At 53.0% G+C, this 51,306-nt stretch carries 43 protein-coding genes and 14 tRNA genes; 34 read left to right on the plus strand and 23 right to left on the minus strand.

Annotated elements, in window-relative coordinates:
- Positions 1-144 precede the first annotated feature (144 nt).
- Both pgm (ACOTXC_RS20700) and seqA (ACOTXC_RS20705) read right to left on the minus strand, forming a co-directional pair.
- Positions 145-1,785 carry a phosphoglucomutase (alpha-D-glucose-1,6-bisphosphate-dependent) gene (pgm, locus tag ACOTXC_RS20700; protein ID WP_023305695.1) on the minus strand — a complete coding sequence of 547 codons (1,641 nt, stop codon included), beginning with the start codon at positions 1,783-1,785 and terminating at the stop codon, positions 145-147.
- A gap of 24 nt (positions 1,786-1,809) precedes the next feature.
- Positions 1,810-2,355: a replication initiation negative regulator SeqA gene (gene seqA / locus ACOTXC_RS20705; protein WP_003858650.1), complete on the minus strand. Its 546-nt coding sequence runs from the start codon at positions 2,353-2,355 to the stop codon at positions 1,810-1,812.
- Between the two features lie 183 nt (positions 2,356-2,538).
- Between seqA (ACOTXC_RS20705) and ybfF (ACOTXC_RS20710) the strand changes: the two genes are divergently transcribed.
- From ybfF (ACOTXC_RS20710) to fur (ACOTXC_RS20725), 4 genes are all read left to right on the plus strand, one after another.
- A complete protein-coding gene (ybfF, locus tag ACOTXC_RS20710) occupies positions 2,539-3,312 on the plus strand; it encodes an esterase (protein ID WP_022647446.1) in 774 nt (257 codons plus the stop codon).
- A gap of 128 nt (positions 3,313-3,440) precedes the next feature.
- Positions 3,441-3,728, plus strand: a complete 288-nt coding sequence (ybfE, locus tag ACOTXC_RS20715; protein ID WP_003858652.1) for a LexA regulated protein — start codon at positions 3,441-3,443, stop codon at positions 3,726-3,728.
- A gap of 155 nt (positions 3,729-3,883) precedes the next feature.
- Positions 3,884-4,414 carry a flavodoxin FldA gene (fldA, locus tag ACOTXC_RS20720; protein ID WP_003858653.1) on the plus strand — a complete coding sequence of 177 codons (531 nt, stop codon included), beginning with the start codon at positions 3,884-3,886 and terminating at the stop codon, positions 4,412-4,414.
- A gap of 291 nt (positions 4,415-4,705) precedes the next feature.
- Positions 4,706-5,152, plus strand: coding sequence for a ferric iron uptake transcriptional regulator (fur, locus tag ACOTXC_RS20725; protein ID WP_003858655.1), 447 nt, complete (start codon positions 4,706-4,708; stop codon positions 5,150-5,152).
- 92 nt (positions 5,153-5,244) lie between these two features.
- On the opposite strand, the gene chiQ (ACOTXC_RS20730) is transcribed toward fur (ACOTXC_RS20725), so the two are convergent.
- The 4 genes from chiQ (ACOTXC_RS20730) to nagE (ACOTXC_RS20745) all read right to left on the minus strand — a co-directional run bounded on the left by chiQ (ACOTXC_RS20730) (position 5,245) and on the right by nagE (ACOTXC_RS20745) (position 11,250).
- Positions 5,245-5,571: a ChiQ/YbfN family lipoprotein gene (gene chiQ / locus ACOTXC_RS20730; RefSeq protein ID WP_023299602.1), complete on the minus strand. Its 327-nt coding sequence runs from the start codon at positions 5,569-5,571 to the stop codon at positions 5,245-5,247.
- 47 nt (positions 5,572-5,618) lie between these two features.
- Positions 5,619-7,016, minus strand: a complete 1,398-nt coding sequence (chiP, locus tag ACOTXC_RS20735; RefSeq protein WP_017694280.1) for a chitoporin ChiP — start codon at positions 7,014-7,016, stop codon at positions 5,619-5,621.
- A gap of 447 nt (positions 7,017-7,463) precedes the next feature.
- Positions 7,464-9,131: a glutamine--tRNA ligase gene (gene glnS, locus ACOTXC_RS20740; RefSeq protein ID WP_015571127.1), complete on the minus strand. Its 1,668-nt coding sequence runs from the start codon at positions 9,129-9,131 to the stop codon at positions 7,464-7,466.
- Positions 9,132-9,300: 169 nt separating this feature from the next.
- The gene (gene nagE, locus ACOTXC_RS20745) at positions 9,301-11,250 is read right to left on the minus strand and encodes a PTS N-acetyl glucosamine transporter subunit IIABC (RefSeq protein ID WP_022647444.1); all 1,950 of its coding nucleotides are present in this window, start codon (positions 11,248-11,250) and stop codon (positions 9,301-9,303) included.
- A gap of 325 nt (positions 11,251-11,575) precedes the next feature.
- Between nagE (ACOTXC_RS20745) and nagB (ACOTXC_RS20750) the strand changes: the two genes are divergently transcribed.
- The 12 genes from nagB (ACOTXC_RS20750) (at position 11,576) to ACOTXC_RS20805 (ending at position 18,440) form a co-directional block, all read left to right on the plus strand.
- A complete protein-coding gene (gene nagB / locus ACOTXC_RS20750; protein ID WP_003858663.1) occupies positions 11,576-12,376 on the plus strand; it encodes a glucosamine-6-phosphate deaminase in 801 nt (266 codons plus the stop codon).
- Between the two features lie 54 nt (positions 12,377-12,430).
- On the plus strand, positions 12,431-13,579 hold the full coding sequence (gene nagA / locus ACOTXC_RS20755; RefSeq protein ID WP_003858664.1) for an N-acetylglucosamine-6-phosphate deacetylase: 1,149 nt from the start codon (positions 12,431-12,433) through the stop codon (positions 13,577-13,579).
- Positions 13,580-13,587: 8 nt separating this feature from the next.
- Positions 13,588-14,808, plus strand: coding sequence for a DNA-binding transcriptional regulator NagC (nagC, locus tag ACOTXC_RS20760; protein WP_022647442.1), 1,221 nt, complete (start codon positions 13,588-13,590; stop codon positions 14,806-14,808).
- Between the two features lie 45 nt (positions 14,809-14,853).
- A complete protein-coding gene (gene nagD / locus ACOTXC_RS20765) occupies positions 14,854-15,606 on the plus strand; it encodes a ribonucleotide monophosphatase NagD (protein WP_126490799.1) in 753 nt (250 codons plus the stop codon).
- A 250-nt stretch (positions 15,607-15,856) separates the two neighbouring features.
- Positions 15,857-17,521, plus strand: a complete 1,665-nt coding sequence (gene asnB / locus ACOTXC_RS20770) for an asparagine synthase B (protein ID WP_015571128.1) — start codon at positions 15,857-15,859, stop codon at positions 17,519-17,521.
- A 225-nt stretch (positions 17,522-17,746) separates the two neighbouring features.
- Positions 17,747-17,823: transfer RNA gene (locus ACOTXC_RS20775), tRNA-Met, on the plus strand.
- 8 nt (positions 17,824-17,831) lie between these two features.
- Positions 17,832-17,916, plus strand: a tRNA-Leu gene (locus tag ACOTXC_RS20780).
- A gap of 23 nt (positions 17,917-17,939) precedes the next feature.
- Positions 17,940-18,014 (plus strand) — tRNA-Gln (locus ACOTXC_RS20785).
- Positions 18,015-18,046: 32 nt separating this feature from the next.
- Positions 18,047-18,121, plus strand: a tRNA-Gln gene (locus tag ACOTXC_RS20790).
- 17 nt (positions 18,122-18,138) lie between these two features.
- A tRNA-Met gene (locus ACOTXC_RS20795) sits at positions 18,139-18,215 on the plus strand.
- Between the two features lie 41 nt (positions 18,216-18,256).
- A tRNA-Gln gene (locus tag ACOTXC_RS20800) sits at positions 18,257-18,331 on the plus strand.
- A gap of 34 nt (positions 18,332-18,365) precedes the next feature.
- Positions 18,366-18,440, plus strand: a tRNA-Gln gene (locus tag ACOTXC_RS20805).
- Positions 18,441-18,985: 545 nt separating this feature from the next.
- Here the strand turns inward: ACOTXC_RS20805 and ubiF are convergent.
- Positions 18,986-20,161 (minus strand): 3-demethoxyubiquinol 3-hydroxylase, encoded by a 1,176-nt coding sequence (ubiF, locus tag ACOTXC_RS20810; RefSeq protein ID WP_421767943.1) that lies wholly within the window; start codon positions 20,159-20,161, stop codon positions 18,986-18,988.
- Between the two features lie 135 nt (positions 20,162-20,296).
- Here ubiF and miaB point away from each other — a divergent pair, with 135 nt between their 5' ends.
- The 12 genes from miaB to ACOTXC_RS20870 all read left to right on the plus strand — a co-directional run bounded on the left by miaB (position 20,297) and on the right by ACOTXC_RS20870 (position 32,262).
- A complete protein-coding gene (miaB, locus tag ACOTXC_RS20815; RefSeq protein ID WP_003858672.1) occupies positions 20,297-21,721 on the plus strand; it encodes a tRNA (N6-isopentenyl adenosine(37)-C2)-methylthiotransferase MiaB in 1,425 nt (474 codons plus the stop codon).
- 163 nt (positions 21,722-21,884) lie between these two features.
- The gene (locus ACOTXC_RS20820) at positions 21,885-22,931 is read left to right on the plus strand and encodes a PhoH family protein (RefSeq protein ID WP_022647440.1); all 1,047 of its coding nucleotides are present in this window, start codon (positions 21,885-21,887) and stop codon (positions 22,929-22,931) included.
- Positions 22,928-23,395 (plus strand): rRNA maturation RNase YbeY, encoded by a 468-nt coding sequence (gene ybeY / locus ACOTXC_RS20825; protein WP_069596357.1) that lies wholly within the window; start codon positions 22,928-22,930, stop codon positions 23,393-23,395. The genes ACOTXC_RS20820 and ybeY overlap by 4 nt, the downstream gene beginning before the upstream one ends.
- Before the next feature lie 84 nt (positions 23,396-23,479).
- On the plus strand, positions 23,480-24,358 hold the full coding sequence (gene corC, locus ACOTXC_RS20830; protein WP_003858679.1) for a CNNM family magnesium/cobalt transport protein CorC: 879 nt from the start codon (positions 23,480-23,482) through the stop codon (positions 24,356-24,358).
- Between the two features lie 5 nt (positions 24,359-24,363).
- On the plus strand, positions 24,364-25,902 hold the full coding sequence (gene lnt, locus ACOTXC_RS20835; RefSeq protein WP_022647439.1) for an apolipoprotein N-acyltransferase: 1,539 nt from the start codon (positions 24,364-24,366) through the stop codon (positions 25,900-25,902).
- Between the two features lie 383 nt (positions 25,903-26,285).
- On the plus strand, positions 26,286-27,191 hold the full coding sequence (locus tag ACOTXC_RS20840) for an amino acid ABC transporter substrate-binding protein (RefSeq protein ID WP_022647438.1): 906 nt from the start codon (positions 26,286-26,288) through the stop codon (positions 27,189-27,191).
- Positions 27,192-27,346: 155 nt separating this feature from the next.
- Positions 27,347-28,087 (plus strand): glutamate/aspartate ABC transporter permease GltJ, encoded by a 741-nt coding sequence (gene gltJ, locus ACOTXC_RS20845; RefSeq protein WP_015571133.1) that lies wholly within the window; start codon positions 27,347-27,349, stop codon positions 28,085-28,087.
- Positions 28,087-28,761, plus strand: coding sequence for a glutamate/aspartate ABC transporter permease GltK (gene gltK / locus ACOTXC_RS20850; protein WP_022647437.1), 675 nt, complete (start codon positions 28,087-28,089; stop codon positions 28,759-28,761). Before gltJ ends, gltK begins: the two co-directional genes overlap by 1 nt.
- Positions 28,761-29,486, plus strand: a complete 726-nt coding sequence (locus ACOTXC_RS20855) for an amino acid ABC transporter ATP-binding protein (protein ID WP_006809622.1) — start codon at positions 28,761-28,763, stop codon at positions 29,484-29,486. Before gltK ends, ACOTXC_RS20855 begins: the two co-directional genes overlap by 1 nt.
- 119 nt (positions 29,487-29,605) lie before the next feature.
- Positions 29,606-30,541 (plus strand): pyrimidine-specific ribonucleoside hydrolase RihA, encoded by a 936-nt coding sequence (gene rihA / locus ACOTXC_RS20860; protein WP_046618893.1) that lies wholly within the window; start codon positions 29,606-29,608, stop codon positions 30,539-30,541.
- Positions 30,542-30,846: 305 nt separating this feature from the next.
- Entirely contained in the window at positions 30,847-31,548 is a 702-nt protein-coding gene (locus ACOTXC_RS20865; protein WP_421767944.1) for a hypothetical protein, read from the plus strand.
- 234 nt (positions 31,549-31,782) lie between these two features.
- Complete coding sequence (locus tag ACOTXC_RS20870) at positions 31,783-32,262, plus strand: Hcp family type VI secretion system effector (protein ID WP_023299591.1); 480 nt, start codon at positions 31,783-31,785, stop codon at positions 32,260-32,262.
- Between the two features lie 604 nt (positions 32,263-32,866).
- Here the strand turns inward: ACOTXC_RS20870 and ACOTXC_RS20875 are convergent.
- The 12 genes from ACOTXC_RS20875 to nagB (ACOTXC_RS20930) all read right to left on the minus strand — a co-directional run bounded on the left by ACOTXC_RS20875 (position 32,867) and on the right by nagB (ACOTXC_RS20930) (position 39,731).
- Positions 32,867-32,941, minus strand: a tRNA-Gln gene (locus tag ACOTXC_RS20875).
- 34 nt (positions 32,942-32,975) lie between these two features.
- A tRNA-Gln gene (locus ACOTXC_RS20880) sits at positions 32,976-33,050 on the minus strand.
- 41 nt (positions 33,051-33,091) lie between these two features.
- Positions 33,092-33,168, minus strand: a tRNA-Met gene (locus ACOTXC_RS20885).
- A 17-nt stretch (positions 33,169-33,185) separates the two neighbouring features.
- Positions 33,186-33,260: transfer RNA gene (locus ACOTXC_RS20890), tRNA-Gln, on the minus strand.
- Positions 33,261-33,292: 32 nt separating this feature from the next.
- A tRNA-Gln gene (locus ACOTXC_RS20895) sits at positions 33,293-33,367 on the minus strand.
- A gap of 23 nt (positions 33,368-33,390) precedes the next feature.
- Positions 33,391-33,475 (minus strand) — tRNA-Leu (locus ACOTXC_RS20900).
- Between the two features lie 8 nt (positions 33,476-33,483).
- A tRNA-Met gene (locus ACOTXC_RS20905) sits at positions 33,484-33,560 on the minus strand.
- Between the two features lie 225 nt (positions 33,561-33,785).
- Complete coding sequence (gene asnB / locus ACOTXC_RS20910) at positions 33,786-35,450, minus strand: asparagine synthase B (RefSeq protein ID WP_015571128.1); 1,665 nt, start codon at positions 35,448-35,450, stop codon at positions 33,786-33,788.
- Between the two features lie 250 nt (positions 35,451-35,700).
- Positions 35,701-36,453: a ribonucleotide monophosphatase NagD gene (gene nagD / locus ACOTXC_RS20915; RefSeq protein ID WP_126490799.1), complete on the minus strand. Its 753-nt coding sequence runs from the start codon at positions 36,451-36,453 to the stop codon at positions 35,701-35,703.
- Positions 36,454-36,498: 45 nt separating this feature from the next.
- A complete protein-coding gene (gene nagC, locus ACOTXC_RS20920) occupies positions 36,499-37,719 on the minus strand; it encodes a DNA-binding transcriptional regulator NagC (protein WP_022647442.1) in 1,221 nt (406 codons plus the stop codon).
- 8 nt (positions 37,720-37,727) lie between these two features.
- Entirely contained in the window at positions 37,728-38,876 is a 1,149-nt protein-coding gene (gene nagA, locus ACOTXC_RS20925; protein ID WP_003858664.1) for an N-acetylglucosamine-6-phosphate deacetylase, read from the minus strand.
- 54 nt (positions 38,877-38,930) lie between these two features.
- A complete protein-coding gene (nagB, locus tag ACOTXC_RS20930) occupies positions 38,931-39,731 on the minus strand; it encodes a glucosamine-6-phosphate deaminase (RefSeq protein WP_003858663.1) in 801 nt (266 codons plus the stop codon).
- Positions 39,732-40,056: 325 nt separating this feature from the next.
- Here nagB (ACOTXC_RS20930) and nagE (ACOTXC_RS20935) point away from each other — a divergent pair, with 325 nt between their 5' ends.
- The 4 genes from nagE (ACOTXC_RS20935) (at position 40,057) to chiQ (ACOTXC_RS20950) (ending at position 46,062) form a co-directional block, all read left to right on the plus strand.
- The gene (gene nagE, locus ACOTXC_RS20935) at positions 40,057-42,006 is read left to right on the plus strand and encodes a PTS N-acetyl glucosamine transporter subunit IIABC (protein WP_022647444.1); all 1,950 of its coding nucleotides are present in this window, start codon (positions 40,057-40,059) and stop codon (positions 42,004-42,006) included.
- 169 nt (positions 42,007-42,175) lie between these two features.
- Positions 42,176-43,843: a glutamine--tRNA ligase gene (gene glnS / locus ACOTXC_RS20940; RefSeq protein WP_015571127.1), complete on the plus strand. Its 1,668-nt coding sequence runs from the start codon at positions 42,176-42,178 to the stop codon at positions 43,841-43,843.
- A 447-nt stretch (positions 43,844-44,290) separates the two neighbouring features.
- Positions 44,291-45,688, plus strand: a complete 1,398-nt coding sequence (gene chiP / locus ACOTXC_RS20945; RefSeq protein WP_017694280.1) for a chitoporin ChiP — start codon at positions 44,291-44,293, stop codon at positions 45,686-45,688.
- A 47-nt stretch (positions 45,689-45,735) separates the two neighbouring features.
- Complete coding sequence (chiQ, locus tag ACOTXC_RS20950) at positions 45,736-46,062, plus strand: ChiQ/YbfN family lipoprotein (RefSeq protein WP_023299602.1); 327 nt, start codon at positions 45,736-45,738, stop codon at positions 46,060-46,062.
- A 92-nt stretch (positions 46,063-46,154) separates the two neighbouring features.
- On the opposite strand, the gene fur (ACOTXC_RS20955) is transcribed toward chiQ (ACOTXC_RS20950), so the two are convergent.
- From fur (ACOTXC_RS20955) to ybfF (ACOTXC_RS20970), 4 genes are all read right to left on the minus strand, one after another.
- Positions 46,155-46,601, minus strand: a complete 447-nt coding sequence (gene fur, locus ACOTXC_RS20955) for a ferric iron uptake transcriptional regulator (RefSeq protein ID WP_003858655.1) — start codon at positions 46,599-46,601, stop codon at positions 46,155-46,157.
- A gap of 291 nt (positions 46,602-46,892) precedes the next feature.
- Positions 46,893-47,423 carry a flavodoxin FldA gene (gene fldA / locus ACOTXC_RS20960; RefSeq protein WP_003858653.1) on the minus strand — a complete coding sequence of 177 codons (531 nt, stop codon included), beginning with the start codon at positions 47,421-47,423 and terminating at the stop codon, positions 46,893-46,895.
- A gap of 155 nt (positions 47,424-47,578) precedes the next feature.
- Positions 47,579-47,866 carry a LexA regulated protein gene (ybfE, locus tag ACOTXC_RS20965; RefSeq protein ID WP_003858652.1) on the minus strand — a complete coding sequence of 96 codons (288 nt, stop codon included), beginning with the start codon at positions 47,864-47,866 and terminating at the stop codon, positions 47,579-47,581.
- 128 nt (positions 47,867-47,994) lie between these two features.
- Positions 47,995-48,768, minus strand: coding sequence for an esterase (gene ybfF / locus ACOTXC_RS20970; RefSeq protein ID WP_022647446.1), 774 nt, complete (start codon positions 48,766-48,768; stop codon positions 47,995-47,997).
- A gap of 183 nt (positions 48,769-48,951) precedes the next feature.
- Between ybfF (ACOTXC_RS20970) and seqA (ACOTXC_RS20975) the strand changes: the two genes are divergently transcribed.
- Both seqA (ACOTXC_RS20975) and pgm (ACOTXC_RS20980) read left to right on the plus strand, forming a co-directional pair.
- Positions 48,952-49,497 (plus strand): replication initiation negative regulator SeqA, encoded by a 546-nt coding sequence (gene seqA / locus ACOTXC_RS20975; RefSeq protein WP_003858650.1) that lies wholly within the window; start codon positions 48,952-48,954, stop codon positions 49,495-49,497.
- A 24-nt stretch (positions 49,498-49,521) separates the two neighbouring features.
- Complete coding sequence (pgm, locus tag ACOTXC_RS20980) at positions 49,522-51,162, plus strand: phosphoglucomutase (alpha-D-glucose-1,6-bisphosphate-dependent) (RefSeq protein WP_023305695.1); 1,641 nt, start codon at positions 49,522-49,524, stop codon at positions 51,160-51,162.
- The last annotated feature ends 144 nt before the right edge of the window (positions 51,163-51,306 follow it).

Consider the following 51,306-nt stretch of genomic DNA (forward strand, 5'->3'; position numbering starts at 1 on the left):
CCACCACCGCCGTATGTTCCCCTCACCCTAACCCTCTCCCCGGAGGGGCGAGGGGATTGCTCAGTGCTCGCATTAATTTGTGGGGAACCCTCAGCCCTGTGGGAGAGGGCCGGGGTGAGGGCATCAGCCCGCACCAGACACCATTTACGCGTTTTTCAGCACTTCGCTGACAATCTCTACCGCTTCTTTCTCAATCTGCTGGCGGTGCTCAGCGCCGAGGAAGCTTTCGCAATAGATTTTATACGCATCTTCCGTACCGGATGGACGCGCGGCGAACCAGCCGTTTTCGGTCATCACCTTCAGGCCGCCGATGGATGCGCCGTTACCCGGTGCCGCCGTCAGACGCGCGGTGATCGGGTCACCTGCCAGGGTGCTTGCGCTGACCATCTCCGGAGAGAGTTTGGACAGAGCGGCTTTCTGAGCAGAGGTCGCGCCAGCCTGAATACGGTTATAGCTTGGCGCACCAAAGCGTGCTGCCAGGTCATTGTAATGTTCCTGCGGGTTCTTACCGGTAACCGCGGTGATTTCCGCCGCCAGCAGGCACATGATGATGCCGTCTTTATCGGTTGACCATGGGGTGCCGTCGAAGCGCAGGAAGGATGCCCCCGCGCTCTCTTCACCACCAAAGCCGAAGCTGCCGTCGTGCAGACCATCAACAAACCACTTGAAGCCCACCGGCACTTCCACCAGCTTGCGGCCCAGCGCATCGACCACACGGTCAATCATGGCAGAAGAGACCAGCGTTTTACCCACCGCAACCTCTTTGCCCCACTGCGGACGGTGCTGGAAGAGATAGTTAATCGCAACAGCCAGGTAGTGGTTCGGGTTCATCAGCCCAGCCGGGGTGACGATACCGTGACGGTCGTAGTCCGGGTCGTTGGCAAACGCCAGATCGAACTTGTCGCGCAGCGCCAGCAGGCCCGCCATCGCGCATTCGGAGGAGCAGTCCATACGGATCGCGCCGTCTTTGTCCAGGTGCATAAAGCGGAAGGTCTGATCGACGTGATCGTTCACGATGGTCAGATCCAGCTTGTAGTGCTCGGCAATGCGTTTCCAGTATTCAATACCGGAGCCGCCCAGCGGATCCACGCCCAGCTTCAGACCGGCTTTCTGGATAGCGGCCATATCGACGATATCCGCCAGCCCTTCCACGAACGGCTGCACCAGATCCTGCTCTTTCACGTGGCCGGACGCCATGGCTTCATCCAGCGAGATGCGCTTCACGCCGTTCAGACCGTTAGCCAATAACGCGTTGGCGCGATCTTCCACCACTTTCGTGACGTTGGTATCCGCCGGGCCACCGTTAGGTGGGTTGTACTTGATGCCGCCATCTTCCGGTGGGTTGTGGGACGGGGTGATCACAATACCGTCCGCCTGCGCGCCACCTTTTTTGTTGTGTACCAGAATAGCGTTAGAAACCGCAGGCGTTGGCGTGAAACCGTTGTTCTCCTGAACAATCACGTCTACGCCGTTTGCCGCCAGTACTTCCAGCACGGAGATAAAGGCAGGTTCAGACAGGGCGTGGGTATCTTTCCCAACATAGCACGGACCGGTGACGCCATTTTTGGCGCGCTCTTCCGCGATGGCCTGAGCAATGGCCAGAATGTGCGGTTCGTTAAAGCTATGGCGCGCCGCGCTGCCGCGGTGGCCAGATGTACCAAACTTCACTGCGTGTTCTGCGTTGCCCACCACCGGCTTCAGCACGTAGTACTGCGCGGTCAGTTGAGCGACGTTAATCAAATCGCGTTGTTGTGCAGGTTGTCCTGCACGGCTGTGATTTGCCATTGCCTGGTCCTTCTGATGCAAGGGTTAAATTGTACCGCAAACCTTTTCGATCAATTCCGCCGGGAACTGCATGGACTGCATGATATGTTCGATCATGCTGCACTTGCGGCCCGTATTGGTATTGGTGATCACCCAGTATGGCGTACCGGGAACATGTTTGGGTTTGGTTTGGTTGCCATTTTGCAGCAGGGTCTGCTCGTCACCTGCGAAGTAAACGCGCGTGCGACCGTGCAGCGACTCTGTCGCTTCTGCAAATGCGTTGTTATCCAGTGAGTAAAGTGTAGACAGCACCAGCATAAAGCGGTTAACCGCCTTTTTCTGCTCTGCATATTCATCGGACAGCAGCAGCTCGCGCATCGCGCGCACTTTGTCTTTTGCCGGCATGACGGCAGGTTTTACTTGTGCAACAACGCTCGGCTGAGACACAACATCTTTAGTGACAGGAGTGGGCTGTGAGGCGGCGGAAATTTTAAGCATGCGCCGTAAAATGTCGGACGCGCTCTCCCCAATATGCCGCGTCTGGCTGGCAATATACTGATAGAGTTCGTCATCAACTTCGATTGTTTTCATCTTAATCCAGTGCGATATCTTATCTGAATACAAGTCGTTGAGATTATAAGGTCTAATCCCAACAGCGGATAGCGTCAAACCAGGTTGGCGGCAAAAGTCAGATTAAACTGGATCCTTGCCCCCGGGCGGCAGAATGGTCAACATGATACCCTAACCTGACAAACCTAAAAAAAGAACTTTGCCATGAAATTGAATACCCGAGCGCAAACTGCACAATCGCCGAACAATAATTCTCCCATCGTACTGGTTCACGGCCTGTTTGGTAGTCTGGATAACCTGGGCGTGCTGGCGCGCGATTTAGTGACCGATCACGAGATCCTCCAGGTTGATATGCGCAATCACGGTCTTTCAGGACGCTCGGAGGAGATGACCTACGCAGCCATGGCGCAGGATCTGCGGGACACCCTCGATGCGAATAATATCCAGAAAGCGACGCTCATCGGGCATTCAATGGGCGGTAAAGCGGTGATGGCGCTTACAGCGCTGGCCCCTGAGCGAATTTCCGGTCTGGTGGTCATTGACGTTGCGCCCGTCAATTACGACGTTCGCCGTCACGATGAGATTTTCGCTGCGATCAATGCCGTGACAGAGTCAGGCGTCTCCACACGCCAGCAGGCGGCAGCCGTTATGCGCGAGCATCTCGATGAAGAAGGCGTGGTCCAGTTCCTGCTGAAATCCTTTGTTGACGGACAATGGCGCTTTAACGTCCCGGTACTGTGGGATCAGTATTCGCATATTGTGGGGTGGGAAAATGTCCCCGCCTGGCCGCACCCTACCCTCTTTATTCGCGGCGGCAACTCCCCTTACGTCACTGACGCGTACCGTGACACGCTGCTGGCGCAATTTCCGCAGGCTCGCGCTCACGTCATCGCCGGTGCCGGGCACTGGGTCCACGCGGAAAAACCGGATGCGGTCCTGCGCGCCATTCGCCGCTATCTTACTGATACAGCGAATTGATTAAAAAGCCAGCGACCGGAAGACGACGGGCTTCCAGTCGTTGGCGTGTGGATATGGGTGATGTATGATGGCGCGCTTATCGCCCGGGCATTAGCAGGGCGGCGTGTTTCCCCCGAAGTCTCAGAATCATGGCCAAAGAACAAACGGACCGTACGACACTAGATCTGTTCGCGAATGAGCGTCGACCGGGACGACCGAAAACGAATCCGCTTTCGCGCGATGAACAGCTGCGTATCAATAAACGCAACCAGCTTAAACGCGATAAAAATCGTGGGCTTAAGCGTGTCGAACTCAAGCTGAATGCCGATGCCGTCGATGCGCTTAACGAGTTAGCTGACGCGCGCAACATCAGCCGCAGCGAACTGATCGAAGAGATGCTGATCGCCCAGCTTGAGACGTTACGCGGCAAGGCGTGAGTCAGAAAATCCCCAATATTACCTTTTTCATGTAGCACAGAGTGCAGTCCTGCGTGATAGCTGTTTCCGCAGGGTTGCCTGTTCTGCTATTATTGCCCTTATCCGTGGACAATTTGCGCCACCATACCATTAAGTTTCAAGAGGTTATTTTACTCATGGCAATCATCGGCATTTTCTTTGGCAGTGATACCGGCAATACTGAAAATATCGCAAAAAACATTCAAAAACAGCTCGGTAAAGACGTTGCTGATGTGCATGACATCGCCAAGAGCAGCAAAGAAGATCTCGAGGGCTATGACATCCTGCTGCTGGGCATCCCGACCTGGTACTACGGTGAAGCACAGTGTGACTGGGACGATTTCTTCCCGACGCTGGAAGAAGTCGACTTCAACGGCAAGCTGGTTGCCCTGTTTGGCTGTGGCGATCAGGAAGACTACGCTGAGTATTTCTGTGATGCGCTGGGCACTATTCGCGACATCATTGAGCCGCGCGGTGCGGCGATCGTTGGTCACTGGCCAACAGCGGGTTACCACTTCGAAGCTTCCAAAGGTCTGGCAGATGACGATCACTTCGTTGGCCTTGCCATTGATGAAGACCGTCAGCCAGAGCTGACCGCAGAGCGTGTAGAAAAATGGGTTAAGCAGGTTCGTGAAGAGCTGAACCTGGACGATATCCTTAACGCCTGATATCCCTGCGGCGCAACTCCGGTTGCGCCCGTTGTCCAGGTAAAACCGATTAAATTAATTGCTACAAACTTTTAACTTTTTCGTCCAGACCTGTACAATATCCCCCTGGTAAAAAGTGGGTGCCATCGAACAAGTTTGTTGGTGATACCACGTTTTTATAAGCATACTTTGCTTGAGACTTGCAGTTTTCATTTAGCCATGGCAGTTCTATAATGAGACGCATTATCCCAAGTGCATTTTCTGTCACTTCTTCTTTTGAAGTGAATCGTTTAGCAACAGGACAGATTCCGCATGACTGACAACAATACCGCATTAAAGAAAGCTGGCCTGAAAGTAACGCTTCCTCGGTTAAAAATACTTGAAGTGCTTCAGGGGCCAGACAATCACCATGTCAGTGCGGAAGACCTTTATAAGCGTCTTATCGATATGGGTGAAGAGATTGGGCTGGCAACCGTCTATCGTGTGCTGAACCAGTTTGATGACGCGGGTATTGTTACTCGTCATAATTTCGAAGGCGGTAAATCCGTGTTCGAGCTGACTCAGCAACACCACCACGATCACCTGATCTGCCTCGACTGTGGCAAGGTCATTGAATTTAGCGATGATTCCATTGAATCACGCCAGCGTGAAATCGCCGCCCGTCATGGCATCCGCCTGACCAACCACAGCCTGTACCTGTACGGTCACTGTGCTGAAGGGGATTGCCGCGAAAATGAACATGCGCACGACGCAAAATAAGTCAGTGTTCATACTCTGAGCCAGCCGTGAGGTTGGCTTTTTTTTGCCTGGAAAAAGCCCGGTAAGCGCAGCGCCACCGGGCGTACAGCAACTTATTTATTGTTATTGCGAATCTCGTCCCAAATCTTATCGCAACGCTTCGCCACTTCCTGATCGTTACCGGTTTTACGCGCCTGAATACAGGCCTGGTAATCCATCACGCGAACGTTTTCCTGCGTGGCGAATTGCTCATGGGCTTTGTCTTTTTTTAGCTCGTTCAGCACGCTTTGACAGGCTTCAATCTTCTCAGGTGAACCTTGTGCGGTATTGATGCAAGCGCTATACGCCTCTTTCAGACGGGAGTCTTCTTTCGGCGCCTGATCCTGCGCGCACGCCACCAGCCCGAATGCCAGCAGCGCAACGATTACCCTTTTTTTCATCATGTTCAGTCTCCATAACGGCGGGACACAGCCCGCCGCAGCATTCATCAGAAGATGGTAAATGGCGCAATGACCATGAATTTCACGTCGCGCTCATCCTGGAAGATGTTGCCGTAACCGCCCGCGTAGCTCGGGATATCGGAGTGGTTGTCATACTGGGTGAAGTGCAGTTTGAACATCGTGCCTTTCGCACGGCCCTCCTGCAGGGTATAAATCGCATCCAGACTGTATGAAGACTCTTTCAGACGGTAGTTCGGATCGTAGTAGGCGTCTGGCGTAGCCATATCCGCTGGCTTCGCGTCCCAGGCGTACGCGTAGGACGCACCCACTGCCCAGCCAGGCAGGTTCCAGTTCTTCAGGTCATACATTGCGCCGAAGAAGACTGCCTTTTCACCGTCGGCGTTGAAGTCAGAGCGATTATCCCACCAGATATCCAGACGACCATTGGAAGAGGCGTAGGTTGGCGTCATACGTTGCAGGAAGTAGCCCTGCTGCCCTTCTGCCTTGACCCATGTACCCTCCAGACGCAAATCAACCTGACCCACCTTGTAGCCGAAGGTCAGCGCCTGTAACCACGCGGTGCCGTCATAAATATCATTTACGCTGCCATCGCTGACCTTGTCGCGCGTACCGTAGAACTGATAGCTGGTGCTCAGCGGGCTACCTGCGATATCAAATTTGTAGCTGGCTTTAGCAAAGTACTGATCGATATAGCCTTCAGCCTGACCAAAAGCCGCTTCCAGCACCAGATCGTTTTTGAAGTCGTACTTCGCCCCCAGCGAGTGGAGATAATCAACTTTGGTTTTTTTATCGTTTTGATAGAACTTGTCCATCTCAATGTGCCACGGCGCTTTGTACTCGTTGGTCCACATATAGGAGAAGCTCAACGCCCCCGCATCGCCGTAGTCAAAATTAGCACCGGCTTCCGCGCCCTGATAGGTACCTGGCATAAAGCTCCAGTGCGGCGCTAACAGCGTCTGACCGGTTGGCTGGATATAACCACCACGCGCCCAGACCGGGCCATATTTGAATTTTGCAGCCGCTTTATACAGGCTGATTCCGCTTTTATCGCCGGACCAGTCTTCGTCGTAAGCTTTATTGCTGGAGGAGAACGCAATTTCGTTCGGATGGCCGCTGTCGCCATTTTCGGCCATTTCAATTGCGGTGAACGCTGCAATATCGATCCCGAACATATCGGCGGCATATCCCGACTGGAAATCCAGGTTGGCGTTCCAGGTCGAGTGAGAAAGGTTAGTTTTGTATTTATCTTCAGTGACGTCTTTACGGTCACGCTCACGTTGCCAGTAATAAATACCGCCCGTAAGGGTGGAATCTTCAATGAAACCTGCTGCTTTTGCCTCTGGCGCAACCACCAGGCCCGACATTGCTGTCACACCGGCGATAGCCAGCGCCAGCGCACTACGTTTGCCACTGAACGTACGCATAGATTATTCCTCTTTGACGAATTAAAACGCCTTAAACGGCGAAAAACAGAAAAGACCAAATGGTCAGGGGTAGTCAGAAATACCCTCGAATTAACTACCGTCTTTAGGTTATTTTTCGCGACGCGAATTATCAATGCTTTTAATCAGGCAAAAGTCAGGATTATGACGAAGAGCACATATTTCGTAGTGCTTTGTAACATTTACCGTGAAGCGAGTACTGGCGGGGGAATATGCTAATTTTCAGTAAGTAACATTGAGATTGAGAATATATTTTTCAGCGTTTTTGTTTTTGAAAAACAACGAACTTTTTTTAAATAAAATAAGTAGCACCACATTGACCTGGAATGTTGGCTTTAAAAGATTATCCCGATGCTTAACGACATGATCGTTAAATAAAAAAACGCCGCATTACGCGGCGTTTGTTTCTCATTGACCAGAGCAGCGTTATTATTCGCCGATCTTAGTCCAGGTATCACGCAGACCCACGGTACGGTTAAATACCGGTTTTTCTGCCGTGCTGTAACGGCTGTCCAGGCAGAAATAACCCTCACGTTCGAACTGGAACGCTTTACCGGCTTCAGCGGCTTTCAGAGACGGCTCGGCATACCCCTGCTTGATAATCAGAGACTCAGGGTTAATAACCGCCAGGAAGTCTTCCGCTGCGCCTGGGTTAGGCACGCTGAACAGACGGTCGTAGAGACGGATCTCAACCGGCAGCGCATGCTGCGCGCTCACCCAGTGGATTACGCCTTTCACTTTACGGCCATCCGCCGGATCTTTGCTCAGCGTCTCTGCGTCGTACGTACAGAAGATGGTCGTGATGTTACCTTCCGCATCTTTCTCTACGCGCTCGGCTTTGATTACATAGGCGTTACGCAGACGTACTTCTTTGCCCAGCACCAGACGCTTGTACTGCTTGTTCGCTTCTTCGCGGAAGTCGGCACGATCGATCCAGATTTCACCGCTGAACGGCACGTCGCGGGTGCCCATTTCCGGTTTGTTCGGATGATTAGGCATAGAGACCAGTTCGCTCCCGCCCTGCGGATAGTTTTCGATAACCAGTTTCACTGGATCGATCACCGCCATCGCGCGCGGCGCGTTTTCGTTCAGGTCTTCACGAATGCAGGATTCCAGAGACGCCATTTCGATGGTGTTGTCCTGCTTGGTGACGCCGATACGTTTGCAGAACTCACGAATGGAGGCGGAGGTGTAGCCACGACGACGCAGGCCAGAGATGGTCGGCATACGTGGGTCGTCCCAGCCTTCAACGTGCTTGTCAGTGACCAGCAGGTTCAGCTTACGCTTGGACATCACGGTGTATTCCAGGTTCAGACGAGAGAACTCGTACTGACGCGGATGCACAGGAATGGTGATGTTATCCAGCACCCAGTCGTACAGACGACGGTTGTCCTGGAATTCCAGCGTGCACAGAGAGTGCGTAATGCCTTCCAGCGCATCGCTGATGCAGTGGGTGAAGTCGTACATCGGGTAGATGCACCACTTGTTACCGGTCTGGTGGTGTTCTGCGAACTTAATGCGGTACAGCACCGGATCGCGCATCACGATGAACGGAGACGCCATATCGATTTTGGCACGCAGACACGCTTTACCTTCTTCAAAGCCACCGGCACGCATTTTTTCAAACAGCGCCAGGTTCTCTTCCACGCTACGATCGCGGAACGGACTGTTCTTACCGGGCTGAGTCAGCGTACCGCGGTATTCACGGATTTCGTCAGCAGAGAGCTCGTCGACGTATGCCAGACCCTTGTTAATCAGTTCAACCGCATAGGCATACAGCTGATCGAAATAGTCTGAGGAGTAGCAGATATCGCCAGACCAGTTGAAGCCCAGCCATTGCACGTCGTTTTTAATCGACTCAACGTATTCGATGTCTTCTTTTACTGGGTTGGTGTCATCGAAACGCAGGTTGCACTGCCCCTGGTAGTCTTGCGCAATACCAAAGTTCAGGCAGATCGATTTGGCGTGACCAATGTGCAGGTAGCCATTTGGCTCCGGCGGGAAACGCGTGTGGACTGTGGTGTGCTTACCACTGGCCAGATCTTCATCGATGATCTGACGAATAAAGTTACTCGGGCGGGCTTCTGCCTCACTCATCGTGGATTCCTCAAAGCGTAAACAACGTATAACGGCATATGATCTTATAAGCCGGACGTAGTGACAACCCTTAAAACGTCCCGGAAGAAAATAATGGGGGCAATTGCTGCAAAAAAAAGCGGCGGAGGATATCCCCCGCCGCTAAAGGCATAACTCTACTCAGGAGCGATTACTTGCCTTTAATCTCATACAGTGGCGTTTGGCCTGCAACTACCTGCCCCTGCGCCTGGATCACCAGACCGCTGAAGTCGTCGATGTTACTGCACACTACCGGGCTTATCATGGAGCGCGCGTTGGCGTTCAGGAACTCCAGATCCATTTCCAGAATCGGCTGGCCTGCCGCCACTTCAGCGCCCTCTTCCACCAGGCGAGTAAAGCCCTGACCGTTCAGCGCAACGGTATCGATACCCATATGGACAACGATCTCCGCGCCTTTTTCCGTTTCCAGGCAGAACGCGTGGTTGGTGTTGAAGATTTTCACGATAGTACCGGCTGCCGGAGAGACCACGGTTTTGTCCGTTGGTTTCACCGCCACGCCATCACCGACCGCTTTGCTGGCGAACGCTTCGTCAGGCACCTGCTCAAGCGCAACAACGTCACCTGTCACCGGAGAAACCAGCGCAGCGATGGTCACCGCATTTGGCACAGCCTGCGGTTTTGCAACCGGCGCGTCAGCTACTGGCGCGTTATCCGTTGAGGCGGCAGCGACCGGCCCACGGGCAACCACTTTTTTCATTTCATCGCCGATAGATTCGGCTTTCGCACCCACGATAACCTGGATGGTTTGTTTGTTCAGCTTCACCACACCAGACGCACCAAGGCGTTTGCACATTGCATCGCTCACGCGCGCGGAGTCGCCCACGGTCAGACGCAGACGGGTAATACAGGCATCGATCGCTTTCAGGTTGTCGGTGCCACCCACAGCGGCAATATAGCTGGTTGCCAGCTGGGTTAAACCCTCTTCGGTATTGCTGTTGGCTTCACTGGTCACAACATCATCTTTCGTATCTTCGCGGCCCGGCGTCTTCAGGTTAAACATACGAATAACTGCGCTGAACAGAACGAAGTAGATAACGAAGAAGATCAGGCCCATCACCACCAGCATCCAGACGTTGCTGCTTGCCGCTGGCAGGTTGTACATCAACACATAGTCGATAGCGCCTGCGGAGAAGGAGAAGCCTGCATGGATACCCAGAAGGGTGGCAACGAACAGGCTGATACCGGTCAGGATCGCGTGCATCAGATACAGCAGCGGAGCCAGGAACATGAACAGGAATTCCAGTGGCTCGGTCACGCCGGTCAGGAAGGCGGTGATCGCAACGGACAGCAGCATCCCGCCAACCATTGGGCGACGCGCTTTCGGCGCAGCCAGGTACATTGCCAGCGCGGCGCCAGGCAGACCAAACATCATGATTGGGAAGAAGCCGGACATGAACATGCCCGCGGTGCCGTCGCCTGCGTAGAAGCGGTTGATATCACCGTGGAATACCGCGCCAGCCGCGTTGGTGAACTCACCAATCTGGAACCAGGCGATGGTGTTCAGTACCTGATGCAGACCGGTTGGGATCAGCAGACGGTTAATGAAACCGAAGATGCCCGCGCCCATTGCGCCCGCAGACACGATCCACTCGCCACCCGCATGGATAGCATGCTGAACCGGTGGCCAAACGTAGCCAAAGATGGCGGCGAGGATCAGACAGAAAAAGCCCGTCGCAATCGGCACAAAACGTTTACCGCCGAAGAAGCTCAGGAAGTCAGGCAGTTTGATACCCGCCCAGCGGTTGTACACGGCGCCACCGACCAGACCGGTAATGATACCCGCCAGTACACCCATGTTGATTTCCGGGTTGATGGTTACCATCGCTTTCGTGAGGATGAAGTAACCTACCGCCCCTGCCAGTGCCGCTGCACCGGCGCTGTCTTTTGACCAGCTTGACGCCACGCCGATGGCGAAAATCAGCGCAAGGTTGTCAAAAATGGCGCCGCCTGCCTGGGCAATAAACGGCACATTAAGAAGATCGGGTTGCCCGAATCGCAGCAGCAATGCTGCAACCGGTAGCACGGCGATAGGGAGCTGCAAAGCCCTACCGAGGCGCTGGAAAAAACCTAAAATATTCATCCTATTCCCCCTACGAGACCCTTTGTTAAGACTCGCGCATAAACTATGTTTTTATTGTGTCACGAACGATAGATACTGTTGATGATTCACTGGCAGTGTGAGTGTGTGAAAAATTAATTCGTATCGCAAATTAAACACCTATTTTTTGTGATTATTGTCACCAAATATCGTATTAAACCCTCCCTTTCACTGGCTAACCACGAAAACTTATTTTATCATTCAAAAAATCAAGACGGATTGATCCGGCCTGAAAGGTTCCAGGTTACGCTTAGTTCAGGTTGCACTAATCATCCGCCCACTTTTACTTAAACTTTAGAGGTGAATAATGAGACTGATTCCCCTGGCAACAGCTGAACAAGTCGGAAAATGGGCTGCTCGTCATATCGTTAACCGCATCAACGCGTTCAAACCAACAGCCGATCGTCCTTTCGTACTCGGTCTTCCAACCGGTGGTACTCCCCTGACCGCGTATAAGGCTTTGGTTGAAATGCACAAAGCGGGCCAGGTTAGCTTTAAACATGTTGTGACCTTCAACATGGACGAATATGTCGGCCTGCCAAAGGAACATCCGGAAAGTTACCACAGCTTTATGCACCGTAATTTCTTCGATCACGTTGATATTCCGGCTGAAAACATTAACCTGCTGAATGGAAACGCGCCTGATATTGACGCAGAATGCCGTCAGTATGAAGAAAAAATCCGTTCTTACGGTAAAATCCACCTGTTTATGGGCGGCGTAGGCAACGATGGTCATATCGCGTTCAACGAACCGGCATCTTCACTGGCTTCCCGTACCCGTATTAAAACGTTGACCCATGACACGCGTGTGGCTAACTCCCGCTTCTTTGACGGCGACGTCAATCAGGTGCCTAAATACGCGCTGACCGTGGGTGTGGGTACACTGCTGGATGCCGAAGAAGTGATGATTCTGGTGCTGGGCGCAGTGAAAGCGCAAGCGCTTCAGGCTGCCGTTGAAGGCAACGTGAACCATATGTGGACGATCAGCTGCTTACAGTTGCATCCAAAAGCGGTTGTCGTGTGTGACGAACCGTCCACCATGGAGCTGAAAGTGAAAACGCTGAAATACTTCAACGAGCTGGAAGCTGAGAACATTAAAGGTCTGTAATTGAATAACCGCCTCTTTTATCAGGGGCGGTCGCTTTTTTAACCGGGGGTCGATATGTACGCTTTAACCCACGGTCGGATTTATACCGGCCATGAAATTCTGGATGACCATGCGATTGTAATCGCCAATGGCCTGATTGAACGTGTTTGCCCGCTGGCGGAACTGCCGCCGGAGATCGAACAACGTTCCCTCAATGGAGCAGTAATCTCCCCCGGTTTCATCGACGTACAGCTTAACGGCTGCGGCGGTGTCCAGTTTAACGATACCGCAGAGGCGGTAACGGTTGAAACGCTGGAAATCATGCAAAAAGCCAACGAGAAATCGGGCTGCACCAGCTATCTGCCAACACTGATTACCAGCAGCGATGACCTGATGAAACAGGGTATCCGCGTCATGCGCGAATACCTGGCAAAACATCCGAATCAGGCGCTGGGTCTGCACCTGGAAGGACCATGGCTGAATATGGTCAAGAAAGGCACCCATAACCCGAACTACGTGCGCAAACCGGATGCCGAGCTGGTGGATTACATGTGCGCCAATGCCGATGTGATCACTAAAGTGACGCTGGCACCGGAAATGACCGGCACGGACGTTATCAGCAAACTGGCCGCCGCCGGGATTGTGGTATCTGCGGGCCATTCGAACGCGACGCTGAAAGAGGCGAAGGCCGGTTTCCGCGCAGGTATTACATTTGCCACACACCTTTATAACGCGATGCCGTATATTACCGGTCGCGAACCGGGACTGGTTGGCGCAATTCTGGATGAACCAGACGTCTACTGCGGCATTATCGCCGACGGCTTGCATGTCGATTACACCAACATCCGCAACGCCAAGCGCCTTAAAGGCGACAAGCTCTGCCTGGTCACGGATGCTACCGCTCCGGCAGGAGCGAATATTGACCAGTTCATTTTTGCTGGTAAAACAATATACTACCGGAATGGACTGTGTGTGGATGAGAACGGCACGCTGAGCGGTTCTTCTCTGACGATGATCGAAGGGGTACGTAACCTCGTTGAACATTGCGGCATTGCGCTTGAGGAAGTGCTGCGCATGGCCACGCTTTATCCGGCGCGCGCTATTGGCGTCGATAAACAGCTCGGCGGTATTGCGCCAGGTATGGTTGCAAACCTGACGGCGTTCACACACGATTATAAAATTATTAAGACCATCGTTAATGGTAACGAGGTCGTCACTGAGTAAGTAAAAGTATGACACCAGGCGGACAAGCTCAAATCGGTAATGTCGATCTCGTTAAACAACTTAACAGCGCGGCAGTTTATCGCCTGATTGACCAGCACGGGCCAATCTCACGCATTCAGATAGCCGAACAAAGCCAGCTTGCTCCCGCCAGCGTGACAAAAATTACACGTCAGCTTATTGAGCGCGGCCTGATCAAAGAAGTGGATCAGCAGGCCTCCACCGGCGGCCGCCGCGCGATTTCCATCGTCACTGAAACCCGCAATTTTCAGGCCATTGGCGTTCGCTTAGGCCGTCATGACACCACGCTTACGCTCTACGATCTGAGCAGCAAGGCCATTGCCGAAGAGCATTACCCCCTTCCTGAGCGCACGCAGGAGACGCTCGAACACGCGTTACTGAATACCATCGCGCAGTTTATCGAAAGCTGTCAGCGCAAGATCCGTGAACTCATCGCCATCTCGGTGATTTTACCCGGTCTGGTTGACCCGGAAAGCGGCGTTATTCGCTACATGCCGCATATTAAAGTAGAGAACTGGGGGCTGGTTGAGGCGCTGGAAAAACGCTTCAAGCTGACCTGCTTTGTTGGTCACGATATCCGCTCGCTGGCGCTGGCGGAGCACTACTTTGGTGCGAGCCAGGACTGCGAAGACTCTATTCTGGTGCGCGTTCACCGTGGTACAGGTGCGGGTATCATCTCGAATGGCCGCATTTTTATTGGTCGTAACGGTAACGTAGGCGAGATCGGTCATATCCAGGTGGAACCGCTTGGCGAGCGCTGCCACTGCGGTAACTTTGGCTGTCTTGAAACCGTTGCCGCCAATGCCGCCATTGAACATCGCGTCCGCCACCTGCTGGAGCAGGGTTATCAGAGCCGCGTCACGCTGGGCGACTGTAAGATCGGTGCCATCTGCAAAGCGGCAAACAAAGGCGATGCGCTGGCCTGCGAAGTGATCGAACAGGTAGGACGCCACCTGGGTAAGACTATCGCCATTGCCATCAACCTGTTTAATCCGCAAAAAGTGGTGATTGCCGGCGAGATCGTTGAAGCCGAAAAAGTATTACTGCCTGCCATTGAAGGCTGCATCAATACCCAGGCGCTGAAGGCATTTCGCCAGAATTTGCCGGTGGTGCGATCTACGCTCGATCACCGCTCGGCAATTGGCGCATTCGCCCTGGTAAAACGTGCCATGCTCAACGGGATCCTGCTGCAACATTTGCTGGAATCCTGATCGGACCTTATAGTAACGCCTTCTTTTTTTGATGTCGGATTGTCCATGACCATTAAGAATGTAATTTGTGATATCGACGGCGTGCTGATGCACGACAACGTTGCCGTGCCAGGTGCTGCGGAGTTTCTTCACCACATCATCGACAAAGGAATGCCACTGGTTCTTCTCACGAACTACCCTTCACAGACTGGTCAGGATCTGGCAAATCGCTTTGCTACCGCGGGCGTCAATGTCCCGGACAGCGTGTTTTATACCTCTGCGATGGCGACCGCGGATTTCCTGAAGCGTCAGGAAGGCAAAAAAGCCTACGTGGTTGGCGAAGGCGCGCTGATCCACGAGCTGTATAAAGCGGGCTTCACCATCACCGACGTGAATCCGGACTTTGTCATCGTGGGCGAAACGCGCTCCTTTAACTGGGAGATGATGCATAAAGCAGCCTACTTTGTCGCCAATGGTGCACGTTTTATCGCCACTAACCCGGATACGCATGGTCGTGGTTTTTATCCCGCCTGCGGTGCGCTGTGCGCCGGTATCGAAAAAATCTCAGGCCGTAAGCCGTTTGTAGTCGGCAAACCGAGCCCGTGGATCATCCGCGCTGCACTGAATACGATGCAGGCACACTCAGAAGAAACCGTCATTGTTGGCGACAACCTGCGCACCGATATTTTGGCCGGCTTCCAGGCCGGGCTTGAAACCATCCTGGTGCTTTCTGGCGTTTCACAGCTTGATGACATTGATACGATGCCGTTCCGGCCAAGCTGGATTTACCCCTCTGTCGACGAAATCGACGTTATTTGATTCAGAACCACGCCTCAGGGCGTGGTTTTTCATTTCTGCTGCCTGAAAATATCACTTCATCTAACGAAATCAGCTCTTCATTGAGAAATCATCAATAGAATGGCTTAATGCATACTCTTTTTTTAAGATTCGGCAATTGCCATTGCACTTTTTACGTTTTCATCGGTAAAACGCTTGCGCCCCCTCCCCTTTTTGCGGCATTTTCATAAGCAAGCAACATCACAACGCAACAGGGTTAACGGAGAAGGTTATGTGTTCTATTTTTGGCGTACTGGATATTAAAACTGACGCGGGCGAACTGCGTAAAAAAGCACTCGAATTGTCCCGCCTGATGCGCCATCGCGGTCCGGACTGGTCAGGCGTTTACGCCAGCGATAAAGCGATTCTGGCTCACGAACGTCTTTCCATTGTTGATGTCAACGCTGGCGCACAGCCGCTGTATAACGAGAAAAAAACGCACGCGCTTGCTGTTAACGGTGAAATTTACAACCATCAGGCGCTGCGCGCTGAGTACGGCGATCGCTACGCGTTTCAGACCGGCTCAGACTGCGAAGTGATCCTGGCGCTGTATCAGGAGAAAGGCCCGGAGTTCCTCGACGACCTGCAAGGTATGTTCGCCTTCGCGCTGTACGACAGCGAAAAAGACGCTTACCTGATTGGCCGCGACCATATTGGTATTATCCCGCTGTACATGGGACACGATGAACACGGTAACTTCTACGTTGCCTCAGAGATGAAAGCCCTGGTACCGGTGTGCCGCACCATCAAAGAGTTCCCGGCAGGTAGCTACCTGTGGAGTAAAGACGGCGAGATCCGCCCGTACTACCAGCGCGACTGGTTTGATTATGAGGCGGTGAAAGACAACGTGACGGACAAAGCCGAACTGCGTCAGGCACTAGAGGAGTCAGTGAAAAGCCACCTGATGTCAGACGTACCCTACGGCGTACTGCTCTCCGGCGGTCTGGACTCCTCCGTGATCTCCGCGATCACCAAGAAATTCGCCGCACGTCGCGTGGAAGATCAGGAGCGCTCTGAAGCCTGGTGGCCGCAGCTGCACTCCTTTGCCGTGGGTCTGGAAGGGGCACCTGACCTGAAAGCCGCCCAGGAAGTGGCGAACCATCTCGGCACGGTGCACCATGAAATTCACTTCACCGTACAGGAAGGTCTGGATGCGATCCGCGATGTGATCTATCACATTGAAACCTATGATGTGACCACCATTCGCGCCTCCACGCCGATGTATTTGATGTCGCGGAAGATCAAAGCGATGGGCATCAAGATGGTGCTCTCCGGCGAAGGTTCTGACGAAGTGTTTGGCGGTTATCTCTATTTCCACAAAGCACCGAACGCCAAAGAGCTGCATGAAGAAACGGTGCGTAAGCTACAGGCGCTGCACATGTTTGACTGCGCGCGCGCCAACAAAGCGATGTCCGCCTGGGGTGTGGAAGCCCGCGTGCCGTTCCTCGATAAGAAATTCCTCGATGTGGCGATGCGCATCAACCCGCAGGACAAAATGTGCGGCAACGGCAAAATGGAGAAACATATCCTGCGTGAATGTTTTGAATCCTACCTGCCGGCGAGCGTGGCGTGGCGTCAGAAAGAGCAGTTCTCCGATGGCGTGGGTTACAGCTGGATCGACACCCTGAAAGAGGTGGCGGCAAAACAGGTTTCTGATCAACAACTGGAAACTGCGAGCTTCCGCTTCCCGTACAACACGCCAGCCTCGAAAGAAGCGTATTTGTACCGTGAGATCTTTGAGGAGCTGTTCCCGGTTCCAAGTGCAGCCGAGTGCGTACCGGGTGGTCCATCGGTCGCCTGCTCTTCTGCTAAAGCCATTGAATGGGATGAATCCTTCAAAGCCATGAACGATCCGTCAGGACGCGCAGTGGGCGTTCACCAGTCTGCCTATAAATAATGTTCAGAGTATCATCAGGCCCTCCGGGGCCTGATTTTTTTGCCTCTCTTTTCCCCGCATAAAATCGATTAATAACCAATAATTGTCGAATATTCGGCCTCGCTGTTCGCAACCTAACCAAACAGTCACATTCCGGCTATTTTCATTGAAAAAGGTGTTGACGCTGCAAGGGTCTATACGCATAATGCGCCCCGCAACGCCGATAAGGTAACGCGAAAAAAAGATGGCTACGTAGCTCAGTTGGTTAGAGCACATCACTCATAATGATGGGGTCACAGGTTCGAATCCCGTCGTAGCCACCATCTTTTTTGCGGGAGTGGCGAAATTGGTAGACGCACCAGATTTAGGTTCTGGCGCCGCAAGGTGTGCGAGTTCAAGTCTCGCCTCCCGCACCATTCCCAGGTAAGCGTTGCACGGATGGGGTATCGCCAAGCGGTAAGGCACCGGTTTTTGATACCGGCATTCCCTGGTTCGAATCCAGGTACCCCAGCCATATTTCTTCGATCATGCGGTTCTCCGCGGTATTGGGGTATCGCCAAGCGGTAAGGCACCGGTTTTTGATACCGGCATTCCCTGGTTCGAATCCAGGTACCCCAGCCATCGAAGATTGCAGTACTGGCTACGTAGCTCAGTTGGTTAGAGCACATCACTCATAATGATGGGGTCACAGGTTCGAATCCCGTCGTAGCCACCATATTTATGTTATCGAATACGATTCGGTAAACTGAACATTGTTGGGGTATCGCCAAGCGGTAAGGCACCGGATTCTGATTCCGGCATTCCGAGGTTCGAATCCTCGTACCCCAGCCACTTTAAAGTCGTTAAGCAGTTTGTTTAACGCAATTGGGGTGTCGCCAAGCGGTAAGGCTCTGGTTTCTGATACCAGCATTCCGGGGTTCGAATCCCTGCACCCCAGCCACTTAAAACAAACAAGCCCGCTCTGCGGGCTTTTTTGTTTTTGTTGCTCAGAATAGTGCGGCCTGATGCCCTCACCCTGCCCCTCTCCCACAGGGCTGAGGGATCCCCAGTAATTTTTTTATGCAGAAGCAATAAAGTTGCTTTCTAAATGACTGAGGGCTGTCAGCGATGCCCTGGTCCGGCTGTAAATCGCTGAGGCGTTTCCTGCAGGCCAGGGCGAGGCGCAGGGATGCGCCGAGAGGGCGGCTTTACAGGGACGTTGCCTCCGCCCGTACCCGATAAGCCGGAAGGAATAAGCCGAGGGCACCGCGAAGCGGCGATTTACCGCCGGGAGCCCGGGTCGCCAGGGTGGTGGCGACTGAGCCACCCTGGCACGTTCACCGGTCATGTCGTTACAGAGTAGCAAGGAACATAAAGTGAACGGAATGACCACCACCGCCGTATGTTCCCCTCACCCTAACCCTCTCCCCGGAGGGGCGAGGGGATTGCTCAGTGCTCGCATTAATTTGTGGGGAACCCTCAGCCCACGGGGAGAGGGAATAAAGATTAGAGTCCGAGGGCGTATTTCAGTGCCTGACGCTTCAGACCACCGGCGCGCTCCGCCGCCATCAGTCCGATATTGCGCAATATCCGCACCGGACCCACGTCATTGCTGAACCCGGCATAGAACAGATCCATCCCCGACTGCATAATGAAGTTATCCGCCATACGGCGCGTCTGGTAGCGCTTCAGTACCTGATGGCTGGCCCAGGCTTCCGCGTGGGCGCGAGCGTTACCCAGCACATCCAGTAACGCATCGACGTCACGGTATCCCAGGTTAACCCCCTGCCCCGCCAGCGGATGAATGGTGTGCGCCGCGTCTCCCACCAGGACCAGCCCTTCACGGGCATACTGCAACGCATGGCGTCGCATCAGCGGGAATGCGCCAGCGGCAACCGGGGTCACGTTACCCAGACGGCGCGGGAAGTGCTGCCGGATTTCGCGCTGCAACTGATCCATGGACAGCCCCTGCAACTGTCGAATGCGCGCCGGCTTGTCGTACCACACCAGCGAAGCCCAGTTATCAAACAACGGTAAGAATGCATGCGGGCCGTTCGGCGTAAAATGCTGCCAGGTGCTTTCGCCCGGCGCGTTTTCTGACTGCACGGTGATCAGCATGCAGGACTGGTGATACTGCCAGGCATGGATCCCAATGCCTGCCATCTGCCTGACCTGCGAGTTCGCGCCATCCGCCCCCACTAACAGCTTCACGGCCAGCTCATCGTCGTTATCCAGCGTCAGGAGATATCCACCTTCATGACGATGCAGGGCTTTCAGCGAGTCCGGAACGCGCAGCGTCACCTTCGGGTGCGCCTCCAGCGCCTGCCAGAGTGCCTGCTGGAGCACGTTGTTTTCCACCATATAGCCCAGGCGCGGCAGTTTCAGCTCGGCGGCGTCAAACGAGACGTGAGCATTTTCCCACTCCCAGGTTTCAAGACGGCTGTAAGGGTGCGCGCGCATCGCCAGCACCGCCTCCCAGACGCCCAGCCCGCGAAGCAGATCAACAGAGGACGCGCTGATGGCGGAAATACGCACGTCCGGTTGGCTGGAAGGATCGAATACCGGCGGAGCCGCCTGTTCAATAACGGTTACGTCAAATCCCTGCTGCGCCAGCCCCAGCGCCAGTGCGCCGCCGACCATACCGCCGCCAACAACGGCAACTTCGGTGTTCAGGAGTGTCATGGTCACTATTCCTTATTGGAGAATACCTTAAGTTTACCGGATTTTTGCGGCCCTGAGGTTGACAACCTTCATACTGGTCACAACCGCACCAAAGCATTACAATACGCGGCTTGCAATCCTGAGCTGAGCAAGTCGATGACTAAAAAACTCCATATAAAAACCTGGGGCTGTCAGATGAACGAATACGATTCATCGAAGATGGCCGATCTGCTGGATACCACCCACGGATACCAGCTGACTGAAAATGCGAAAGAAGCCGATGTGCTGCTGCTGAACACCTGTTCAATTCGTGAAAAAGCACAGGAAAAAGTCTTTCATGTGTTAGGCCGCTGGAAGCTTCTCAAACGGAAAAATCCGGACCTGATCATTGGCGTGGGTGGCTGCGTCGCATCGCAGGAAGGTAAGCTGATCCGCCAGAGAGCCCCCTATGTGGATATCGTTTTTGGCCCTCAGACCCTGCACCGCCTGCCAGAGATGATTAATCAGGTTCGCGGCAGCCGTAGCCCGGTGGTTGACGTGAGTTTCCCGGAGATCGAGAAATTTGACCGTCTGCCAGAGCCGCGCGCTGATGGCCCGACCGCCTTCGTCTCCATCATGGAAGGCTGCAACAAATACTGTACTTACTGCGTGGTACCTTACACCCGCGGTGAAGAAGTGAGCCGCCCGGCAGACGATATCCTGTTTGAAATCGCGCAGCTTGCCGCGCAGGGCGTTCGCGAAGTGAACCTGCTGGGCCAGAATGTGAACGCCTGGCGCGGGGAAAACTACGACGGCACCACTGGCAGCTTTGCTGAACTGCTGCGTCTGGTGGCGGCGATTGACGGCATTGACCGCATTCGCTTTACCACCAGCCATCCGATGGAATTTACCGACGACATTATTGACGTCTATCGCGATACGCCAGAGCTGGTGAGCTTCCTGCACCTGCCGATCCAGTGCGGCTCTGACCGAGTGCTGAACCTGATGGGTCGTCCACATACGGTGCTGGAGTATAAGTCCACCATCCGCAAGCTGCGTGAAGCGCGCCCGGATATCCAGATTAGCTCCGACTTTATCGTCGGCTTCCCTGGCGAAACCGCTGATGACTTCGAGCGCACCATGAAGCTCATCGGCGAGGTGAATTTCGACGTCAGCTACAGCTTCATCTTCTCTGCGCGCCCGGGCACCCCTGCGGCCGATATGGTTGACGATGTGCCGGAAGAAGAGAAAAAGCAGCGTCTGTATATTCTACAGGAGCGTATCAACCAGCAGGCCAACGCCTGGAGTCGTCGTATGCTCGGCACTGTCCAGCGTATTCTGGTGGAAGGCACTTCCCGTAAGAGCATCATGGAACTGTCTGGTCGAACCGAAAATAACCGCGTGGTGAATTTTGAAGGCACCCCGGACATGATTGGTAAGTTTGTGGACGTCGAGATTGTCGAAGTGCTCACGAACTCGCTGCGCGGGAAGGTGGTACGCACTGAGGACGAAATGGGTCTGCGTATTGCACAGACTCCGGAATCCGTTATCTCTCGCACCCGTAAAGTCAACGATTCTGGCGTAGGTATTTACCAGCCCTGATCCCTCTGGCCTGCCTGTCCGGCAGGCCTTGTATTTCCTCTCATCACCCCCAATATCTACCGCAACGCTTGCGCCTTTATTCTATGGCGTGAATAATTTCGGTAATGACCGTTTTATTACGCCGTGTGGCCACAGGTCAGTTAACCAAATAAAGAGGAACAGTTTGAACATAGATACGCGTGAAATTAGCCTTGAGCCCGCAGACAACGCTCGCCTGCTGAGCCTGTGCGGGCCGTTTGATGACAACATCAAACAACTGGAGCGACGTCTGGGTATCGAAATCAATCGTCGCGATAACCATTTCAAACTCACCGGACGCCCAATCTGCGTCAACGCCGCGGCAGATATTCTCCGCAGCCTGTATGTTGATACCGCCCCGATGCGCGGTGAGATCCAGGATATTGAACCTGAACAGATCCACCTGGCCATCAAAGAGGCGCGCGTGCTTGAGCAGAGCGCGGAAAGCGTGCCGGACTATGGCAAAGCCATCAACATCAAAACCAAACGCGGCGTGATTAAGCCTCGTACCCCGAACCAGGCACAGTACATCGCCAATATTCTCGACCATGACATCACCTTTGGCGTGGGTCCGGCGGGTACGGGTAAAACCTATCTGGCCGTTGCTGCTGCTGTCGATGCGCTTGAGCGTCAGGAGATCCGCCGTATCCTGCTGACCCGCCCTGCTGTAGAAGCCGGTGAGAAACTCGGCTTCCTGCCGGGCGATTTAAGTCAGAAAGTGGACCCCTACCTGCGCCCGCTGTACGACGCGCTGTTCGAAATGCTCGGCTTCGAGAAAGTTGAAAAGCTCATTGAACGTAACGTGATTGAAGTCGCCCCGCTGGCCTACATGCGTGGCCGTACGCTTAACGACGCGTTCATCATTCTGGATGAGAGCCAGAACACCACCATCGAACAGATGAAGATGTTTCTGACGCGTATTGGCTTTAACTCGAAAGCGGTTATTACCGGTGACGTCACTCAGATAGACCTGCCGCGTAACACCAAATCGGGTCTGCGTCACGCCATCGAAGTGCTGGCCGAGGTAGACGAAATCAGCTTTAACTTCTTCCACAGTGAAGATGTGGTACGCCACCCGGTGGTCGCGCGTATCGTTAACGCTTATGAGGCCTGGGAAGAGGCAGATCAGAAGCGCAGGGCCGAGCTGGCCGCAGAACGTAAGCGCGAAGCGCAGGAGCATGAACAGAAATGAGTCAGGTGATCCTCGATTTACAGCTGGCCTGTGAAGATAATTCCAGCATGCCAGAAGAGGCACAGTTTCAGAAATGGCTGGATGCCGTTATCCCCCAGTTTCAGGAAGAATCAGAGGTCACGATTCGCCTGGTGGATGAAGCAGAAAGCCATGAGCTCAACCTGACCTATCGCGGGAAAGATAAGCCGACCAATGTGCTCTCTTTCCCGTTCGAAGCCCCTCCGGGCATTGAGATGCCGCTGCTGGGCGATCTGATCATCTGCCGTCAGGTGGTTGAGCAGGAAGCCAAAGAGCAGCAAAAGCCGCTGGAAGCGCACTGGGCACACATGGTGGTGCACGGTAGCCTGCATCTTCTGGGTTACGACCATATTGAAGATGACGAAGCGGAAGAGATGGAATCCCTCGAGACAGAGATAATGCTTGCTCTGGGCTATGAGGATCCGTACATTGCCGAGAAAGAATAGTCAGTCACTGACTACCATGCCGCCGCGCAGGGACATAGCGCGGCGGTTAACGTTGAACTAACAAGAGAACCCTTAACAAACGCCATGAGCGACGACAATTCACACAGTAGCGACACGACAACCACTAAAAAGGGATTTTTCTCCCTCATCCTGAACCAGCTTTTCCACGGCGAACCGAAAAACCGTGATGAACTGCTGGAGCTGATTCGTGATTCCGGGCAGAACGACCTTATCGACGAAGATACGCGCGAAATGCTCGAAGGGGTGATGGACATCGCCGACCAGCGCGTCCGCGACATCATGATCCCCCGCTCGCAGATGATTACCCTGAAACGCAACCAGACGCTGGACGAGTGCCTCGATGTGATTATCGAATCGGCTCACTCACGTTTCCCGGTCATCAGCGAAGACAAAGATCACATCGAAGGGATTTTGATGGCGAAAGATCTGCTGCCGTTTATGCGCAGCGATGCCGAAGCCTTCAGTATGGAAAAAGTGTTACGCCCGGCCGTGGTTGTGCCGGAAAGTAAGCGTGTGGATCGGATGCTGAAGGAGTTTCGCTCCCAGCGCTATCACATGGCGATTGTTATTGATGAATTTGGTGGCGTTTCCGGTCTGGTCACAATCGAAGACATCCTTGAGCTGATCGTGGGCGAAATCGAAGATGAGTATGACGAAGAAGAGGATATCGACTTCCGTCAGCTGAGCCGCCACACGTGGACCGTGCGCGCGCTGGCCTCCATTGAAGACTTCAATGACACCTTTGGCACCAGCTTCAGCGATGAAGAAGTGGACACCATTGGTGGTCTGGTGATGCAGGCCTTCGGCCATCTTCCGGCCCGCGGTGAAACCGTTGACATCGATGGTTACCAGTTCAAGGTCGCAATGGCTGACAGCCGACGTATTATTCAGGTTCATGTCAGAATGCCGGACGACTCACCGGTGCCAAAACTGGAAGATTAATGTAAATGGCATTTGCCCCACTCTTTGAACGCCAGCGCGTCCGTTTGCTGCTGGCGCTGTTACTCGGAGCCAGCGGTACGCTGGCTTTTTCTCCTTACGATATCTGGCCAGCCGCTATTCTCTCCCTGATGGGGCTACAGGGTCTTACCCTGAACCGTCGTCCGGTACAGGCCGCGGCCATAGGCTACTTCTGGGGGCTGGGGCTGTTTGGCTCTGGTATCAACTGGGTCTACGTCAGTATCGCGCAATTTGGCGGAATGCCGGGGCCGGTTAACGTCTTCCTGGTTGTGCTGCTCGCCGCCTATCTTTCGCTCTACACTGGCCTGTTCGCCGGTATTCTATCTCGTCTGTGGCCTAAAACGACCTGGCTGCGCGTCGCGATAGCGGCTCCCGTTGTCTGGCAAATCACCGAATTTCTGCGCGGCTGGGTACTGACCGGCTTCCCGTGGTTGCAGTTCGGCTATAGCCAGGTGGACGGCCCGCTGAAAGGTCTGGCTCCCGTCATGGGCGTGGAGGCGATTAACTTCCTGCTCATGGCGGTCAGCGGCCTGCTGGTGCTGGCTCTGGTGACACGTAACTGGAAGCCGCTGGTTGCCGCGTTAATCCTGTTTGCCCTGCCTTTCCCACTGCGTTATATCCAGTGGTTCACGCTGGAGCCCGCGCGCGCCACGCAGGTATCGTTGATACAGGGCGATATCCCGCAGTCATTGAAATGGGATGAGAATCAGCTGCTGAACACGCTGAAAATCTACGCCAATGCTACTGAAAAGGTGATGGGTAAATCGCAGCTCATCATCTGGCCTGAGTCTGCGATCCCGGATCTGGAGATCAATCAGCAGCCCTTCCTGAAGATGATGGACGATCTGCTGCGCGCGCGCGGCAGTACGCTGATTACCGGAATTGTGGATGCGCGTCTCAATCAGCAGAACCGCTATGACACGTACAACACGATCATTACGCTCGGTAAGGACAGCGAATACAGCTATACCTCCACCAATCGTTACAACAAAAATCACCTTGTACCGTTTGGCGAGTTTGTTCCGCTGGAGTCTATTCTGCGCCCACTGGCACCGTTCTTTGACCTGCCGATGTCCTCATTCAGCCGGGGCCCTTACGTTCAGCCGCAGCTGCATGCGCACGGGTTTGCCCTGACGGCCGCTATTTGCTACGAGATTATCCTCGGCGAGCAGGTGCGCGATAACTTCCGCCCGGACACCGACTATCTGCTGACCATCTCAAACGATGCGTGGTTCGGTAAATCGATCGGCCCGTGGCAGCACTTCCAGATGGCACGAATGCGTTCTCTGGAGCTGGCACGTCCGCTGTTGCGCAGCACCAATAACGGCATCACCGCCGTGATTGGTCCGCAGGGTGAAATCCAGGCCATGATCCCGCAGTTCACCCGTGAGGTGCTGACCACGAAAGTGACGCCAGCTACGGGCCTTACGCCTTATGCGCGCACCGGGAACTGGCCGCTGTGGATCCTGACCACGCTGTTCGGTTTTGCCGCCGTAGTGATGAGCCTGCGTCAGCGTCGTAGATAACCTGGCCCTCTGTTGCCGGGTGGCGGCTACGCCTTACCCGGCCTACTCTCCGGCGCAGCCGCCACCCGACAATTTCCTCCTAAACTTCAATTCTGGCACGCCTGTTGCTTTGTTTAATTACGCAAACGCTGTCTGGCTTAACGTGCAACCTTGTCGCACCAGCATGGATCTCCGGTAGCACCGAAACGGTGCAACGAGAGATTATTGCCTCTGAATGGTGCGGCGCGCTTCGCAAAAATAAACAATAACGCAGCAAAATCTTTACATTAAGCCAGACTAAATGTTAACAAGCTTGCATAACACTGCACTCGCATTGCGCGAGATATAACAACATCACAATGGGTATCAAAGCGTCACTGGCGCTGATAAGAAAGGAGTTGGGTATGCAATTACGTAAACTGGCCACAGCAATGCTGGTTATGGGAATGTCTGCGGGCATCGTTCACGCTGAAGACGCTCCGGCAGCAGGAAGCACTCTCGACAAGATTGCCAAAAACGGCGTGATCGTGGTCGGCCACCGTGAATCTTCTGTCCCGTTCTCTTACTACGACAACACGCAAAAAGTCGTGGGCTATTCACAGGATTACTCCAACGCCATCGTTGAAGCCGTGAAGAAAAAGCTGAACAAACCTGACCTGCAAGTGAAGCTGATCCCCATCACTTCACAGAACCGTATTCCTCTGCTGCAAAACGGCACATTTGATTTTGAATGTGGCTCAACCACCAACAACCTTGAGCGTCAGAAACAGGCCGCTTTCTCGGACACTATCTTCGTTGTAGGCACCCGCCTGCTGACGAAGAAAGGCGGCGATATCAAAGATTTTGCTGACCTGAAAGGCAAAGCGGTTGTCGTGACCTCCGGTACCACGTCCGAAGTGCTGCTGCACAAGCTGAACGACGAGAAGAAAATGGACATGCGCATCATCAGCGCGAAAGATCACGGCGACTCCTTCCGTACCCTGGAAAGCGGTCGTGCCGTTGCGTTTATGATGGATGACGCTCTGCTGGCAGGCGAGCGCGCCAAGGCGAAGAAACCAGACAACTGGGAAATCGTCGGGACTGCGCAGTCGAAAGAAGCTTACGGCTGTATGCTGCGTAAAGGCGATGAAGGCTTCAAAAAGCTGATCGATGACACCATCGCTCAGGCGCAAACCTCTGGCGAAGCGGCAAAATGGTTCGACAAATGGTTCAAGAACCCAATTCCACCAAAAAACCTGAACATGAACTTTGAACTGTCTGACGACATGAAAGCGCTGTTCAAATCACCAAACGACAAAGCTCTTAACTAACTAGAACGACAGGGGCGGGATCTCCTGCCCTCTCGATTGTCGGGAAGCATGGACAGACTATACGTTGAGTGGTCGTTCCCCACTCAGCGCAAAAATTGAGCTTCTCACCAATCTTCGAGGGTAGCGCTGCTACCCTCTTTTTTCTGGAGTTTACTATGTCAATTGACTGGAACTGGGGCATCTTTCTGCAACAAGCCCCGTTCGGCAACACCACCTATCTCGGCTGGCTGTGGAGCGGCTTTCAGGTTACCGTTGCGTTATCGATAACGGCGTGGATTATCGCGTTTCTTGTCGGTTCGCTGTTCGGTATTCTGCGTACCGTCCCTAACCGTTTTCTCTCTTCGATTGGCACGCTCTATGTGGAACTGTTCCGTAACGTTCCGCTGATCGTGCAGTTCTTTACCTGGTATCTGGTGATCCCGGAACTGCTGCCGGAAGATCTCGGCATGTGGTTCAAGGCCGAGCTGGATCCTAACGTACAATTCTTTGTCTCCTCCATGCTGTGTCTGGGACTGTTCACCGCTGCGCGCGTCTGCGAGCAGGTGCGTGCCGCCATACAGTCACTGCCACGCGGACAAAAGAATGCGGCACTGGCGATGGGCCTGACCCTGCCACAAGCCTACCGTTACGTACTGCTGCCTAACGCTTACCGCGTCATCGTTCCGCCGATGACCTCCGAGATGATGAACCTGGTAAAAAACTCGGCCATCGCCTCAACCATTGGTCTGGTAGATATGGCGGCGCAGGCGGGCAAACTGCTGGATTACTCCGCTCACGCATGGGAATCCTTCACGGCAATCACGCTCGCCTATGTTCTGATTAACGCTTTCATCATGCTGGTGATGAACCTGGTTGAACGCAAAGTACGCCTGCCGGGCAATCTGGGGGGCAAATAATGTACGAATTTGACTGGAGTTCCATTGTTCCCTCCATGCCTTATCTGCTGGATGGACTGGCGATCACCTTAAAGATCACCGTAATCGCCATTATCGTCGGTATTGTCTGGGGCACCCTGCTGGCAGTGATGCGCCTGTCGAGCTTTAAGCCGCTCGCCTGGTTTGCTACGGCTTACGTTAACGTGTTCCGCTCCATTCCACTGGTCATGGTGCTGTTGTGGTTTTACCTGATTGTTCCCGGCTTTTTACAGAACGTGCTGGGACTGTCGCCGAAAACCGATATCCGCCTGATCTCTGCCATGGTGGCATTCTCTATGTTTGAAGCCGCCTACTACTCCGAGATCATCCGCGCAGGTATTCAGAGTATCTCGCGCGGGCAGTCCAGCGCTGCGCTGGCGCTCGGTATGACGCACTGGCAGTCCATGAAGCTCATTATTCTGCCGCAGGCGTTTCGCGCCATGGTTCCGCTGCTGCTGACGCAGGGCATCGTCCTGTTCCAGGATACCTCCCTGGTCTACGTGCTGAGCCTGGCAGACTTCTTCCGTACCGCCTCCACCATTGGCGAACGTGACGGAACGCAGGTTGAGATGATCCTCTTCGCAGGCGGGGTCTATTTTGTGATTAGTTTAAGCGCATCGCTGTTGGTCAGCTGGCTGAAGAAAAGGACCGTATAATGATTTCCCTGAAAAATGTTTCTAAATGGTATGGGCACTTTCAGGTGCTGACCGACTGCTCAACAGAAGTGAAAAAAGGCGATGTGGTGGTGGTATGCGGCCCGTCCGGCTCCGGTAAGTCGACGCTTATCAAAACCGTTAATGGGCTGGAACCTGTCCAGCAGGGCGAGATTGTCGTTAACGGCACCAAAGTGAATGACCGCAAAACCAACCTTGCCCAGCTTCGCTCCCACGTTGGGATGGTGTTCCAGCATTTTGAGCTGTTCCCTCACCTCTCCATCATTGAGAACCTGACGCTGGCGCAGGTGAAAGTGCTGAAGCGCGACAAAAAAGCGGCGCGTGAAAAGGGACTGAAGTTGCTGGAACGCGTCGGGCTGTCTGCACATGCGGATAAGTTCCCGGCGCAGCTTTCAGGTGGCCAACAGCAGCGCGTGGCAATCGCGCGTGCGCTGTGCATGGATCCGGTGGCGATGCTGTTTGATGAGCCGACGTCCGCGCTCGATCCTGAGATGATCAACGAAGTGCTGGACGTTATGGTGGAACTGGCGCACGAAGGGATGACCATGATGGTGGTGACGCACGAAATGGGCTTCGCCCGTAAAGTGGCCAACCGTGTGATCTTCATGGATGAAGGGAAAATTGTTGAAGACTCACCGAAAGAAGAGTTCTTCGCAAATCCTAAATCTGAACGTGCAAAAGACTTCCTCGCCAAAATCCTGCATTAATCTTTTCAGTGCGCAATCTGCGGATTGCGCACTGCTTCACGCTTTAGATCTCTTTTTCTATTCGGCATCACATCGCAGCGTTAACCTTGTCACAAATAATGCTAAGAATGGAGAACGCCATGGCACAGCCTATTATTCTCGACTGCGATCCGGGTCATGATGACGCAATCGCACTCGTCCTTGCTCTTGCCTCCCCTGAACTGGACGTAAAAGCTGTCACCTCCTCTGCAGGGAACCAGACGCCGGATAAAACCCTGCGAAACGTGTTGCGCATGTTAACGCTGCTAAAACGCACCGATATTCCGGTCGCAGGTGGCGCCATTAAGCCGCTAATGCGCGAGCTGATCATTGCGGATAACGTTCACGGTGAAAGTGGGCTGGATGGCCCGGCGCTGCCGGAGCCGGGTTTCGCACCACAAAACTGTACTGCCGTCGAGCTCATGGCGAAAGTTCTGCGTGAAAGCGCAGAGCCCGTGACGCTGGTGGCGACCGGCCCACAGACCAACGTAGCGCTGCTGCTGAACAGCCATCCTGAACTGCACAGCAATATCGCCCGTATCGTCATCATGGGCGGGGCAATGGGGCTGGGGAACTGGACGCCAGCCGCGGAGTTCAACATCTTTGTTGACCCGGAAGCCGCAGAAATCGTCTTCCAGTCGGGCCTGCCGATTGTGATGGCGGGGCTGGACGTTACCCACCGCGCACAAATTATGGCGCAGGACATCGAACGATTTCGTACTGTGGGTAACCCGGTTGCAACAACCGTGGCAGAGCTGCTCGATTTCTTTATGGTGTATCACAAAGCCGAGAAGTGGGGATTCCACGGCGCCCCGCTGCATGACCCATGCACCATCGCCTGGCTACTGAAGCCGGAAATGTTTACCACGGTCGAGCGTTGGGTTGGTGTGGAAACACAGGGGAAATATACCCAGGGAATGACGGTGGTGGACTATTACTCGCTGACGGGAAACAAGCCGAATACCACAGTGATGGTGGATATCGATCGGAAAGCGTTTGTGGATTTGCTGGCGGAGAGGCTGGCTTATTATATTTAGGCCGGCAAGCAAAAAAACAATTGGGCATTCCAGGCAGTTCTGTCGCCTGATGCCCACGACATATCTCTCTCCTGCAAAGAATCTCCTGAAATCAATGTTCATAAAGTAAGCAAATAAAAAATCCTTTATGATTTTAGCTAACCCCTCAAGTTTTCATTCATAACAACAATTATAACTTACGACCAATTCAACTCAATAATAAATAGGAGACATTTTTTGCGATTTTTTTTCAAAAATCAGATAAGCATCGCTTTGTTTAATAATGACATGCTCGATGATCGAATGATCATAGCAAAGGAGCAGTTATGTATTACAGCGAAGAGATCATTAAGCGCATTGGAACTGATAAAGAGCTAGCTGTTCGTTTAGATAAAGCATTAATGGGGGTTAAACAGGGTGTTGTAGATTATGTAAACGGTCTTGGTGACGCCACAACACGGTTACTTTATTATACATCCTGTCTTACAGACAACTATCAGGATGTATGTAAAAAACTTGGGTCTGAAGATATAAGGTTTATTTGCGCTCTGTATGAACTTATCAAGCATAGAGATATTATATTCAGGATGTTGAAAATATATATTGAAACTATCCTAAAAAATAAAAACGAGACAGAAAAGAAAACAATTCTTCAGAAACTAACACCATTTACAACAAATTATTCTATTAAATACATTTCAAAAAATGGTTTAATTTACGCTGTAGCGTCGTATATATGCTACGAGAACAAGATGAATTTAGCTGTACAAAATGCATTAATGAAAAAAATAGGAAGCAGAGTCGGGTGGATTGTAGGGGGATTAAATATTTATGGAATTGTACAACGTGCTGCTGAGAGTGCAGATAATCTGAAAAATTTCTGTCCTTTATTTTATAATGCATTATACATGGAAGGTTTAGAAATGATGTATTTTTTAATAGAGCCCATAATCATGAAGTCAGGTTATTTAAATATTAACACGGCATCTGATGAAGAAATTGTCAGAGCACTAAAAAGAATGATGTGACAATGCTTACTTTAATAAATAGCTTTTTGAGGAGTTGTATACGCCGTTTTTTTAATAGCATAAAAGATGATTGCATTAATAATATTATAGGTTTTGGAATGATTTCCCTTATCGCCATAATTTCCATTTCTGTTTCGGCTCTCATCGACAATAATAAAATAGCATTCGGAATTATCGCTTTAATAGTGACACTTATACTTTTGCCAATATTGTTTTATAAAGGAAAATAATCAAATGTCTATACCGGCGCATATTTGGCTCACCGATGACAACGGCTCACCTTTGATTGGTGAATGTTTAATGCCAACACGATTGGGTTCAACTGAACTTAAATCGTTCAACCATTCCGTATGGATCCCGACAGATCATAACACCGGCAAACTCACGGGAACTCGCCTTCATGTGCCGATCAGATTTGAAAAAGAAATAGACCGTCTAACACCATACTTATTCAGGGCTGTATGTCAGGGAAGAATATTGAAAGAAGCTGTAATAAAAATGTATAAGATTAATGACGCTGGAATCGAGATGGAATATTTTAATATAATACTGGAAAACGTAAAGATAACACAAATTTCTCCTGTTCTATTCCCAATAGGTATTGCAAGTAAACATATGGAAGAAGTTGAAATTCGATATGAATCTATAGAATGGAAATATACTGATGGAAATATAATGTTCAAAGATTTGTGGAATGAAAGAGTCATAGCATAAAAGAAAAGGACTGCTGGAGTTGCTTTCTGTTTTGCTTTTACCTTGTGCGGCCTGATGCCCTCACCCCGCCCTCACCCACAGGGAGAGGGTTCCCCACAAATTAATGCGAGCACTGAGCAATCCCCTCGCCCCTCCGGGGAGAGGGTTAGGGTGAGGGGAACATACGGCGGTGGTGGTCATTCCGTTCACTTTATGTTCCTTGCTACTCTGTAACGACATGACCGGTGAACGTGCCAGGGTGGCTCAGTCGCCACCACCCTGGCGACCCGGGCTCCCGGCGGTAAATCGCCGCTTCGCGGTGCCCTCGGCTTATTCCTTCCGGCTTATCGGGTACGGGCGGAGGCAACGTCCCTGTAAAGCCGCCCTCTCGGCGCATCCCTGCGCCTCGCCCTGGCCTGCAGGAAACGCCTCAGCGATTTACAGCCGGACCAGGGCATCGCTGACAGCCCTCAGTCATTTAGAAAGCAACTTTATTGCTTCTGCATAAAAAAATTACTGGGGATCCCTCAGCCCTGTGGGAGAGGGGCAGGGTGAGGGCATCAGGCCGCACTATTCTGAGCAACAAAAACAAAAAAGCCCGCAGAGCGGGCTTGTTTGTTTTAAGTGGCTGGGGTGCAGGGATTCGAACCCCGGAATGCTGGTATCAGAAACCAGAGCCTTACCGCTTGGCGACACCCCAATTGCGTTAAACAAACTGCTTAACGACTTTAAAGTGGCTGGGGTACGAGGATTCGAACCTCGGAATGCCGGAATCAGAATCCGGTGCCTTACCGCTTGGCGATACCCCAACAATGTTCAGTTTACCGAATCGTATTCGATAACATAAATATGGTGGCTACGACGGGATTCGAACCTGTGACCCCATCATTATGAGTGATGTGCTCTAACCAACTGAGCTACGTAGCCAGTACTGCAATCTTCGATGGCTGGGGTACCTGGATTCGAACCAGGGAATGCCGGTATCAAAAACCGGTGCCTTACCGCTTGGCGATACCCCAATACCGCGGAGAACCGCATGATCGAAGAAATATGGCTGGGGTACCTGGATTCGAACCAGGGAATGCCGGTATCAAAAACCGGTGCCTTACCGCTTGGCGATACCCCATCCGTGCAACGCTTACCTGGGAATGGTGCGGGAGGCGAGACTTGAACTCGCACACCTTGCGGCGCCAGAACCTAAATCTGGTGCGTCTACCAATTTCGCCACTCCCGCAAAAAAGATGGTGGCTACGACGGGATTCGAACCTGTGACCCCATCATTATGAGTGATGTGCTCTAACCAACTGAGCTACGTAGCCATCTTTTTTTCGCGTTACCTTATCGGCGTTGCGGGGCGCATTATGCGTATAGACCCTTGCAGCGTCAACACCTTTTTCAATGAAAATAGCCGGAATGTGACTGTTTGGTTAGGTTGCGAACAGCGAGGCCGAATATTCGACAATTATTGGTTATTAATCGATTTTATGCGGGGAAAAGAGAGGCAAAAAAATCAGGCCCCGGAGGGCCTGATGATACTCTGAACATTATTTATAGGCAGACTGGTGAACGCCCACTGCGCGTCCTGACGGATCGTTCATGGCTTTGAAGGATTCATCCCATTCAATGGCTTTAGCAGAAGAGCAGGCGACCGATGGACCACCCGGTACGCACTCGGCTGCACTTGGAACCGGGAACAGCTCCTCAAAGATCTCACGGTACAAATACGCTTCTTTCGAGGCTGGCGTGTTGTACGGGAAGCGGAAGCTCGCAGTTTCCAGTTGTTGATCAGAAACCTGTTTTGCCGCCACCTCTTTCAGGGTGTCGATCCAGCTGTAACCCACGCCATCGGAGAACTGCTCTTTCTGACGCCACGCCACGCTCGCCGGCAGGTAGGATTCAAAACATTCACGCAGGATATGTTTCTCCATTTTGCCGTTGCCGCACATTTTGTCCTGCGGGTTGATGCGCATCGCCACATCGAGGAATTTCTTATCGAGGAACGGCACGCGGGCTTCCACACCCCAGGCGGACATCGCTTTGTTGGCGCGCGCGCAGTCAAACATGTGCAGCGCCTGTAGCTTACGCACCGTTTCTTCATGCAGCTCTTTGGCGTTCGGTGCTTTGTGGAAATAGAGATAACCGCCAAACACTTCGTCAGAACCTTCGCCGGAGAGCACCATCTTGATGCCCATCGCTTTGATCTTCCGCGACATCAAATACATCGGCGTGGAGGCGCGAATGGTGGTCACATCATAGGTTTCAATGTGATAGATCACATCGCGGATCGCATCCAGACCTTCCTGTACGGTGAAGTGAATTTCATGGTGCACCGTGCCGAGATGGTTCGCCACTTCCTGGGCGGCTTTCAGGTCAGGTGCCCCTTCCAGACCCACGGCAAAGGAGTGCAGCTGCGGCCACCAGGCTTCAGAGCGCTCCTGATCTTCCACGCGACGTGCGGCGAATTTCTTGGTGATCGCGGAGATCACGGAGGAGTCCAGACCGCCGGAGAGCAGTACGCCGTAGGGTACGTCTGACATCAGGTGGCTTTTCACTGACTCCTCTAGTGCCTGACGCAGTTCGGCTTTGTCCGTCACGTTGTCTTTCACCGCCTCATAATCAAACCAGTCGCGCTGGTAGTACGGGCGGATCTCGCCGTCTTTACTCCACAGGTAGCTACCTGCCGGGAACTCTTTGATGGTGCGGCACACCGGTACCAGGGCTTTCATCTCTGAGGCAACGTAGAAGTTACCGTGTTCATCGTGTCCCATGTACAGCGGGATAATACCAATATGGTCGCGGCCAATCAGGTAAGCGTCTTTTTCGCTGTCGTACAGCGCGAAGGCGAACATACCTTGCAGGTCGTCGAGGAACTCCGGGCCTTTCTCCTGATACAGCGCCAGGATCACTTCGCAGTCTGAGCCGGTCTGAAACGCGTAGCGATCGCCGTACTCAGCGCGCAGCGCCTGATGGTTGTAAATTTCACCGTTAACAGCAAGCGCGTGCGTTTTTTTCTCGTTATACAGCGGCTGTGCGCCAGCGTTGACATCAACAATGGAAAGACGTTCGTGAGCCAGAATCGCTTTATCGCTGGCGTAAACGCCTGACCAGTCCGGACCGCGATGGCGCATCAGGCGGGACAATTCGAGTGCTTTTTTACGCAGTTCGCCCGCGTCAGTTTTAATATCCAGTACGCCAAAAATAGAACACATAACCTTCTCCGTTAACCCTGTTGCGTTGTGATGTTGCTTGCTTATGAAAATGCCGCAAAAAGGGGAGGGGGCGCAAGCGTTTTACCGATGAAAACGTAAAAAGTGCAATGGCAATTGCCGAATCTTAAAAAAAGAGTATGCATTAAGCCATTCTATTGATGATTTCTCAATGAAGAGCTGATTTCGTTAGATGAAGTGATATTTTCAGGCAGCAGAAATGAAAAACCACGCCCTGAGGCGTGGTTCTGAATCAAATAACGTCGATTTCGTCGACAGAGGGGTAAATCCAGCTTGGCCGGAACGGCATCGTATCAATGTCATCAAGCTGTGAAACGCCAGAAAGCACCAGGATGGTTTCAAGCCCGGCCTGGAAGCCGGCCAAAATATCGGTGCGCAGGTTGTCGCCAACAATGACGGTTTCTTCTGAGTGTGCCTGCATCGTATTCAGTGCAGCGCGGATGATCCACGGGCTCGGTTTGCCGACTACAAACGGCTTACGGCCTGAGATTTTTTCGATACCGGCGCACAGCGCACCGCAGGCGGGATAAAAACCACGACCATGCGTATCCGGGTTAGTGGCGATAAAACGTGCACCATTGGCGACAAAGTAGGCTGCTTTATGCATCATCTCCCAGTTAAAGGAGCGCGTTTCGCCCACGATGACAAAGTCCGGATTCACGTCGGTGATGGTGAAGCCCGCTTTATACAGCTCGTGGATCAGCGCGCCTTCGCCAACCACGTAGGCTTTTTTGCCTTCCTGACGCTTCAGGAAATCCGCGGTCGCCATCGCAGAGGTATAAAACACGCTGTCCGGGACATTGACGCCCGCGGTAGCAAAGCGATTTGCCAGATCCTGACCAGTCTGTGAAGGGTAGTTCGTGAGAAGAACCAGTGGCATTCCTTTGTCGATGATGTGGTGAAGAAACTCCGCAGCACCTGGCACGGCAACGTTGTCGTGCATCAGCACGCCGTCGATATCACAAATTACATTCTTAATGGTCATGGACAATCCGACATCAAAAAAAGAAGGCGTTACTATAAGGTCCGATCAGGATTCCAGCAAATGTTGCAGCAGGATCCCGTTGAGCATGGCACGTTTTACCAGGGCGAATGCGCCAATTGCCGAGCGGTGATCGAGCGTAGATCGCACCACCGGCAAATTCTGGCGAAATGCCTTCAGCGCCTGGGTATTGATGCAGCCTTCAATGGCAGGCAGTAATACTTTTTCGGCTTCAACGATCTCGCCGGCAATCACCACTTTTTGCGGATTAAACAGGTTGATGGCAATGGCGATAGTCTTACCCAGGTGGCGTCCTACCTGTTCGATCACTTCGCAGGCCAGCGCATCGCCTTTGTTTGCCGCTTTGCAGATGGCACCGATCTTACAGTCGCCCAGCGTGACGCGGCTCTGATAACCCTGCTCCAGCAGGTGGCGGACGCGATGTTCAATGGCGGCATTGGCGGCAACGGTTTCAAGACAGCCAAAGTTACCGCAGTGGCAGCGCTCGCCAAGCGGTTCCACCTGGATATGACCGATCTCGCCTACGTTACCGTTACGACCAATAAAAATGCGGCCATTCGAGATGATACCCGCACCTGTACCACGGTGAACGCGCACCAGAATAGAGTCTTCGCAGTCCTGGCTCGCACCAAAGTAGTGCTCCGCCAGCGCCAGCGAGCGGATATCGTGACCAACAAAGCAGGTCAGCTTGAAGCGTTTTTCCAGCGCCTCAACCAGCCCCCAGTTCTCTACTTTAATATGCGGCATGTAGCGAATAACGCCGCTTTCCGGGTCAACCAGACCGGGTAAAATCACCGAGATGGCGATGAGTTCACGGATCTTGCGCTGACAGCTTTCGATAAACTGCGCGATGGTATTCAGTAACGCGTGTTCGAGCGTCTCCTGCGTGCGCTCAGGAAGGGGGTAATGCTCTTCGGCAATGGCCTTGCTGCTCAGATCGTAGAGCGTAAGCGTGGTGTCATGACGGCCTAAGCGAACGCCAATGGCCTGAAAATTGCGGGTTTCAGTGACGATGGAAATCGCGCGGCGGCCGCCGGTGGAGGCCTGCTGATCCACTTCTTTGATCAGGCCGCGCTCAATAAGCTGACGTGTAATTTTTGTCACGCTGGCGGGAGCAAGCTGGCTTTGTTCGGCTATCTGAATGCGTGAGATTGGCCCGTGCTGGTCAATCAGGCGATAAACTGCCGCGCTGTTAAGTTGTTTAACGAGATCGACATTACCGATTTGAGCTTGTCCGCCTGGTGTCATACTTTTACTTACTCAGTGACGACCTCGTTACCATTAACGATGGTCTTAATAATTTTATAATCGTGTGTGAACGCCGTCAGGTTTGCAACCATACCTGGCGCAATACCGCCGAGCTGTTTATCGACGCCAATAGCGCGCGCCGGATAAAGCGTGGCCATGCGCAGCACTTCCTCAAGCGCAATGCCGCAATGTTCAACGAGGTTACGTACCCCTTCGATCATCGTCAGAGAAGAACCGCTCAGCGTGCCGTTCTCATCCACACACAGTCCATTCCGGTAGTATATTGTTTTACCAGCAAAAATGAACTGGTCAATATTCGCTCCTGCCGGAGCGGTAGCATCCGTGACCAGGCAGAGCTTGTCGCCTTTAAGGCGCTTGGCGTTGCGGATGTTGGTGTAATCGACATGCAAGCCGTCGGCGATAATGCCGCAGTAGACGTCTGGTTCATCCAGAATTGCGCCAACCAGTCCCGGTTCGCGACCGGTAATATACGGCATCGCGTTATAAAGGTGTGTGGCAAATGTAATACCTGCGCGGAAACCGGCCTTCGCCTCTTTCAGCGTCGCGTTCGAATGGCCCGCAGATACCACAATCCCGGCGGCGGCCAGTTTGCTGATAACGTCCGTGCCGGTCATTTCCGGTGCCAGCGTCACTTTAGTGATCACATCGGCATTGGCGCACATGTAATCCACCAGCTCGGCATCCGGTTTGCGCACGTAGTTCGGGTTATGGGTGCCTTTCTTGACCATATTCAGCCATGGTCCTTCCAGGTGCAGACCCAGCGCCTGATTCGGATGTTTTGCCAGGTATTCGCGCATGACGCGGATACCCTGTTTCATCAGGTCATCGCTGCTGGTAATCAGTGTTGGCAGATAGCTGGTGCAGCCCGATTTCTCGTTGGCTTTTTGCATGATTTCCAGCGTTTCAACCGTTACCGCCTCTGCGGTATCGTTAAACTGGACACCGCCGCAGCCGTTAAGCTGTACGTCGATGAAACCGGGGGAGATTACTGCTCCATTGAGGGAACGTTGTTCGATCTCCGGCGGCAGTTCCGCCAGCGGGCAAACACGTTCAATCAGGCCATTGGCGATTACAATCGCATGGTCATCCAGAATTTCATGGCCGGTATAAATCCGACCGTGGGTTAAAGCGTACATATCGACCCCCGGTTAAAAAAGCGACCGCCCCTGATAAAAGAGGCGGTTATTCAATTACAGACCTTTAATGTTCTCAGCTTCCAGCTCGTTGAAGTATTTCAGCGTTTTCACTTTCAGCTCCATGGTGGACGGTTCGTCACACACGACAACCGCTTTTGGATGCAACTGTAAGCAGCTGATCGTCCACATATGGTTCACGTTGCCTTCAACGGCAGCCTGAAGCGCTTGCGCTTTCACTGCGCCCAGCACCAGAATCATCACTTCTTCGGCATCCAGCAGTGTACCCACACCCACGGTCAGCGCGTATTTAGGCACCTGATTGACGTCGCCGTCAAAGAAGCGGGAGTTAGCCACACGCGTGTCATGGGTCAACGTTTTAATACGGGTACGGGAAGCCAGTGAAGATGCCGGTTCGTTGAACGCGATATGACCATCGTTGCCTACGCCGCCCATAAACAGGTGGATTTTACCGTAAGAACGGATTTTTTCTTCATACTGACGGCATTCTGCGTCAATATCAGGCGCGTTTCCATTCAGCAGGTTAATGTTTTCAGCCGGAATATCAACGTGATCGAAGAAATTACGGTGCATAAAGCTGTGGTAACTTTCCGGATGTTCCTTTGGCAGGCCGACATATTCGTCCATGTTGAAGGTCACAACATGTTTAAAGCTAACCTGGCCCGCTTTGTGCATTTCAACCAAAGCCTTATACGCGGTCAGGGGAGTACCACCGGTTGGAAGACCGAGTACGAAAGGACGATCGGCTGTTGGTTTGAACGCGTTGATGCGGTTAACGATATGACGAGCAGCCCATTTTCCGACTTGTTCAGCTGTTGCCAGGGGAATCAGTCTCATTATTCACCTCTAAAGTTTAAGTAAAAGTGGGCGGATGATTAGTGCAACCTGAACTAAGCGTAACCTGGAACCTTTCAGGCCGGATCAATCCGTCTTGATTTTTTGAATGATAAAATAAGTTTTCGTGGTTAGCCAGTGAAAGGGAGGGTTTAATACGATATTTGGTGACAATAATCACAAAAAATAGGTGTTTAATTTGCGATACGAATTAATTTTTCACACACTCACACTGCCAGTGAATCATCAACAGTATCTATCGTTCGTGACACAATAAAAACATAGTTTATGCGCGAGTCTTAACAAAGGGTCTCGTAGGGGGAATAGGATGAATATTTTAGGTTTTTTCCAGCGCCTCGGTAGGGCTTTGCAGCTCCCTATCGCCGTGCTACCGGTTGCAGCATTGCTGCTGCGATTCGGGCAACCCGATCTTCTTAATGTGCCGTTTATTGCCCAGGCAGGCGGCGCCATTTTTGACAACCTTGCGCTGATTTTCGCCATCGGCGTGGCGTCAAGCTGGTCAAAAGACAGCGCCGGTGCAGCGGCACTGGCAGGGGCGGTAGGTTACTTCATCCTCACGAAAGCGATGGTAACCATCAACCCGGAAATCAACATGGGTGTACTGGCGGGTATCATTACCGGTCTGGTCGGTGGCGCCGTGTACAACCGCTGGGCGGGTATCAAACTGCCTGACTTCCTGAGCTTCTTCGGCGGTAAACGTTTTGTGCCGATTGCGACGGGCTTTTTCTGTCTGATCCTCGCCGCCATCTTTGGCTACGTTTGGCCACCGGTTCAGCATGCTATCCATGCGGGTGGCGAGTGGATCGTGTCTGCGGGCGCAATGGGCGCGGGCATCTTCGGTTTCATTAACCGTCTGCTGATCCCAACCGGTCTGCATCAGGTACTGAACACCATCGCCTGGTTCCAGATTGGTGAGTTCACCAACGCGGCTGGCGCGGTATTCCACGGTGATATCAACCGCTTCTACGCAGGCGACGGCACCGCGGGCATGTTCATGTCCGGCTTCTTCCCAATCATGATGTTTGGTCTGCCTGGCGCCGCGCTGGCAATGTACCTGGCTGCGCCGAAAGCGCGTCGCCCAATGGTTGGCGGGATGCTGCTGTCCGTTGCGATCACCGCCTTCCTGACCGGCGTGACCGAGCCACTGGAATTCCTGTTCATGTTCCTGGCTCCGCTGCTGTATCTGATGCACGCGATCCTGACCGGTATCAGCCTGTTCGTTGCCACCCTTCTGGGTATCCATGCAGGCTTCTCCTTCTCCGCAGGCGCTATCGACTATGTGTTGATGTACAACCTGCCAGCGGCAAGCAGCAACGTCTGGATGCTGGTGGTGATGGGCCTGATCTTCTTCGTTATCTACTTCGTTCTGTTCAGCGCAGTTATTCGTATGTTTAACCTGAAGACGCCGGGCCGCGAAGATACGAAAGATGATGTTGTGACCAGTGAAGCCAACAGCAATACCGAAGAGGGTTTAACCCAGCTGGCAACCAGCTATATTGCCGCTGTGGGTGGCACCGACAACCTGAAAGCGATCGATGCCTGTATTACCCGTCTGCGTCTGACCGTGGGCGACTCCGCGCGCGTGAGCGATGCAATGTGCAAACGCCTTGGTGCGTCTGGTGTGGTGAAGCTGAACAAACAAACCATCCAGGTTATCGTGGGTGCGAAAGCCGAATCTATCGGCGATGAAATGAAAAAAGTGGTTGCCCGTGGGCCGGTCGCTGCCGCCTCAACGGATAACGCGCCAGTAGCTGACGCGCCGGTTGCAAAACCGCAGGCTGTGCCAAATGCGGTGACCATCGCTGCGCTGGTTTCTCCGGTGACAGGTGACGTTGTTGCGCTTGAGCAGGTGCCTGACGAAGCGTTCGCCAGCAAAGCGGTCGGTGATGGCGTGGCGGTGAAACCAACGGACAAAACCGTGGTCTCTCCGGCAGCCGGTACTATCGTGAAAATCTTCAACACCAACCACGCGTTCTGCCTGGAAACGGAAAAAGGCGCGGAGATCGTTGTCCATATGGGTATCGATACCGTTGCGCTGAACGGTCAGGGCTTTACTCGCCTGGTGGAAGAGGGCGCTGAAGTGGCGGCAGGCCAGCCGATTCTGGAAATGGATCTGGAGTTCCTGAACGCCAACGCGCGCTCCATGATAAGCCCGGTAGTGTGCAGTAACATCGACGACTTCAGCGGTCTGGTGATCCAGGCGCAGGGGCAGGTAGTTGCAGGCCAAACGCCACTGTATGAGATTAAAGGCAAGTAATCGCTCCTGAGTAGAGTTATGCCTTTAGCGGCGGGGGATATCCTCCGCCGCTTTTTTTTGCAGCAATTGCCCCCATTATTTTCTTCCGGGACGTTTTAAGGGTTGTCACTACGTCCGGCTTATAAGATCATATGCCGTTATACGTTGTTTACGCTTTGAGGAATCCACGATGAGTGAGGCAGAAGCCCGCCCGAGTAACTTTATTCGTCAGATCATCGATGAAGATCTGGCCAGTGGTAAGCACACCACAGTCCACACGCGTTTCCCGCCGGAGCCAAATGGCTACCTGCACATTGGTCACGCCAAATCGATCTGCCTGAACTTTGGTATTGCGCAAGACTACCAGGGGCAGTGCAACCTGCGTTTCGATGACACCAACCCAGTAAAAGAAGACATCGAATACGTTGAGTCGATTAAAAACGACGTGCAATGGCTGGGCTTCAACTGGTCTGGCGATATCTGCTACTCCTCAGACTATTTCGATCAGCTGTATGCCTATGCGGTTGAACTGATTAACAAGGGTCTGGCATACGTCGACGAGCTCTCTGCTGACGAAATCCGTGAATACCGCGGTACGCTGACTCAGCCCGGTAAGAACAGTCCGTTCCGCGATCGTAGCGTGGAAGAGAACCTGGCGCTGTTTGAAAAAATGCGTGCCGGTGGCTTTGAAGAAGGTAAAGCGTGTCTGCGTGCCAAAATCGATATGGCGTCTCCGTTCATCGTGATGCGCGATCCGGTGCTGTACCGCATTAAGTTCGCAGAACACCACCAGACCGGTAACAAGTGGTGCATCTACCCGATGTACGACTTCACCCACTGCATCAGCGATGCGCTGGAAGGCATTACGCACTCTCTGTGCACGCTGGAATTCCAGGACAACCGTCGTCTGTACGACTGGGTGCTGGATAACATCACCATTCCTGTGCATCCGCGTCAGTACGAGTTCTCTCGTCTGAACCTGGAATACACCGTGATGTCCAAGCGTAAGCTGAACCTGCTGGTCACTGACAAGCACGTTGAAGGCTGGGACGACCCACGTATGCCGACCATCTCTGGCCTGCGTCGTCGTGGCTACACCTCCGCCTCCATTCGTGAGTTCTGCAAACGTATCGGCGTCACCAAGCAGGACAACACCATCGAAATGGCGTCTCTGGAATCCTGCATTCGTGAAGACCTGAACGAAAACGCGCCGCGCGCGATGGCGGTGATCGATCCAGTGAAACTGGTTATCGAAAACTATCCGCAGGGCGGGAGCGAACTGGTCTCTATGCCTAATCATCCGAACAAACCGGAAATGGGCACCCGCGACGTGCCGTTCAGCGGTGAAATCTGGATCGATCGTGCCGACTTCCGCGAAGAAGCGAACAAGCAGTACAAGCGTCTGGTGCTGGGCAAAGAAGTACGTCTGCGTAACGCCTATGTAATCAAAGCCGAGCGCGTAGAGAAAGATGCGGAAGGTAACATCACGACCATCTTCTGTACGTACGACGCAGAGACGCTGAGCAAAGATCCGGCGGATGGCCGTAAAGTGAAAGGCGTAATCCACTGGGTGAGCGCGCAGCATGCGCTGCCGGTTGAGATCCGTCTCTACGACCGTCTGTTCAGCGTGCCTAACCCAGGCGCAGCGGAAGACTTCCTGGCGGTTATTAACCCTGAGTCTCTGATTATCAAGCAGGGGTATGCCGAGCCGTCTCTGAAAGCCGCTGAAGCCGGTAAAGCGTTCCAGTTCGAACGTGAGGGTTATTTCTGCCTGGACAGCCGTTACAGCACGGCAGAAAAACCGGTATTTAACCGTACCGTGGGTCTGCGTGATACCTGGACTAAGATCGGCGAATAATAACGCTGCTCTGGTCAATGAGAAACAAACGCCGCGTAATGCGGCGTTTTTTTATTTAACGATCATGTCGTTAAGCATCGGGATAATCTTTTAAAGCCAACATTCCAGGTCAATGTGGTGCTACTTATTTTATTTAAAAAAAGTTCGTTGTTTTTCAAAAACAAAAACGCTGAAAAATATATTCTCAATCTCAATGTTACTTACTGAAAATTAGCATATTCCCCCGCCAGTACTCGCTTCACGGTAAATGTTACAAAGCACTACGAAATATGTGCTCTTCGTCATAATCCTGACTTTTGCCTGATTAAAAGCATTGATAATTCGCGTCGCGAAAAATAACCTAAAGACGGTAGTTAATTCGAGGGTATTTCTGACTACCCCTGACCATTTGGTCTTTTCTGTTTTTCGCCGTTTAAGGCGTTTTAATTCGTCAAAGAGGAATAATCTATGCGTACGTTCAGTGGCAAACGTAGTGCGCTGGCGCTGGCTATCGCCGGTGTGACAGCAATGTCGGGCCTGGTGGTTGCGCCAGAGGCAAAAGCAGCAGGTTTCATTGAAGATTCCACCCTTACGGGCGGTATTTATTACTGGCAACGTGAGCGTGACCGTAAAGACGTCACTGAAGATAAATACAAAACTAACCTTTCTCACTCGACCTGGAACGCCAACCTGGATTTCCAGTCGGGATATGCCGCCGATATGTTCGGGATCGATATTGCAGCGTTCACCGCAATTGAAATGGCCGAAAATGGCGACAGCGGCCATCCGAACGAAATTGCGTTCTCCTCCAGCAATAAAGCTTACGACGAAGACTGGTCCGGCGATAAAAGCGGAATCAGCCTGTATAAAGCGGCTGCAAAATTCAAATATGGCCCGGTCTGGGCGCGTGGTGGTTATATCCAGCCAACCGGTCAGACGCTGTTAGCGCCGCACTGGAGCTTTATGCCAGGTACCTATCAGGGCGCGGAAGCCGGTGCTAATTTTGACTACGGCGATGCGGGGGCGTTGAGCTTCTCCTATATGTGGACCAACGAGTACAAAGCGCCGTGGCACATTGAGATGGACAAGTTCTATCAAAACGATAAAAAAACCAAAGTTGATTATCTCCACTCGCTGGGGGCGAAGTACGACTTCAAAAACGATCTGGTGCTGGAAGCGGCTTTTGGTCAGGCTGAAGGCTATATCGATCAGTACTTTGCTAAAGCCAGCTACAAATTTGATATCGCAGGTAGCCCGCTGAGCACCAGCTATCAGTTCTACGGTACGCGCGACAAGGTCAGCGATGGCAGCGTAAATGATATTTATGACGGCACCGCGTGGTTACAGGCGCTGACCTTCGGCTACAAGGTGGGTCAGGTTGATTTGCGTCTGGAGGGTACATGGGTCAAGGCAGAAGGGCAGCAGGGCTACTTCCTGCAACGTATGACGCCAACCTACGCCTCTTCCAATGGTCGTCTGGATATCTGGTGGGATAATCGCTCTGACTTCAACGCCGACGGTGAAAAGGCAGTCTTCTTCGGCGCAATGTATGACCTGAAGAACTGGAACCTGCCTGGCTGGGCAGTGGGTGCGTCCTACGCGTACGCCTGGGACGCGAAGCCAGCGGATATGGCTACGCCAGACGCCTACTACGATCCGAACTACCGTCTGAAAGAGTCTTCATACAGTCTGGATGCGATTTATACCCTGCAGGAGGGCCGTGCGAAAGGCACGATGTTCAAACTGCACTTCACCCAGTATGACAACCACTCCGATATCCCGAGCTACGCGGGCGGTTACGGCAACATCTTCCAGGATGAGCGCGACGTGAAATTCATGGTCATTGCGCCATTTACCATCTTCTGATGAATGCTGCGGCGGGCTGTGTCCCGCCGTTATGGAGACTGAACATGATGAAAAAAAGGGTAATCGTTGCGCTGCTGGCATTCGGGCTGGTGGCGTGCGCGCAGGATCAGGCGCCGAAAGAAGACTCCCGTCTGAAAGAGGCGTATAGCGCTTGCATCAATACCGCACAAGGTTCACCTGAGAAGATTGAAGCCTGTCAAAGCGTGCTGAACGAGCTAAAAAAAGACAAAGCCCATGAGCAATTCGCCACGCAGGAAAACGTTCGCGTGATGGATTACCAGGCCTGTATTCAGGCGCGTAAAACCGGTAACGATCAGGAAGTGGCGAAGCGTTGCGATAAGATTTGGGACGAGATTCGCAATAACAATAAATAAGTTGCTGTACGCCCGGTGGCGCTGCGCTTACCGGGCTTTTTCCAGGCAAAAAAAAGCCAACCTCACGGCTGGCTCAGAGTATGAACACTGACTTATTTTGCGTCGTGCGCATGTTCATTTTCGCGGCAATCCCCTTCAGCACAGTGACCGTACAGGTACAGGCTGTGGTTGGTCAGGCGGATGCCATGACGGGCGGCGATTTCACGCTGGCGTGATTCAATGGAATCATCGCTAAATTCAATGACCTTGCCACAGTCGAGGCAGATCAGGTGATCGTGGTGGTGTTGCTGAGTCAGCTCGAACACGGATTTACCGCCTTCGAAATTATGACGAGTAACAATACCCGCGTCATCAAACTGGTTCAGCACACGATAGACGGTTGCCAGCCCAATCTCTTCACCCATATCGATAAGACGCTTATAAAGGTCTTCCGCACTGACATGGTGATTGTCTGGCCCCTGAAGCACTTCAAGTATTTTTAACCGAGGAAGCGTTACTTTCAGGCCAGCTTTCTTTAATGCGGTATTGTTGTCAGTCATGCGGAATCTGTCCTGTTGCTAAACGATTCACTTCAAAAGAAGAAGTGACAGAAAATGCACTTGGGATAATGCGTCTCATTATAGAACTGCCATGGCTAAATGAAAACTGCAAGTCTCAAGCAAAGTATGCTTATAAAAACGTGGTATCACCAACAAACTTGTTCGATGGCACCCACTTTTTACCAGGGGGATATTGTACAGGTCTGGACGAAAAAGTTAAAAGTTTGTAGCAATTAATTTAATCGGTTTTACCTGGACAACGGGCGCAACCGGAGTTGCGCCGCAGGGATATCAGGCGTTAAGGATATCGTCCAGGTTCAGCTCTTCACGAACCTGCTTAACCCATTTTTCTACACGCTCTGCGGTCAGCTCTGGCTGACGGTCTTCATCAATGGCAAGGCCAACGAAGTGATCGTCATCTGCCAGACCTTTGGAAGCTTCGAAGTGGTAACCCGCTGTTGGCCAGTGACCAACGATCGCCGCACCGCGCGGCTCAATGATGTCGCGAATAGTGCCCAGCGCATCACAGAAATACTCAGCGTAGTCTTCCTGATCGCCACAGCCAAACAGGGCAACCAGCTTGCCGTTGAAGTCGACTTCTTCCAGCGTCGGGAAGAAATCGTCCCAGTCACACTGTGCTTCACCGTAGTACCAGGTCGGGATGCCCAGCAGCAGGATGTCATAGCCCTCGAGATCTTCTTTGCTGCTCTTGGCGATGTCATGCACATCAGCAACGTCTTTACCGAGCTGTTTTTGAATGTTTTTTGCGATATTTTCAGTATTGCCGGTATCACTGCCAAAGAAAATGCCGATGATTGCCATGAGTAAAATAACCTCTTGAAACTTAATGGTATGGTGGCGCAAATTGTCCACGGATAAGGGCAATAATAGCAGAACAGGCAACCCTGCGGAAACAGCTATCACGCAGGACTGCACTCTGTGCTACATGAAAAAGGTAATATTGGGGATTTTCTGACTCACGCCTTGCCGCGTAACGTCTCAAGCTGGGCGATCAGCATCTCTTCGATCAGTTCGCTGCGGCTGATGTTGCGCGCGTCAGCTAACTCGTTAAGCGCATCGACGGCATCGGCATTCAGCTTGAGTTCGACACGCTTAAGCCCACGATTTTTATCGCGTTTAAGCTGGTTGCGTTTATTGATACGCAGCTGTTCATCGCGCGAAAGCGGATTCGTTTTCGGTCGTCCCGGTCGACGCTCATTCGCGAACAGATCTAGTGTCGTACGGTCCGTTTGTTCTTTGGCCATGATTCTGAGACTTCGGGGGAAACACGCCGCCCTGCTAATGCCCGGGCGATAAGCGCGCCATCATACATCACCCATATCCACACGCCAACGACTGGAAGCCCGTCGTCTTCCGGTCGCTGGCTTTTTAATCAATTCGCTGTATCAGTAAGATAGCGGCGAATGGCGCGCAGGACCGCATCCGGTTTTTCCGCGTGGACCCAGTGCCCGGCACCGGCGATGACGTGAGCGCGAGCCTGCGGAAATTGCGCCAGCAGCGTGTCACGGTACGCGTCAGTGACGTAAGGGGAGTTGCCGCCGCGAATAAAGAGGGTAGGGTGCGGCCAGGCGGGGACATTTTCCCACCCCACAATATGCGAATACTGATCCCACAGTACCGGGACGTTAAAGCGCCATTGTCCGTCAACAAAGGATTTCAGCAGGAACTGGACCACGCCTTCTTCATCGAGATGCTCGCGCATAACGGCTGCCGCCTGCTGGCGTGTGGAGACGCCTGACTCTGTCACGGCATTGATCGCAGCGAAAATCTCATCGTGACGGCGAACGTCGTAATTGACGGGCGCAACGTCAATGACCACCAGACCGGAAATTCGCTCAGGGGCCAGCGCTGTAAGCGCCATCACCGCTTTACCGCCCATTGAATGCCCGATGAGCGTCGCTTTCTGGATATTATTCGCATCGAGGGTGTCCCGCAGATCCTGCGCCATGGCTGCGTAGGTCATCTCCTCCGAGCGTCCTGAAAGACCGTGATTGCGCATATCAACCTGGAGGATCTCGTGATCGGTCACTAAATCGCGCGCCAGCACGCCCAGGTTATCCAGACTACCAAACAGGCCGTGAACCAGTACGATGGGAGAATTATTGTTCGGCGATTGTGCAGTTTGCGCTCGGGTATTCAATTTCATGGCAAAGTTCTTTTTTTAGGTTTGTCAGGTTAGGGTATCATGTTGACCATTCTGCCGCCCGGGGGCAAGGATCCAGTTTAATCTGACTTTTGCCGCCAACCTGGTTTGACGCTATCCGCTGTTGGGATTAGACCTTATAATCTCAACGACTTGTATTCAGATAAGATATCGCACTGGATTAAGATGAAAACAATCGAAGTTGATGACGAACTCTATCAGTATATTGCCAGCCAGACGCGGCATATTGGGGAGAGCGCGTCCGACATTTTACGGCGCATGCTTAAAATTTCCGCCGCCTCACAGCCCACTCCTGTCACTAAAGATGTTGTGTCTCAGCCGAGCGTTGTTGCACAAGTAAAACCTGCCGTCATGCCGGCAAAAGACAAAGTGCGCGCGATGCGCGAGCTGCTGCTGTCCGATGAATATGCAGAGCAGAAAAAGGCGGTTAACCGCTTTATGCTGGTGCTGTCTACACTTTACTCACTGGATAACAACGCATTTGCAGAAGCGACAGAGTCGCTGCACGGTCGCACGCGCGTTTACTTCGCAGGTGACGAGCAGACCCTGCTGCAAAATGGCAACCAAACCAAACCCAAACATGTTCCCGGTACGCCATACTGGGTGATCACCAATACCAATACGGGCCGCAAGTGCAGCATGATCGAACATATCATGCAGTCCATGCAGTTCCCGGCGGAATTGATCGAAAAGGTTTGCGGTACAATTTAACCCTTGCATCAGAAGGACCAGGCAATGGCAAATCACAGCCGTGCAGGACAACCTGCACAACAACGCGATTTGATTAACGTCGCTCAACTGACCGCGCAGTACTACGTGCTGAAGCCGGTGGTGGGCAACGCAGAACACGCAGTGAAGTTTGGTACATCTGGCCACCGCGGCAGCGCGGCGCGCCATAGCTTTAACGAACCGCACATTCTGGCCATTGCTCAGGCCATCGCGGAAGAGCGCGCCAAAAATGGCGTCACCGGTCCGTGCTATGTTGGGAAAGATACCCACGCCCTGTCTGAACCTGCCTTTATCTCCGTGCTGGAAGTACTGGCGGCAAACGGCGTAGACGTGATTGTTCAGGAGAACAACGGTTTCACGCCAACGCCTGCGGTTTCTAACGCTATTCTGGTACACAACAAAAAAGGTGGCGCGCAGGCGGACGGTATTGTGATCACCCCGTCCCACAACCCACCGGAAGATGGCGGCATCAAGTACAACCCACCTAACGGTGGCCCGGCGGATACCAACGTCACGAAAGTGGTGGAAGATCGCGCCAACGCGTTATTGGCTAACGGTCTGAACGGCGTGAAGCGCATCTCGCTGGATGAAGCCATGGCGTCCGGCCACGTGAAAGAGCAGGATCTGGTGCAGCCGTTCGTGGAAGGGCTGGCGGATATCGTCGATATGGCCGCTATCCAGAAAGCCGGTCTGAAGCTGGGCGTGGATCCGCTGGGCGGCTCCGGTATTGAATACTGGAAACGCATTGCCGAGCACTACAAGCTGGATCTGACCATCGTGAACGATCACGTCGATCAGACCTTCCGCTTTATGCACCTGGACAAAGACGGCGCGATCCGTATGGACTGCTCCTCCGAATGCGCGATGGCGGGCCTGCTGGCGCTGCGCGACAAGTTCGATCTGGCGTTTGCCAACGACCCGGACTACGACCGTCACGGTATCGTCACCCCGGCTGGGCTGATGAACCCGAACCACTACCTGGCTGTTGCGATTAACTATCTCTTCCAGCACCGTCCGCAGTGGGGCAAAGAGGTTGCGGTGGGTAAAACGCTGGTCTCTTCTGCCATGATTGACCGTGTGGTCGATGCGCTGGGCCGCAAGCTGGTGGAAGTGCCGGTGGGCTTCAAGTGGTTTGTTGATGGTCTGCACGACGGCAGCTTCGGCTTTGGTGGTGAAGAGAGCGCGGGGGCATCCTTCCTGCGCTTCGACGGCACCCCATGGTCAACCGATAAAGACGGCATCATCATGTGCCTGCTGGCGGCGGAAATCACCGCGGTTACCGGTAAGAACCCGCAGGAACATTACAATGACCTGGCAGCACGCTTTGGTGCGCCAAGCTATAACCGTATTCAGGCTGGCGCGACCTCTGCTCAGAAAGCCGCTCTGTCCAAACTCTCTCCGGAGATGGTCAGCGCAAGCACCCTGGCAGGTGACCCGATCACCGCGCGTCTGACGGCGGCACCGGGTAACGGCGCATCCATCGGCGGCCTGAAGGTGATGACCGAAAACGGCTGGTTCGCCGCGCGTCCATCCGGTACGGAAGATGCGTATAAAATCTATTGCGAAAGCTTCCTCGGCGCTGAGCACCGCCAGCAGATTGAGAAAGAAGCGGTAGAGATTGTCAGCGAAGTGCTGAAAAACGCGTAAATGGTGTCTGGTGCGGGCTGATGCCCTCACCCCGGCCCTCTCCCACAGGGCTGAGGGTTCCCCACAAATTAATGCGAGCACTGAGCAATCCCCTCGCCCCTCCGGGGAGAGGGTTAGGGTGAGGGGAACATACGGCGGTGGTGG

The sequence above is a fragment of the Enterobacter cloacae complex sp. IR5428 genome, from assembly GCF_049238585.1.
Lineage (GTDB): Bacteria > Pseudomonadota > Gammaproteobacteria > Enterobacterales > Enterobacteriaceae > Enterobacter > Enterobacter intestinihominis.

Excerpts from the sequence above, each read along its gene's own strand:
- pgm (WP_023305695.1), bottom strand. The coding sequence starts at position 1,785 with ATGGCAAATCACAGCCGTGCAGGACAACCTGCACAACAACGCGATTTG.
- seqA (WP_003858650.1), bottom strand. The coding sequence starts at position 2,355 with ATGAAAACAATCGAAGTTGATGACGAACTCTATCAGTATATTGCCAGC.
- ybfF (WP_022647446.1), top strand. The coding sequence starts at position 2,539 with ATGAAATTGAATACCCGAGCGCAAACTGCACAATCGCCGAACAATAAT.
- ybfE (WP_003858652.1), top strand. The coding sequence starts at position 3,441 with ATGGCCAAAGAACAAACGGACCGTACGACACTAGATCTGTTCGCGAAT.
- fldA (WP_003858653.1), top strand. The coding sequence starts at position 3,884 with ATGGCAATCATCGGCATTTTCTTTGGCAGTGATACCGGCAATACTGAA.
- fur (WP_003858655.1), top strand. The coding sequence starts at position 4,706 with ATGACTGACAACAATACCGCATTAAAGAAAGCTGGCCTGAAAGTAACG.
- chiQ (WP_023299602.1), bottom strand. The coding sequence starts at position 5,571 with ATGAAAAAAAGGGTAATCGTTGCGCTGCTGGCATTCGGGCTGGTGGCG.
- chiP (WP_017694280.1), bottom strand. The coding sequence starts at position 7,016 with ATGCGTACGTTCAGTGGCAAACGTAGTGCGCTGGCGCTGGCTATCGCC.
- glnS (WP_015571127.1), bottom strand. The coding sequence starts at position 9,131 with ATGAGTGAGGCAGAAGCCCGCCCGAGTAACTTTATTCGTCAGATCATC.
- nagE (WP_022647444.1), bottom strand. The coding sequence starts at position 11,250 with ATGAATATTTTAGGTTTTTTCCAGCGCCTCGGTAGGGCTTTGCAGCTC.
- nagB (WP_003858663.1), top strand. The coding sequence starts at position 11,576 with ATGAGACTGATTCCCCTGGCAACAGCTGAACAAGTCGGAAAATGGGCT.
- nagA (WP_003858664.1), top strand. The coding sequence starts at position 12,431 with ATGTACGCTTTAACCCACGGTCGGATTTATACCGGCCATGAAATTCTG.
- nagC (WP_022647442.1), top strand. The coding sequence starts at position 13,588 with ATGACACCAGGCGGACAAGCTCAAATCGGTAATGTCGATCTCGTTAAA.
- nagD (WP_126490799.1), top strand. The coding sequence starts at position 14,854 with ATGACCATTAAGAATGTAATTTGTGATATCGACGGCGTGCTGATGCAC.
- asnB (WP_015571128.1), top strand. The coding sequence starts at position 15,857 with ATGTGTTCTATTTTTGGCGTACTGGATATTAAAACTGACGCGGGCGAA.
- ubiF (WP_421767943.1), bottom strand. The coding sequence starts at position 20,161 with ATGACACTCCTGAACACCGAAGTTGCCGTTGTTGGCGGCGGTATGGTC.
- miaB (WP_003858672.1), top strand. The coding sequence starts at position 20,297 with ATGACTAAAAAACTCCATATAAAAACCTGGGGCTGTCAGATGAACGAA.
- ybeY (WP_069596357.1), top strand. The coding sequence starts at position 22,928 with ATGAGTCAGGTGATCCTCGATTTACAGCTGGCCTGTGAAGATAATTCC.
- corC (WP_003858679.1), top strand. The coding sequence starts at position 23,480 with ATGAGCGACGACAATTCACACAGTAGCGACACGACAACCACTAAAAAG.
- lnt (WP_022647439.1), top strand. The coding sequence starts at position 24,364 with ATGGCATTTGCCCCACTCTTTGAACGCCAGCGCGTCCGTTTGCTGCTG.
- ACOTXC_RS20840 (WP_022647438.1), top strand. The coding sequence starts at position 26,286 with ATGCAATTACGTAAACTGGCCACAGCAATGCTGGTTATGGGAATGTCT.
- gltJ (WP_015571133.1), top strand. The coding sequence starts at position 27,347 with ATGTCAATTGACTGGAACTGGGGCATCTTTCTGCAACAAGCCCCGTTC.
- gltK (WP_022647437.1), top strand. The coding sequence starts at position 28,087 with ATGTACGAATTTGACTGGAGTTCCATTGTTCCCTCCATGCCTTATCTG.
- ACOTXC_RS20855 (WP_006809622.1), top strand. The coding sequence starts at position 28,761 with ATGATTTCCCTGAAAAATGTTTCTAAATGGTATGGGCACTTTCAGGTG.
- rihA (WP_046618893.1), top strand. The coding sequence starts at position 29,606 with ATGGCACAGCCTATTATTCTCGACTGCGATCCGGGTCATGATGACGCA.
- ACOTXC_RS20865 (WP_421767944.1), top strand. The coding sequence starts at position 30,847 with ATGTATTACAGCGAAGAGATCATTAAGCGCATTGGAACTGATAAAGAG.
- ACOTXC_RS20870 (WP_023299591.1), top strand. The coding sequence starts at position 31,783 with ATGTCTATACCGGCGCATATTTGGCTCACCGATGACAACGGCTCACCT.
- asnB (WP_015571128.1), bottom strand. The coding sequence starts at position 35,450 with ATGTGTTCTATTTTTGGCGTACTGGATATTAAAACTGACGCGGGCGAA.
- nagD (WP_126490799.1), bottom strand. The coding sequence starts at position 36,453 with ATGACCATTAAGAATGTAATTTGTGATATCGACGGCGTGCTGATGCAC.
- nagC (WP_022647442.1), bottom strand. The coding sequence starts at position 37,719 with ATGACACCAGGCGGACAAGCTCAAATCGGTAATGTCGATCTCGTTAAA.
- nagA (WP_003858664.1), bottom strand. The coding sequence starts at position 38,876 with ATGTACGCTTTAACCCACGGTCGGATTTATACCGGCCATGAAATTCTG.
- nagB (WP_003858663.1), bottom strand. The coding sequence starts at position 39,731 with ATGAGACTGATTCCCCTGGCAACAGCTGAACAAGTCGGAAAATGGGCT.
- nagE (WP_022647444.1), top strand. The coding sequence starts at position 40,057 with ATGAATATTTTAGGTTTTTTCCAGCGCCTCGGTAGGGCTTTGCAGCTC.
- glnS (WP_015571127.1), top strand. The coding sequence starts at position 42,176 with ATGAGTGAGGCAGAAGCCCGCCCGAGTAACTTTATTCGTCAGATCATC.
- chiP (WP_017694280.1), top strand. The coding sequence starts at position 44,291 with ATGCGTACGTTCAGTGGCAAACGTAGTGCGCTGGCGCTGGCTATCGCC.
- chiQ (WP_023299602.1), top strand. The coding sequence starts at position 45,736 with ATGAAAAAAAGGGTAATCGTTGCGCTGCTGGCATTCGGGCTGGTGGCG.
- fur (WP_003858655.1), bottom strand. The coding sequence starts at position 46,601 with ATGACTGACAACAATACCGCATTAAAGAAAGCTGGCCTGAAAGTAACG.
- fldA (WP_003858653.1), bottom strand. The coding sequence starts at position 47,423 with ATGGCAATCATCGGCATTTTCTTTGGCAGTGATACCGGCAATACTGAA.
- ybfE (WP_003858652.1), bottom strand. The coding sequence starts at position 47,866 with ATGGCCAAAGAACAAACGGACCGTACGACACTAGATCTGTTCGCGAAT.
- ybfF (WP_022647446.1), bottom strand. The coding sequence starts at position 48,768 with ATGAAATTGAATACCCGAGCGCAAACTGCACAATCGCCGAACAATAAT.
- seqA (WP_003858650.1), top strand. The coding sequence starts at position 48,952 with ATGAAAACAATCGAAGTTGATGACGAACTCTATCAGTATATTGCCAGC.
- pgm (WP_023305695.1), top strand. The coding sequence starts at position 49,522 with ATGGCAAATCACAGCCGTGCAGGACAACCTGCACAACAACGCGATTTG.